Annotated in this window: 57 protein-coding genes (2 of these 57 cut by a window edge); 26 read left to right on the forward strand and 31 right to left on the reverse strand. The window is 74.4% G+C overall.

The window, feature by feature from the left end; genetic code table 11:
• Positions 1-460: the 3' end of a GlxA family transcriptional regulator gene (locus tag FHX73_RS35855; RefSeq protein WP_145910183.1), read on the forward strand. It extends 515 nt beyond the left edge of the window; 460 of the gene's 975 nt are visible here — the last part of the coding sequence; its start codon lies off the left edge, out of view; the stop codon is at positions 458-460.
• Between the two features lie 41 nt (positions 461-501).
• Here the strand turns inward: FHX73_RS35855 and FHX73_RS35860 are convergent, their stop codons facing one another.
• The gene (locus FHX73_RS35860; RefSeq protein WP_145910184.1) at positions 502-1143 is read right to left on the reverse strand and encodes a phosphatase PAP2 family protein; all 642 of its coding nucleotides are present in this window, start codon (positions 1141-1143) and stop codon (positions 502-504) included.
• A 174-nt stretch (positions 1144-1317) separates the two neighbouring features.
• Positions 1318-2997, reverse strand: a complete 1680-nt coding sequence (locus FHX73_RS35865; RefSeq protein ID WP_145910185.1) for an FAD-dependent oxidoreductase — start codon at positions 2995-2997, stop codon at positions 1318-1320.
• Positions 2998-3124: 127 nt separating this feature from the next.
• Between FHX73_RS35865 and FHX73_RS35870 the strand changes: the two genes are divergently transcribed.
• Together FHX73_RS35870 and FHX73_RS35875 are read left to right on the forward strand one after the other, a co-directional pair.
• Positions 3125-3844, forward strand: a complete 720-nt coding sequence (locus FHX73_RS35870) for a TetR/AcrR family transcriptional regulator (protein ID WP_145910186.1) — start codon at positions 3125-3127, stop codon at positions 3842-3844.
• A gap of 52 nt (positions 3845-3896) precedes the next feature.
• A complete protein-coding gene (locus FHX73_RS35875) occupies positions 3897-4490 on the forward strand; it encodes a hypothetical protein (RefSeq protein WP_145910187.1) in 594 nt (197 codons plus the stop codon).
• Positions 4491-4497: 7 nt separating this feature from the next.
• Here the strand turns inward: FHX73_RS35875 and FHX73_RS35880 are convergent, their stop codons facing one another.
• A complete protein-coding gene (locus FHX73_RS35880; RefSeq protein WP_145910188.1) occupies positions 4498-5169 on the reverse strand; it encodes a TetR/AcrR family transcriptional regulator in 672 nt (223 codons plus the stop codon).
• A 150-nt stretch (positions 5170-5319) separates the two neighbouring features.
• Between FHX73_RS35880 and FHX73_RS35885 the strand changes: the two genes are divergently transcribed.
• Positions 5320-6351, forward strand: a complete 1032-nt coding sequence (locus FHX73_RS35885; RefSeq protein WP_145910189.1) for a medium chain dehydrogenase/reductase family protein — start codon at positions 5320-5322, stop codon at positions 6349-6351.
• A gap of 67 nt (positions 6352-6418) precedes the next feature.
• Positions 6419-6883: a nuclear transport factor 2 family protein gene (locus FHX73_RS35890; protein ID WP_145910190.1), complete on the forward strand. Its 465-nt coding sequence runs from the start codon at positions 6419-6421 to the stop codon at positions 6881-6883.
• Positions 6884-6941: 58 nt separating this feature from the next.
• Here the strand turns inward: FHX73_RS35890 and FHX73_RS35895 are convergent, their stop codons facing one another.
• Complete coding sequence (locus FHX73_RS35895) at positions 6942-7847, reverse strand: alpha/beta hydrolase (protein ID WP_145910191.1); 906 nt, start codon at positions 7845-7847, stop codon at positions 6942-6944.
• A gap of 119 nt (positions 7848-7966) precedes the next feature.
• On the opposite strand from FHX73_RS35895, the gene FHX73_RS35900 reads away from it, so the two are divergent.
• Positions 7967-9016 carry a PucR family transcriptional regulator gene (locus tag FHX73_RS35900; RefSeq protein ID WP_145910192.1) on the forward strand — a complete coding sequence of 350 codons (1050 nt, stop codon included), beginning with the start codon at positions 7967-7969 and terminating at the stop codon, positions 9014-9016.
• 114 nt (positions 9017-9130) lie between these two features.
• Here the strand turns inward: FHX73_RS35900 and FHX73_RS35905 are convergent, their stop codons facing one another.
• The 3 genes from FHX73_RS35905 to FHX73_RS35915 are packed head-to-tail and all read right to left on the reverse strand — an operon-like array spanning position 9131 to position 10722.
• The gene (locus FHX73_RS35905) at positions 9131-9802 is read right to left on the reverse strand and encodes a VOC family protein (protein ID WP_425461471.1); all 672 of its coding nucleotides are present in this window, start codon (positions 9800-9802) and stop codon (positions 9131-9133) included.
• A gap of 5 nt (positions 9803-9807) precedes the next feature.
• Complete coding sequence (locus FHX73_RS35910) at positions 9808-10275, reverse strand: helix-turn-helix transcriptional regulator (protein ID WP_145910193.1); 468 nt, start codon at positions 10273-10275, stop codon at positions 9808-9810.
• Between the two features lie 24 nt (positions 10276-10299).
• Positions 10300-10722, reverse strand: a complete 423-nt coding sequence (locus FHX73_RS35915; RefSeq protein ID WP_145910194.1) for a VOC family protein — start codon at positions 10720-10722, stop codon at positions 10300-10302.
• Positions 10723-10988: 266 nt separating this feature from the next.
• Here FHX73_RS35915 and FHX73_RS46780 point away from each other — a divergent pair, with 266 nt between their 5' ends.
• Positions 10989-11717, forward strand: coding sequence for a hypothetical protein (locus tag FHX73_RS46780; protein WP_246214090.1), 729 nt, complete (start codon positions 10989-10991; stop codon positions 11715-11717).
• Positions 11714-12511: a class I SAM-dependent methyltransferase gene (locus FHX73_RS35930; RefSeq protein WP_145910195.1), complete on the forward strand. Its 798-nt coding sequence runs from the start codon at positions 11714-11716 to the stop codon at positions 12509-12511. The genes FHX73_RS46780 and FHX73_RS35930 overlap by 4 nt, the downstream gene beginning before the upstream one ends.
• Positions 12512-12670: 159 nt before the next feature.
• Here FHX73_RS35930 and FHX73_RS45170 read toward each other — a convergent pair whose 3' ends face one another.
• Complete coding sequence (locus FHX73_RS45170; RefSeq protein WP_170305231.1) at positions 12671-13348, reverse strand: hypothetical protein; 678 nt, start codon at positions 13346-13348, stop codon at positions 12671-12673.
• A gap of 8 nt (positions 13349-13356) precedes the next feature.
• Entirely contained in the window at positions 13357-14589 is a 1233-nt protein-coding gene (locus FHX73_RS35935) for a 2-isopropylmalate synthase (RefSeq protein ID WP_145910196.1), read from the reverse strand.
• Between the two features lie 161 nt (positions 14590-14750).
• Here FHX73_RS35935 and FHX73_RS35940 point away from each other — a divergent pair, with 161 nt between their 5' ends.
• The 4 genes from FHX73_RS35940 to FHX73_RS35955 all read left to right on the forward strand — a co-directional run bounded on the left by FHX73_RS35940 (position 14751) and on the right by FHX73_RS35955 (position 19807).
• On the forward strand, positions 14751-16112 hold the full coding sequence (locus tag FHX73_RS35940; RefSeq protein ID WP_170305232.1) for a (5-formylfuran-3-yl)methyl phosphate synthase: 1362 nt from the start codon (positions 14751-14753) through the stop codon (positions 16110-16112).
• An 87-nt stretch (positions 16113-16199) separates the two neighbouring features.
• Positions 16200-17615 (forward strand): MFS transporter, encoded by a 1416-nt coding sequence (locus tag FHX73_RS35945; protein WP_145910198.1) that lies wholly within the window; start codon positions 16200-16202, stop codon positions 17613-17615.
• A 174-nt stretch (positions 17616-17789) separates the two neighbouring features.
• A complete protein-coding gene (locus tag FHX73_RS35950; protein WP_145910199.1) occupies positions 17790-18239 on the forward strand; it encodes a hypothetical protein in 450 nt (149 codons plus the stop codon).
• A complete protein-coding gene (locus tag FHX73_RS35955; RefSeq protein ID WP_211786436.1) occupies positions 18236-19807 on the forward strand; it encodes a multicopper oxidase family protein in 1572 nt (523 codons plus the stop codon). Before FHX73_RS35950 ends, FHX73_RS35955 begins: the two co-directional genes overlap by 4 nt.
• 276 nt (positions 19808-20083) lie before the next feature.
• Here the strand turns inward: FHX73_RS35955 and FHX73_RS35960 are convergent, their stop codons facing one another.
• On the reverse strand, positions 20084-20584 hold the full coding sequence (locus tag FHX73_RS35960) for a methylated-DNA--[protein]-cysteine S-methyltransferase (RefSeq protein ID WP_145910366.1): 501 nt from the start codon (positions 20582-20584) through the stop codon (positions 20084-20086).
• Between the two features lie 144 nt (positions 20585-20728).
• Here FHX73_RS35960 and FHX73_RS35965 point away from each other — a divergent pair, with 144 nt between their 5' ends.
• On the forward strand, positions 20729-21358 hold the full coding sequence (locus tag FHX73_RS35965; RefSeq protein WP_145910200.1) for an MBL fold metallo-hydrolase: 630 nt from the start codon (positions 20729-20731) through the stop codon (positions 21356-21358).
• Between the two features lie 48 nt (positions 21359-21406).
• Here the strand turns inward: FHX73_RS35965 and FHX73_RS35970 are convergent, their stop codons facing one another.
• Positions 21407-22840: an MFS transporter gene (locus FHX73_RS35970; protein ID WP_145910201.1), complete on the reverse strand. Its 1434-nt coding sequence runs from the start codon at positions 22838-22840 to the stop codon at positions 21407-21409.
• A gap of 131 nt (positions 22841-22971) precedes the next feature.
• Between FHX73_RS35970 and FHX73_RS35975 the strand changes: the two genes are divergently transcribed.
• Together FHX73_RS35975 and FHX73_RS35980 are read left to right on the forward strand one after the other, a co-directional pair.
• A complete protein-coding gene (locus tag FHX73_RS35975) occupies positions 22972-23301 on the forward strand; it encodes an ArsR/SmtB family transcription factor (RefSeq protein ID WP_145910202.1) in 330 nt (109 codons plus the stop codon).
• Between the two features lie 100 nt (positions 23302-23401).
• Positions 23402-23821, forward strand: a complete 420-nt coding sequence (locus tag FHX73_RS35980) for a nitroreductase family deazaflavin-dependent oxidoreductase (RefSeq protein ID WP_145910203.1) — start codon at positions 23402-23404, stop codon at positions 23819-23821.
• 52 nt (positions 23822-23873) lie between these two features.
• On the opposite strand, the gene FHX73_RS35985 is transcribed toward FHX73_RS35980, so the two are convergent.
• Entirely contained in the window at positions 23874-24746 is an 873-nt protein-coding gene (locus tag FHX73_RS35985; RefSeq protein ID WP_246214091.1) for an NAD(P)H-binding protein, read from the reverse strand.
• A 161-nt stretch (positions 24747-24907) separates the two neighbouring features.
• Here FHX73_RS35985 and FHX73_RS35990 point away from each other — a divergent pair, with 161 nt between their 5' ends.
• Positions 24908-26194: an MFS transporter gene (locus FHX73_RS35990; RefSeq protein ID WP_145910204.1), complete on the forward strand. Its 1287-nt coding sequence runs from the start codon at positions 24908-24910 to the stop codon at positions 26192-26194.
• A 10-nt stretch (positions 26195-26204) separates the two neighbouring features.
• Here FHX73_RS35990 and FHX73_RS35995 read toward each other — a convergent pair whose 3' ends face one another.
• From FHX73_RS35995 to FHX73_RS36020, 6 genes are all read right to left on the reverse strand, one after another.
• Positions 26205-28025: a hydroxysqualene dehydroxylase gene (locus FHX73_RS35995; RefSeq protein WP_145910205.1), complete on the reverse strand. Its 1821-nt coding sequence runs from the start codon at positions 28023-28025 to the stop codon at positions 26205-26207.
• Positions 28026-28196: 171 nt separating this feature from the next.
• Positions 28197-28667 carry a cyanase gene (gene cynS, locus FHX73_RS36000; protein WP_145910206.1) on the reverse strand — a complete coding sequence of 157 codons (471 nt, stop codon included), beginning with the start codon at positions 28665-28667 and terminating at the stop codon, positions 28197-28199.
• A gap of 120 nt (positions 28668-28787) precedes the next feature.
• Positions 28788-29396 carry a DUF6058 family natural product biosynthesis protein gene (locus tag FHX73_RS36005; protein ID WP_145910207.1) on the reverse strand — a complete coding sequence of 203 codons (609 nt, stop codon included), beginning with the start codon at positions 29394-29396 and terminating at the stop codon, positions 28788-28790.
• Between the two features lie 15 nt (positions 29397-29411).
• A complete protein-coding gene (locus tag FHX73_RS36010) occupies positions 29412-30779 on the reverse strand; it encodes an MFS transporter (RefSeq protein WP_170305233.1) in 1368 nt (455 codons plus the stop codon).
• Between the two features lie 101 nt (positions 30780-30880).
• Complete coding sequence (locus FHX73_RS36015; protein ID WP_170305234.1) at positions 30881-32038, reverse strand: ThiF family adenylyltransferase; 1158 nt, start codon at positions 32036-32038, stop codon at positions 30881-30883.
• A 281-nt stretch (positions 32039-32319) separates the two neighbouring features.
• A complete protein-coding gene (locus tag FHX73_RS36020) occupies positions 32320-34371 on the reverse strand; it encodes a prolyl oligopeptidase family serine peptidase (RefSeq protein ID WP_145910210.1) in 2052 nt (683 codons plus the stop codon).
• Between the two features lie 221 nt (positions 34372-34592).
• Here FHX73_RS36020 and FHX73_RS36025 point away from each other — a divergent pair, with 221 nt between their 5' ends.
• Together FHX73_RS36025 and FHX73_RS36030 are read left to right on the forward strand one after the other, a co-directional pair.
• Complete coding sequence (locus FHX73_RS36025) at positions 34593-35243, forward strand: hypothetical protein (protein WP_145910211.1); 651 nt, start codon at positions 34593-34595, stop codon at positions 35241-35243.
• The gene (locus tag FHX73_RS36030; RefSeq protein WP_145910212.1) at positions 35240-36535 is read left to right on the forward strand and encodes a nucleotidyl transferase AbiEii/AbiGii toxin family protein; all 1296 of its coding nucleotides are present in this window, start codon (positions 35240-35242) and stop codon (positions 36533-36535) included. The genes FHX73_RS36025 and FHX73_RS36030 overlap by 4 nt, the downstream gene beginning before the upstream one ends.
• A gap of 22 nt (positions 36536-36557) precedes the next feature.
• Here FHX73_RS36030 and FHX73_RS36035 read toward each other — a convergent pair whose 3' ends face one another.
• The 5 genes from FHX73_RS36035 to FHX73_RS36055 all read right to left on the reverse strand — a co-directional run bounded on the left by FHX73_RS36035 (position 36558) and on the right by FHX73_RS36055 (position 41362).
• Positions 36558-37241: a TetR/AcrR family transcriptional regulator C-terminal domain-containing protein gene (locus FHX73_RS36035; protein WP_145910213.1), complete on the reverse strand. Its 684-nt coding sequence runs from the start codon at positions 37239-37241 to the stop codon at positions 36558-36560.
• 46 nt (positions 37242-37287) lie between these two features.
• Positions 37288-38445, reverse strand: coding sequence for an FAD-dependent oxidoreductase (locus FHX73_RS36040; RefSeq protein WP_145910214.1), 1158 nt, complete (start codon positions 38443-38445; stop codon positions 37288-37290).
• Between the two features lie 110 nt (positions 38446-38555).
• The gene (locus FHX73_RS36045) at positions 38556-40508 is read right to left on the reverse strand and encodes a WD40 repeat domain-containing protein (protein WP_145910215.1); all 1953 of its coding nucleotides are present in this window, start codon (positions 40506-40508) and stop codon (positions 38556-38558) included.
• Between the two features lie 88 nt (positions 40509-40596).
• Positions 40597-40989 carry a hypothetical protein gene (locus FHX73_RS36050; protein WP_145910216.1) on the reverse strand — a complete coding sequence of 131 codons (393 nt, stop codon included), beginning with the start codon at positions 40987-40989 and terminating at the stop codon, positions 40597-40599.
• Positions 40982-41362 (reverse strand): hypothetical protein, encoded by a 381-nt coding sequence (locus FHX73_RS36055; RefSeq protein ID WP_145910217.1) that lies wholly within the window; start codon positions 41360-41362, stop codon positions 40982-40984. The genes FHX73_RS36050 and FHX73_RS36055 overlap by 8 nt, the downstream gene beginning before the upstream one ends.
• A 518-nt stretch (positions 41363-41880) precedes the next feature.
• Between FHX73_RS36055 and FHX73_RS36060 the strand changes: the two genes are divergently transcribed.
• On the forward strand, positions 41881-42444 hold the full coding sequence (locus tag FHX73_RS36060) for a flagellar hook-length control protein (protein ID WP_145910218.1): 564 nt from the start codon (positions 41881-41883) through the stop codon (positions 42442-42444).
• Positions 42445-42501: 57 nt separating this feature from the next.
• Here FHX73_RS36060 and FHX73_RS36065 read toward each other — a convergent pair whose 3' ends face one another.
• A complete protein-coding gene (locus FHX73_RS36065) occupies positions 42502-43536 on the reverse strand; it encodes a saccharopine dehydrogenase NADP-binding domain-containing protein (protein WP_145910219.1) in 1035 nt (344 codons plus the stop codon).
• Between the two features lie 172 nt (positions 43537-43708).
• On the opposite strand from FHX73_RS36065, the gene FHX73_RS36070 reads away from it, so the two are divergent.
• Positions 43709-44683 carry a helix-turn-helix domain-containing protein gene (locus FHX73_RS36070; protein WP_145910220.1) on the forward strand — a complete coding sequence of 325 codons (975 nt, stop codon included), beginning with the start codon at positions 43709-43711 and terminating at the stop codon, positions 44681-44683.
• 5 nt (positions 44684-44688) lie between these two features.
• Positions 44689-45564 carry an alpha/beta fold hydrolase gene (locus FHX73_RS36075; protein ID WP_145910221.1) on the forward strand — a complete coding sequence of 292 codons (876 nt, stop codon included), beginning with the start codon at positions 44689-44691 and terminating at the stop codon, positions 45562-45564.
• A gap of 4 nt (positions 45565-45568) precedes the next feature.
• Here the strand turns inward: FHX73_RS36075 and FHX73_RS36080 are convergent, their stop codons facing one another.
• Both FHX73_RS36080 and FHX73_RS36085 read right to left on the reverse strand, forming a co-directional pair.
• Positions 45569-46579 carry an endo alpha-1,4 polygalactosaminidase gene (locus tag FHX73_RS36080; RefSeq protein WP_145910222.1) on the reverse strand — a complete coding sequence of 337 codons (1011 nt, stop codon included), beginning with the start codon at positions 46577-46579 and terminating at the stop codon, positions 45569-45571.
• A 4-nt stretch (positions 46580-46583) separates the two neighbouring features.
• Complete coding sequence (locus tag FHX73_RS36085; protein WP_145910223.1) at positions 46584-47123, reverse strand: GNAT family N-acetyltransferase; 540 nt, start codon at positions 47121-47123, stop codon at positions 46584-46586.
• Between the two features lie 79 nt (positions 47124-47202).
• Here FHX73_RS36085 and FHX73_RS36090 point away from each other — a divergent pair, with 79 nt between their 5' ends.
• The 4 genes from FHX73_RS36090 to FHX73_RS36105 all read left to right on the forward strand — a co-directional run bounded on the left by FHX73_RS36090 (position 47203) and on the right by FHX73_RS36105 (position 49430).
• Positions 47203-47463, forward strand: a complete 261-nt coding sequence (locus FHX73_RS36090; RefSeq protein ID WP_246214092.1) for a Smr/MutS family protein — start codon at positions 47203-47205, stop codon at positions 47461-47463.
• Between the two features lie 87 nt (positions 47464-47550).
• Entirely contained in the window at positions 47551-47895 is a 345-nt protein-coding gene (locus tag FHX73_RS36095) for a hypothetical protein (protein ID WP_145910224.1), read from the forward strand.
• 22 nt (positions 47896-47917) lie between these two features.
• A complete protein-coding gene (gene add, locus FHX73_RS36100) occupies positions 47918-48904 on the forward strand; it encodes an adenosine deaminase (RefSeq protein ID WP_246214093.1) in 987 nt (328 codons plus the stop codon).
• A gap of 97 nt (positions 48905-49001) precedes the next feature.
• Positions 49002-49430: a hypothetical protein gene (locus FHX73_RS36105; RefSeq protein ID WP_145910225.1), complete on the forward strand. Its 429-nt coding sequence runs from the start codon at positions 49002-49004 to the stop codon at positions 49428-49430.
• Positions 49431-49501: 71 nt separating this feature from the next.
• Here the strand turns inward: FHX73_RS36105 and FHX73_RS36110 are convergent, their stop codons facing one another.
• The 4 genes from FHX73_RS36110 to FHX73_RS36125 form a co-directional block, all read right to left on the reverse strand.
• Positions 49502-51382, reverse strand: a complete 1881-nt coding sequence (locus tag FHX73_RS36110; RefSeq protein ID WP_145910226.1) for a PQQ-like beta-propeller repeat protein — start codon at positions 51380-51382, stop codon at positions 49502-49504.
• A 90-nt stretch (positions 51383-51472) separates the two neighbouring features.
• Entirely contained in the window at positions 51473-52216 is a 744-nt protein-coding gene (locus FHX73_RS36115; protein ID WP_145910227.1) for an ABC transporter permease, read from the reverse strand.
• Entirely contained in the window at positions 52213-53139 is a 927-nt protein-coding gene (locus tag FHX73_RS36120) for an ABC transporter ATP-binding protein (RefSeq protein WP_145910228.1), read from the reverse strand. Before FHX73_RS36120 ends, FHX73_RS36115 begins: the two co-directional genes overlap by 4 nt.
• Positions 53140-53285: 146 nt before the next feature.
• Positions 53286-53870 carry a GNAT family N-acetyltransferase gene (locus FHX73_RS36125; protein ID WP_145910229.1) on the reverse strand — a complete coding sequence of 195 codons (585 nt, stop codon included), beginning with the start codon at positions 53868-53870 and terminating at the stop codon, positions 53286-53288.
• 174 nt (positions 53871-54044) lie between these two features.
• Between FHX73_RS36125 and FHX73_RS36130 the strand changes: the two genes are divergently transcribed.
• On the forward strand, positions 54045-54335 hold the full coding sequence (locus FHX73_RS36130) for a hypothetical protein (RefSeq protein WP_145910230.1): 291 nt from the start codon (positions 54045-54047) through the stop codon (positions 54333-54335).
• Between the two features lie 17 nt (positions 54336-54352).
• Here FHX73_RS36130 and FHX73_RS36135 read toward each other — a convergent pair whose 3' ends face one another.
• Positions 54353-54497, reverse strand: partial view of a cupin domain-containing protein gene (locus tag FHX73_RS36135; protein WP_145910231.1) — the 3' portion only. It continues 239 nt past the right edge of the window; only the last 145 of its 384 coding nucleotides appear in the window; its start codon lies beyond the right edge, outside the window — the gene reads right to left on this strand; its stop codon occupies positions 54353-54355.

The raw sequence follows: 54497 nt of genomic DNA on the forward strand, positions 1-54497 counted from the left end.
GGTGGAGGAGGACCACGGCGCGCAGGTGGCCCGGTCCGTCGCCCGTGAGCTGGTGGTCTTCATGCAGCGTCCCGGTGGGCAGTCGCAGTTCTCCGCCGCCCTGGCCACCCCGCCGGTGCGCGGCGAGCTGCTGCGCTCACTGGTCGCGGAGGTGCTGGCCGATCCCGCCGCCGACCACAGCCTGACCGCGATGGCCGCGCGGGCGGCCGTGAGTCCCCGTCACCTGACCCGCCTCTTCCACGCCGAGCTCGGCACCACGCCCGGCCGCTGGCTGGAGCGGGTGCGCCTCGACCGGGCCCAGCAACTGCTGCTCGACGGACACGCCGTCACCTCGGCGACGCGCGCCAGTGGCCTGGGCAGCGACGAGAGCCTGCGCCGCGCCTTCGCCCGGCACCTGGGCACCACGCCGTCCCGCTACCGCGCCCGGTTCGGCACGACCGGCCGGGACGGCGGGAGTTGACGGTCGGCAGGAGTTGACGCTCGGCGGGAGCTGACGGTCGGTCAGCGGGCGTGGGCGCCACCGGGGGCGGCGCGCAGCACCGGGGCCAGGGCGCCGGTGCGCAGGCGGGCGACCAGCGGGACGGCGATCCGACCCAGGATCCGGCTGGTCAGGTAGGCGACGGGGATGGCGAGCAGGGCGGCGCCGAGCACGTCGTGGGGGTAGTGGTCGCCCAGGTAGACCCGGGTGAAGCCCTCGAACACCGCGAAGGCGGTGGCGATCACGGCCAGGCGCCGGTCGAGCAGCCAGAGGGCGGCGACGGTGGCGAAGGCGGTGGTGGAGTGCCCGCTGGGGAAGGCGTAGTCGTTCGGGGCGGGGCAGGAGTCGACGAAGTAGGCGTGCGGCAGCGAGTAGCAGGGGCGCGCTTCGGCGACCAGTTTCTTGGCCACCTCGGCGACGGCGAAGGCGACCAGCACGGCCACGGGGGCGGCCAGCGCGAGGGTCATGGCGGAGGTGTCGCGGCGGCGGGCGTTCCACCAGCCGATCGCCATCAGCACCCCGAACACCCCGAGCCCGGCGTTGGTCCACAGGTCGAGCGGGGTGTTGAGCCAGTGCGTGTCGCGGGCGAAGCCGGTGACACCGGTGAACAGCGACCCGTCGATGCCGGAGCCGTCGAAGGCCAGTTGAAGGGCGGGGTGGGTCATCGGCGGGCCCCTTCGGAGTCGAGCCTGCGGCGGGCCGGGCACTCCGATCGGCGTCCACTGCGGCAGCGGTCTTCTACCTGCGCGCAGAAGTTCTACGTCACTGTAGACGATGAACGGAGAGCGACAAAACCATGAACTCCAGGGGCCGCCGGGCGCCCGTGACGTGACGCGAGGTCAGGCTCCGGCCCTGCTCAACGCCCCGTCAGCGCGCCGCTCCCGCATGCCGAGCAGTTGGACGAGCACCCGCTCCAGCTCCCCCGCCGGGTCGGCAGCCAGGTCGGTGGCCCGCCAGGCGACGAAGCCGTCCGGACGGACCAGCAGCGCGCCACCGCGCCCGGCGCCCGCCACGGCCGGCCACTGCGGCGCGTCCACCGACCGCGCGTGCAGGTCCAGTCCGAGCCGCCCGGCCACCTCCTCGGCCGCCCCGGCCCACCCGGCGCCGTCCGGCCCGGCCAGCACGGTGAACCCCGAGCCCACCAGCTCCAGCGTCGAGGTCCGGACGCCGTCGAGCTCGACCCACAGGTGCGGCAGCCGCGAACCGGGCGACCCGTCAAGGTCGAGCAGCAGGTCCTCGATTGACGGGAGCTCGGCGACCGGGCCGATCACCGCCGCCGAGTCGTAGCGGTAACCGAGGTGCACGATCGGGGCGTTGACGATGCCCGCCCGGGCCCGCTCCGCCGCGAGGTGCGGGCGGCGGTCCCAGTGCAGGTGCGGCCGGTCCAGCCGCAGCCGGGCCTGCTCGACGGCGAGCGCGCCGACCGGCCGCCGCTCGGCGTCGTAGCTCTCCAGCAGCTCCGGCACGGCCGACCCGCGCAGCACCAGGGCGAGCTTCCAGGCCAGGTTGTGGGCGTCGGCGATCCCGGTGTTCATGCCGAAGGCGCCCATCGGCGGAATGGCGTGCGCGGCGTCGCCGACCAGGAAGACCCGCCCGTCCGAGAAGCGGTCGGCGAGCTGGGCCCGCACCCGCCAGGGCAGCACGCTGACGACCTCCACCTCCTCCAGCGGGCCGCCGACCGCCGCGTGGACCAGCTCGCGGCAGCGCTCGGGGGTGAAGTCCCCGGCTGACCCGCCCGCCTCCGGGTCGTACCCGGCGTGCAGCACCCACTCCCGCTCCCCGTCGATCTGCATCAGCATGCTGGGACTGGCGGGGTTGGTGATCTGGCAGCCGACGAACGTCCGGCCGCCGGTGTACCGGCTCAGGTCGGCGCGGAAGAGGATGTTGACGTTCGGGTAGCCGATCGCGCCCACTCCGCTCATCGGGATGCCGAGCGCACTCCGGACCGGGCTGCGCACGCCGTCGGCGGCGACCAGGTAGTCCGCGCGCACCTCGCGCCGGCCGTCCGGGCCGAGCAGGACCGCCGTGACGCCGTCGCGGTCCTGGGTGAACGAGAGCAGCTCGGTGCGGTACGCCACCGTGACCCCGCGCCGGCGGGCCGCCCGGAGCAGCACCGCGTCGAGCCGGTTCTGCGGGCAGGTGCCGCGCAGCGCCCACGGGCTGGCCAGCGCCTGGGGGTCGGCGCCCGGCGCGCCGGCGGGCGCTGGAGCGGCCGGGGCCGGCGGCTCGGTGAAGGCTGACGCGGTGGCCAGGGTGTCGGCCTTGAGCATGCCGAGGTTGCCCGCGCCCGCGTCGATGGCGACCGCGTTCACCTCCTCCAACAGGCCTAGCTCTCGCAGGAGTTCGATGGTGCGCGGGCCGACGCCGGTGGCCCTGGGATGCTCCGAGGGGCCGTCCTGCCGCTCCACGACCAGGGTCTCGACGCCCTGCCGGGCCAGGAACAGCGCGGCGGCCAGACCGACCGTTCCGCCACCGACGACCAGGACCGGGACCGGGGCGGGAACACGGGTGTGCTGCATGACGACTCCTCACGTTCGAGACGTTCAGACCATACGGGAACACCGTTCCCGCTTACGGGAACACTGTAGCCATAGGCGTAGGATGTGCGCAGCAGAAATCACCCGAGGAGTTCCCGAGGAGTTGTCGATGGCCGAGGAACCGATCCCGACGCTGCTCTGGGCCCGGGAGCCGCGCGCCCCCCGCCGCCAGGCGCCCGGCATCGACCGGATCGTCTCGGCCTCCGTCGCCATCGCCGACGCGGAGGGCCTGGACGCGCTCTCCATGCGCCGGGTCGCCGCCGACCTCGGCACCGGCACGACCTCGCTCTACCGCTACGTGGCCGGGCGGGACGACCTGCTGGACCTGATGGTCGACGCGGTCGGCGGCGACTGCCCCACGGACCCGCTCACCGGCGACTGGCGGGCCGACCTGGCCGCCTTCGCCCGCGAGTTGCGGGCCGGCCTACTGCGCCACCCCTGGCTCGGCGCGCTCATGATGTCCCGTCCGGCCCTCGGCCCGAACTCGCTGCGCCGGCTCGACCGCGCGCTCGCCGCGGCCGCCCCCCTGACCCCGGACACCACCCTCGCCAACTCCGCCATCGGGGCCCTGCGCCACTACGTGATCGGCGCGGTCGGCGACCAGCTCGCCGAACAGGACACCCAGCGCCGCACCGGCCTGACCCCGGAGCAGTGGCGGGCCTCCGTCGGCCCGTACATCCGCGAGGTCATCGCCGGCGGCGAGTACCCGCACTTCAGCCGCATGGTGCTGGAGGCCGAACACCCCGACGCGGACCAGCGGTTCGAGTTCGGCCTGGACTGCTTCCTGACCGGCCTGGCCGCCCGGCTCGGCGCGGCCACCGGGGGTTGACGACGGGACGAGACAACGGGACCAGACGACGGGCCGAACGGAACGGAACGGCATGGGCGGCGAGAGCGCGGACGCGGCCGAGCGCTTCACGGCCGCGGTGGAGCGGTTGCGGCGCGAGCTGCGGGCCGTCGCGGACACCGTCGCGCCGGGTGGGCGATGGCGGGCCGAGGAGCGCACGCGTGACGAGTTCACCGAGCGCGGCGCGATGACCAGGCGGTTCACCCTCTCGCTGGTCCTCGCCGACGCCTCGTTCGAGCGCACCCCGTTCGAACTCGCCTCGTTCCAGCGCACCTCGGTCCAGCTCGCCTCGGTCCAGCTCGCCTCGGTCCAGCGCACCTCGTTCCAGCTCGCCTCGCCCGAAGCGGTGCGGGACGGGTTCACGGTGAGCGCCCGCGCGGTGGGCGGAACCGTCCGGATCACGGGCAGCACGCCCGCCGTGCTGGTCCGCGACCGCTGGGTGCGCCCGCCGCGCGCGGTGGACCCGGGGAGCCTGCGCCCCGGGTACCGGCTGTGCGACTCGTGCGAGGGCTGGGGGTCGTGCCGCGACTGCGAGGGCCTGGGCTTCGTGGGCGGCCGGCCCTGCCGGGCGTGCGGCCTCGGGATGGACTGCCCGGACTGCGCGGGCGCCGGCCAGAGCCTCGACTGACTCGGGGTCAGGTGTTGATGACCGCGAGCACCTCGGCCGCGTAGAGCTCGGCGGGCGCGAACCCCATGCCCGTGAAGTGGCCGGCGAGTTCGAGCGAGAGCACGCCGTGCAGGCGGGTCCAGAAGGCGAGCGCGCGGCGCAGGGCGGCGGGCGGTGCCGGGTGGTCGCCGGCCCAGTCGCGGTGCTGGGCGAGCTGCTCGGTGAGCTGGGCGTCGAGCGGGGACGGGGACGCCGACGGGGCGTCAGTCGGCCGGTCGGCGACGCAGGCGTCCAGGATCCTGGCCATGATCCCCTGGGTGATCCCGACGGTGTCGGCGGGCGCGTGGTACCCGGGCACCGGCGTGCCGTAGACCAGGAAGTAGCGGTGCGGGTCGGCCAGGGCCCACTCGCGCAGTGCGAGTGCCAGGCCGGTGAGGTCGGCGCCGGCTTCGGCGCGGATCCGGAAGGCCTCGGCCAGGCTGCGGTAGGCGTCGATGACGAGCTCGGTGATCAGCTCGTCGCGGTTGGCGAAGTACCGGTAGAGGGCCGGCCCACTCAGGCCCATCTGTTTGGCGATGGCGTTGAGCGACAGCGCGGAGGCGCCGGCGGTGGCGATCTGCTGCCACGCGTGCTGCTTGACCTCCTCCCGCACCTGGGCGCGGTAGCGCTCCCTCGGGGTCTTCGCTGCTGCCTCGGCCACGGCCCGCCTCCCGGTCACCCACTGCCACCTACTGCCACCCACGCTGACAGTTAGAGGTTATCACTGTCGTTGTTGACACTCACCACCGAAAGGCGTTAGAACTTATAACGAACGCAAGGACATCTACCGCAAAGCAGAGGGAGCAGTTCCATGGACAGCGAGCGCATGGTCGAGGTCGTCCTGCCGGGCATCGTGGCCCCGGAGGGTCTGGAGCTCCGCTACGGCACCGTGCCGACGGCGGGCCCGGACCGGCTGGTGATCGCCGTGGAGGCGACCGGCGTCTCCTTCGCCGAGCAGCAGATGCGCCGCGGCCGGTACTACGACCAGCCGCCCTTCCCGTTCGTCCCCGGCTACGACCTGGTCGGCCGGGTGCTCGCCACCGGCGCGGGCGTCGACCCGGAGCTGGTCGGCCGGCGGGTGGCCGCGCTGGTCAAGGTCGGCGGCTGGGCCAGCCACGTGGTGGTGGACGCGGCCGACGCCGTGCCCGTGCCGGACGGGCTCGCGGCGGCCGAGGCGGAGACGGTGGTGGTCAACGGCATCACGGCCTGGCAGATGCTGCACCGTCAGGCGCGGGTGCGGGCCGGGCAGACCGTGCTGGTGCACGGCGCGGGCGGCGGCGTCGGCTCGGTCCTGGTGCAGCTGGCCCGCGCGGCCGGCGTCAAGGTGATCGGCACCGCCTCCCCCCGGCACCACGAGGCGCTGCGGGAGCTGGACGTCACCCCGATCGACTACCGCACCGGAGACGTGCCCGCCCGGGTCCGCGAGCTGGCGCCCGGCGGGGTGGACGCGGTCTTCGACCACGTCGGCGGCCGCAGCGTGGTCGACTCCTGGCAGCTGCTGGCCCCGGGCGGCACCCTGGTCAGCTACGGCAGCGCCTCCACCCGCGACGACACCGGCTCCAAGCAGTGGCCGATGCTGAAGATCCTCGCCCGCACCTGGCTCTGGAACGCCCTGCCGAACGGCCGGCGCGCCCACTTCTACAACATCTGGGCCGGCCGGGCCCTGAACAAGGACCGCTTCCGCGCCCGGCTGCACGCCGACCTCACCCAGGTCCTCACCGCCCTGCGCGACGGCGAGCTCACCGCCCACGTCGCCGCCCTGCTGCCGCTCACCGAGGCCGCCGAGGCGCTGCGCCTGGCCGAGTCCGGCGCCGCCACCGGCAAGGTCGTGCTCACCCCCTGACCCGCTCCCCCACCCCGCACCCCACACCCCGCGTCCCGCCCGCACCACCAACCCCGAGGAGTCCGACATGACCACCGCCGCCACCACCCCCGACCAGCCGCTGCCCCAGCCGCTGCCCCGGGTGGTCGCCGACTGGGCCGCCGCCTGGACCGGCACCGACCCGTTCGCGCTCGGCGCCCTGTTCACCGCCGACGCGACCTACACCGACCAGGCCATCGGCGCCGCCTTCCACGGGCCAATGGAGATCGCCGGCTGGAAGGCCCGCGCCGACCGCCTGATCGACGGCGTGCACGTCACCGTGCTCGCCGCCCACCGGGACGGCACCCACCCCAACGGAACCCACCTGACCGTCGACGCCGTCTACGCCGGCCACCTGAAGGGCGCGCCGACGCCGTTCGCCGTCCCGATGACCACGCTGCTCGACCTGGACGCCGACGGCCGGATCACCGCCGACCGGGACTACTACGACCTGGGCGCCGTGCTCACCCAGTCCGGCCTGCCCGCCGACTGGACCCCGCCCGCCGAGCAGTGACGGCCCGTCACACCGCGATCGCCCCCAGCTGCCGCACCCGGCACGGCGCGCCCGCCGGCTACCCCGCCAGCCCCCGCCGCAGCGCGGCCGTCAGCTCGGCGAACTGACGCTGCGACACCTCTGCGGAGAGGATCGCCTGCGAGCCGTGGAAGGTGCCCGGCCACTGGTGCAGCTCCACCGGCACGCCCGCCCGGAGCAGGCGCAGCCCGTACTCGATCCCCTCGTCCCGCAGCGGATCGAGCTCGGCGGTGCCGATGTGGGCGGCGGGCAGGCCGGCCAGGTCGGCGGCGCGGGCCGGCGCCGCGTAGGCGGTGGCCTGCTGCCCGCCCAGGTAGTGGGCCCAGGCCGCGCCCACCCGGTCCCGGTCGTGCCACGGGGTGGCGGTGAAGTTCCGCTGCGACCAGGTCTCCTGACGGTCGTCCAGGGCCGGCTGGTTGAGCAGCTGGAAGCGGATCCGCGGACCGTTGCGGTCACGGGCCCGCAGGGCGGTCGCCGCGGCCAGGCCGGCCCCGGCGCTGTGGCCGCCGACCGCGATCCGGTCGGGGTCGATGCCCAGCTCCGCCGCGTTCGCGGCGGCCCAGGCCAGCACGGCGCACGCGTCGTCGAGGGCGGCCGGGAAGCGGTGCTCGGGCGCCCGGCGGTAGCCCACCGAGATCACCACCGCGCCGGAGCCGGCCGCGATCCGGGCGGCCCACGGGTGTTCGGTGTCCAGGTCGCCGAAGACGAACCCGCCGCCGTGCAGCCAGACGACGGCGCCGGCCTCGGCGCCCGCGTCCTGCGGGCGGTAGATCCGCACGGGCACCGGCGGGTCGCCGGGCACGGTGCGGTCCGCGATCTCCAGGCCGGTGGTGTCGGGCGGCAACTGCGCGGCGATCATGTCGGCGACCTTGCGGCGGGTCGCCTCGGGGTCGGTGAAGTCGGTCTGCGGGAGCAGCGGGACGAAGGCTTCGAGTTCGGGATCCATGCCCACCATCCTGACCAACCGTCACCGGCCCGGTCACCCGCCGCCCGTCGCACGTCCGTCCTGCTCCGCGCGCCGATCGGCGGCTGCCCCGGACACCCGGGCGGCCGTATCCTCGCCGCATGGAGGCACTGGCCGATCGGCTCACCCAGCTGGACTCGCACGTCCAGGGCGCGATCCGGGTGGTCGTGTTCTACGACACCCTGATGCGCCGCCGGGTGGACCTGGCGGCGCTGGCCCGCTCCTCGGCCGGGCTGGCCGAGTGCGTGGCGGGCGTGCGGCTGCACGGCACCGGGCGGGTGGTCCGGGTCTCGCCGGACGGGCGGGAGGTGCCCACCCCGCCCGCGCCGGCCTCCAGCACCGCGCCGATCACCCTCGACGAGGAGGAGATCGGCACGGTCTGGCTGGAGCGCCCGGGGCCGCCCGCCGCGCTGGACGAGGTGCTGCTCGACCGGTTCGCGCTCGCCGCCGCCACCACCGTCGAGCGGTACGGGCCGGCCCGGACCACCATGGCCGACCCCGCGCTGGTCGAGCTGGCGATCAGCGCGGAGTGCGACGAGGCGGCCCGGGCCAGGGCGCTGCGCCTGCTGGGGTTCGCGGTCGGGGCGCCGGTGCGGGTGGTCGCGGTGCGCACGGCGCTGCCGCTGGACCGGCTGGGCGCCCTGGTCTGCCCGGGCCGCCAGGTGAAGGCGGCGGCCCTGGACGGGGCGGACGCGCTCGGCGGGACCGGGGTACTGCTGGCCGCCGAGGTGGACGCCGAGCGGTTCCCGGCGGGTGTGTCGGCGGGCATCGCCGCCGAGGGCCACCCCGTGCGCGGGTGGCGGGAGGCCCGCACCGCGCTGCGCTTCGCCACGGCGCACCGGCCGGTGGTGCGGTACGACGCGCTGGGCTCGCTGGCGCTGCTCGCGGAGCTGCCCGAGGCGGCGGCCCGGGCCAACCCCGATGTGCTGGCGGTCGGCCGACTGGCGGACTGCGCCGAGGAGTTGGCGACCCTGGAGGCCTACTGCGAGACCGGTTCGCTGCGCCGGGCGGCCGAGCTGCTGCACCTGCACCACAGCAGTGTGGCGCGGCGGCTGGACCAGATCGGCAGGACGCTCGGCATCGAGCTCACCGAGCCGACCGGCCTGGTCCGGGCCCGGCTCGCGCTCACCGTGCACCGGCTCTTCGGCTGAGCCGGCTCTTCAGCTGAGCTGGCGCTGAACCGAGGCTGGGCCGGCACCGAACCGAGGCCGATCCGGCGCTGAGCCGACGGATCGTCAGAACCCCACCCCTCAGAGCCCGACCGCTCAGGCCGCGTCCTGCCATGCGTAGCCGTCCGGGTCGGCGAACTCCCCGCCGTCGCCGCCGATGCTGATCCGGTGCGAGCCGCTGCCCTCCGGCGCCACCCCGGCGTCCTTGGCCAGCGCGCGGCGCTTGTACAGGCCGAGCTTGACCGGGCTGTCGCCGGTGGCGAACTCGGCGTACATCCCGCCGAAGCTCTTGGCGACGGCCAGGCCCCGCGCCACGTAGAACCGCTTGCTCGCGGCCACGTCCGCGACGCCGAGCAGCAGCACCACGGACTCGATGGTGCGGGTCGCCGGTCCGGTGTCCTTCTTCGCCGAGGTGGCGACCTTCCAGATCGCCCCGTCCGGCGCCTGCACCGTGCCGCCGTAGCCCCAGAAGGACTTGCTGACCGGCTTCAGGACGGTCGCGCCGGCGGCGACGGCGCTGTCGACCAGGCTGCTGACGTCGGCCGGCCGGGCGACGGTGAGCGAGAGGGTGTAGCCGCGGAAGCCGTCGCTCGGCTCCTGCCCGGCGCGCAGCCGGAGCGGGACGTCGGGGCCGAAGGCCTCGGCGTAGAACCGCCGGGCGGCCTCGGGGTCGGCCACGTCGAGCGTGACGGTCTCGATCGTCTGCAAGCTCCTGGCCTGCGACGGTACGGTCTGGGCGGTCTGGGTCTGCGAGGTCTTGGTCTGCATGGTGTTCACGCTACTTTCGGGTCGTTGCCCGGTGCTTCTTGATTCCTGACCGGTCTGGTCACCTGCTTGGCCACGCAGGCCGGCAGTCCTTCGTCCGCGCCCTCGACCGACTGCCGGTAGGCGCTCGGCGACATGCCGACCAGCTCGGTGAACCGGGTGCTGAAGGTGCCGAGCGAGGCGCAGCCGACCTCGAAGCAGACCTCGGTGACGCTGAGGTCGCCCCGGCGCAGTAGCGCCTTCGCCCGCTCGATCCGACGGGTCATCAGGTACGCGTACGGCGACTCGCCGTACGCGGCCTTGAACTGCCTGCTCAGGTGCCCGGCCGACATGTTGACGCCGCGCGCGAGCGCCTCGACGTTCAGCGGCTGCGCGTACTCGCGGTCGATCCGGTCCTTGACCCGGCGCAGCCTGGCCAGGTCGGCCAGGCGCGCCCGGTCGGTGCGGCACTGCGTGGTGCTGCCGGCACAGGTCATCGAGGGGTGGCACATCGCGGGGACCTAGCGCGCTTCCTGGCGCAGTTCCTGGATGCGGACCAGGTTGCCGGCCGGGTCGCGGAACGCGCAGTCGCGCACGCCGTAGGGCTGCAGGGTCGGCTCCTGGACCACCTCGGTGTCGCCGGCCTGCACCTTCTCGAAGGTGGCGTCCAGGTCGCGGGTGGCCAGCAGGATCCAGCCGTAGGTGCCCTTGGCCATCATCTCGTGGATGGTCCGGCGCTCGTCCTCGGTGATCCCGGGGTCGACGGCCGCCGGCGCCAGCAGGAGGGAGGTGCCGGGCTGCCCGGCCGGGCCGACGGTGATCCAGCGCATCTGGCCCTGGCCCACGTCGTTGCGCACCTCGAAGCCGAGCACGTCGCGGTAGAACGCCACGGAGGCGTCCGGGTCGTCGTGGGGGAGAACGCTGGTGTGAATGGTGAGGTCCATGTCCCCAAGGCTAGGGGCGGCACGGCCCCCGGGGCTTCTCGAATCCTGATCGCTTCCCGGTTCCCGGTCGATCGGACCGACCGCGGCGGACCGGCCACCGCGTCGCGTGCTGCCGTTCCGGCCGGCCGCCTTCCTGGACTGGGCGACCACGATCGGCCTGCTCCGGCTCTCCGGGCCCGGCTACCGGTTCCGGCACCGGGAGCTCCAGGAGTGGCTCGCCGCAAATCCCGTTCCGCCGCGGGTCGATGGCGTGCGAACATGCGGGGATGGACGAGGATGAGCAGATCTACCCCGCCGACCTGCTCGGTCGGCGGCTGTTGCGGGTGACCACCTCCTGGCACCGGCACGGCGGGGCCGAGCCTGCCCTGCTCCATCTGTGGCTGCACCTGGCGGACTTGGGCCCGGTGCGCTTCCACACGCCCGGCGAGCAGCTGGAGCTGACGGTGGATCAGCCGCACGGCCCGTACTCGATGGGCGAGCACGGCAGCGTCTCGGTGCTGGAGGACTCGCCCGAGGTCGCGTTCACCCGGTTCCTCGGGCAGCCGGTGTGCTCGGTGCGGGACGTCGAGTACCGCAACGGGCCGGTCGAGAAGCTGGGCGGGCTGACCTTCCAGTTCCCGGGCGGGACCGTGCACCTGCTCGCCTTCCAGGACGAGCTCGTGATCACCGAGGCGGCGGACCTCGGCGCCGTCGATCCGCACCTGCACGAGGACGTGACCCTGGTGCGGGTGGAGCGGATCACCCACGGATTCCCCGCGCAGTGGTACGCCTGGACCACGGCCGGCCGGCGGCTGCTCCTGCACTACCGGCACGGGACGGGCACGGTCGAGCACCAGATCAGCGAGGACGGGACGGACTGCCGGGACTGGACGTCCTGGGAGGACGGCACCGGGCGCGGCGAGATCGAGCTCGCCGCCTTCCTCGACCGGTCCGGCCTGCGTCTCGCCCCGGGCGCCGAGGTGTCCGAGCCCGGCGCGGCCGGAGTGCGCCGATGAGCGGGGACGAGGAGCGCGAGCGGCTGCGGCTGACCTTCACCGAGGACGCGGAACTGTACGACCGGGTGCGGCCGGGCTATCCGGCGCGGCTCTTCGACGACCTGGCGCGGTACGCCGAACTCGGTGCCCGCAGCCGGGTGCTGGAGGTCGGCTGCGGCACCGGCAAGGCGACGGTGCCGCTGGCCGAGCGCGGCTACCGGGTCCAGGCGGTGGAGCTGGGGGCCGAGTTGGCGGCGGTGACCCGGCGTCGGCTCGCCGGCTTCCCGGACGTGGCGGTCACCGTGGGCGCATTCGAGGAGTGGGCGCTGCCGGCCGAGCCGTTCGACCTGGTGATCGCGGCGACCGCGTTCCACTGGCTCGACCCGGCGGTGCGGGTGCCCAAGGCGGCCGACGCGCTGCGCCCGGGCGGCACGCTGGCGGTGGTCTCCACGCACCACGTCGCGGGCGGCACGCTGGACTTCTTCGCCGCCTCGCAGGAGCACTACGAGCGCTTCGTCCCGGGCACCCCGCCCGGGCTGCGCCTGGAGCCGGCCGACGCGATCCCGCGCGACGGCGCCGAGCTGGCGGCCTCGGGCCGGTTCGGGCCCGCCGCGTTCCACCGATACGAGTGGGAGCTCGACTACACCACCCGCGAGTACCTCGACCTGCTGTGCAGCTACTCCAACCACCGCGCGCTGCCCGCCGAGTCGCGCGCGGGGCTGCTGCGGGCGCTCGGCGGGCTGATCGACGGCGCGCACGGCGGCCGGGTGACGAAGCGGTACCTGACGGAGCTGCTGGTCGCGCGGCGTCTCTGACGCACCGTCAGAGCCACTGGTACGTCAGGCTGGTGACCGGCTCCAGCTCGAACTGCTCGACCGGACGGATCCTTGACGTGGCCGAACGGCGTCGGCGCCGGCCCGGTCACGCCTGCGCGGCGGTGCAGTCGGTGCAGGCGGTGCAGTCGGCCCAGGCGGTCATCCGGCCGTGCCGCCGTACTGCGCGGCCAGGTGCCGCAGGTAGGCGTCCGGGTCCGGGTGGGCGGCGTCCTGGATGCCGAGCCGGTGCACGGTCATCCGGCCGCCGGTGTGCAGCCGCACGGTAGTGGTGGAGGCGCGGCCGGGGCGGCGCTGTTCGGCGGCCAGCTCGGGCGGGTCGGCCAGGTGCAGCACGGGGGTGGCGCCGCCGAAGGCGGCCAGCGCCTCCTCGGTGGTGCCGACCGGCGGTTGCCCGGTGAGGTTGGCGCTGGTGGCGTAGAGCACCGGGAACTCGTCGAGCAGCGCGTCCAACGGCTGCCAGCGACCGCCGAAGAGCAGCGCCCAGCCGTCCAGCGTGGCCGGCGCGAGGCACGGCGGCGGCTGGCGGTGCGTGGCGACCGGCACCAGCACCGTCAGCTGCTCCTGCGTCAACAGTTCTTCCAGCAGCTTGAGTTCGGCGGCGCCGAGGGCGAGCGCCGGGCCGGTGTCGGCCCGGGTGTCGGCCCGGTGCGCCCAGAACGCGACGGACTGCTGCGCCGGGCGGTGCTTGGCCTCGTTGACGGCGCGCGGATCCCGGCCGACCAGGCCGAACGGCAGCGGCCACGGGTGCGGCACCACGACGGGTCCGCCGGCGGTCAGCACCGCCCGGGCGCCGTCCAGTCCGATGGTTCCTGGCATCGCACCGTTCACCGCACTCGCTCCTCGATCGGGGCCGTCAAACCCTCCAGATATCCTGCGAACGCGGCCTCGTCAACCACCGCCCGGCCGGTGCGGAAGGCGCGGCTCTTCACCCAGGCGGTGGCCGCCCTGGTCTGAGCGTCCGTCAGCCGGTGCCCCAGGCGCCCGGCCACGGCGGCGACCACCCGGGTGTTGGCCAACTGGGTGAGCACCACGCTCGGTTCGATGCCGAGCACTGCGCCCGGGTCGAAGGGCTGGAACAACTCCGGTGCGACGAACGGCGTTCCGGTGGAGATGCTGCCCACCCCGGTGCCGACGATCGGCGTGGTGACGCCGAACGGCGCACCGGTGTGCTCGGCGACCAGCCGGGCCAGCAGCGGCAGCCGGGTGAGCTGCGGGTCGCTCGACCACGGCGGGGCGCCGAGCAGTTCGGGCCAGTGCCGGGTGAGCAGGAAGAGCAGTTGCTCGGTGGCGGCCATCCCGGCCCGCTCGGCCAGGCCGAGCCAGGAGCCGGCGGCCACCCGGACCCCGGCGTCCAGCGCGGCCAGGGTGTTGGCGAGGCCGAGCCCGAGGTCGTTGTGCAGGTGCGCGCCGAGCACCACGCCCTCGCCCGCGACCCGCTGGCCGACCTCGGCGAAGAGCGCCCCGGCCGGCTCCGGCAGCAGCACGCCCACGGTGTCGGCCAGCAGCACGGTGCTCGCCCCGGCGGCGGTCAACTCGACGGCGGCGTGCGCCAGCAGCCCCCGGTCCGCGCGCGAGGCGTCGGCCAGGCAGACGTCCAGCGCGACCGCCTCGTCCCAGCCGCGCGCCTCCCGGACCAGGTCGGCGGCCGCGCGCAGGGCCGTCCTGGCGTCCTGGTGCACCATCACCCGCGCCATCGGGTCGGAGGCCGGCAGCACCGCGAGCACCCGGCTGTGCGCCCCGTCCCGCACGGCCGCGTAGGCCTGCCGCAGGTCGTCCGGCAGGCCGCGGCAGACGGCGGCCACGCTGACCGACTCGCCGGCCTCCAGGGCGACCCGGCGCACCGCCCGGTACTCCTCGGCGCAGACCGCCGGGAAGCCGGCCGCGAACACCACGTGCCGGGGTCCGCGCGCCCCGAAGACCCGCCCGTGCTCACGGGCGAGCCAGACCCGGAAGTCCGCGGACATCAGGGTCTTCGCCTGCGCACCGTCCCGGGCCGACTCCTCCCAGAGCACCACCTGCCCCGCGAGCGCGCTCTCCCGCACCAGGTCCACGGTCATCCCACTCTCCCCCACCAGAACCGGAAGTTGACGTGGCGACCATGCACCAGCAGGCCCGGCGCTGGTGCGATTGGGACGAAGGTTCACTCGTGTGAGTGATGACCCGTCAGTCGCCGACTGGCTACGGTTCGGCTGACCGTTCGACAGGGAGGGGAACGCCGATGGGCGGGACGGACAGCGCCAACAGGACGGACAGGCGGCTGCTGGTGAGCGTCTTCGGGCCGCAGGAGGCCCGGGAGGCGGTGCTGGGCGGGGCCCGGATCATCGACAGCGAGGACCCGCGCAGCGCGCTGGGCACCATCAAGCCGCGCCGGATCATGGACATCGCGGACGCCGTGCTGGCCGTCCACCGGCCGCTCCCGGTGCAGTTGAGCACCAACATCGGCGAGGACCAGCTGCTCTTCCGCCGGGCGCCGAACGGGCTGGCGATCGCCAAGTCGGGCTACGAGCAGCTGGGCAAGTCGGCGCAGGCCGCGCTCGGGGTGGCCGCGGCGATGGGCACCCGGGTGCACCCGGCGGGCGGCATCGTCAAGGTCGGGGTGGACGGCATGCGGGCCGAGCAGGCGGCCGAGGTGATCGCCGAGGTGGTGGCCACCCTGCGGCGGGCCGGCGACCTCTCGCACACCCGGGTGATGGCGGTGCTGTTCGCCCAGGACCTGGAGCTGTGGGCGGCCCGGCGGGCGCTGCCGCAGGTGCGCCGGGCGCTGGTCGGCCTGGGCGAGTACCACCCGTGCGCGCCGGGCACCCCGGGCGCCTTCGACCTGGCCGACTTCGCGGGCGCGCTGCTCGACGAGGACGGCTCGCCGGCCTTCGGCTCCTACCGCCCGGACGCGGCCGAGCTGGTGGCCGCCGGCGCGCTGCCGCCGGGCAGCACGGACACCCTGGTGGCGGTCACCGAGCCGTTCGCGCACGCCGACCACGGCCTGACCCCGGGTCCGCGCACCGACCGGCGGGCGATCGCCGCGATGGTGGAGGCCGCCGCGGCGGCGGGCGCCGATTCGATCATGCTGGACACCAGCATCCTGCTGAAGGTGGCCCGGATCGGGCTGATCTCGACGGCGGGCAGCACCGAGCTGGTCGACCTGGACCGGCACGACCGGGACGCGCACGGCCTGGTCCGGTCGGGCATCCTCGGGCTGGACGAGATCCGGTTCTTCGTCGAGCTCTGCCACGCGCACGACCTGGAGGCGAACCTGGCCGGCTCGGTGCAGAGCCACCAGGCGCAGCAGGTCTGGCGGCTGGTGCCGGAGGTGGACCAGCTGTCGGCCCGCGGCGGGGTGGTCGCGCCGGCCCGCGACCCGCACACCGGCCGGGCCGGCCGCGGCACCCGGCACGACCGGGTGGTCCGCCGGACGCTGGTCTCGGGCCTGGTGCCGCCGGAGCAGGGCGGGCGGCTGGTGCTGCCGGCCCGGATGGCGGACTCACCGGGCCTGCGCGAGGACCTGGACACCCTGCTGAAGCTCCATCCGGACCTGACGGCCTACCAGGCGGGCGCCTACGGGGAGCTGACGCCCTGGGAGTGACGGCCCGCACGGCGCGGGCCCACCGGCCCGCCCACGGGGGACCTTCGCCCCTGGGCGCCCGACCGGCGCCCGACCACCATGGGTGGAATGTCCGCGATCATCGACAACGCCCCGTACACCTCGTTCCACCGGCGACTCGCCCTGGCCTGCTCGGGCGGGCCGCTGCTGGACGGCTACATCCTCAGCGTGGTCGGGGTGGCGCTGATCGGCATGACCCCCGAACTCGGGCTGAGCACCGCCGAGGTGAGCCTGATCGGGGCGGCGGCGCTGATCGGCATGTTCGTCGGCGGCGCGCTCTTCGGGATGCTGACCGACAAGATCGGCCGCGAGGTGATGTACACGGCCGACCTGCTGGTGATCGCGGCCTGCTCGGTCGGCTCGTTCTGGGTGACCGACGTCTGGGCGATCGTGGCGCTGCGGTTCGTGCTGGGCATGGCGATCGCGGCGGACTACCCGATCGCCACCTCGCTGCTCGCCGAGTGGCTGCCGGTGAAGGACCGGGGCCGGCTGCTGGGCAAGCAGATCATCGCCTGGTACGCGGGCGCGGTGCTGGCCTTCGGGGTCGGCTACCTGTTCCTGCGGATCGGCGGCACCGGCAGCTGGCGGTGGATGCTGGCGAGTTCGGCGGTGCTCTGCCTGTTCTTCCTGGTGGTGCGGCGCGGCTCGCCGGAGTCGCCGCTCTGGCTGGCGCAGCACGGGCGGGACCGCGAGGCGGTGGAGCTGGTCCGCCGCCACCTGGGGCGCGAGGTGACGGCGGAGGAGTTGCGCGGCAGCCCGGCCGAGGGCGGGGAGCGGCTGGACGCGGGGTCGGTGCGGGCGCTGTTCAGCCCGGCCTACCGGCGCCGGACGATGTTCTGCGGACTGTTCTTCCTGTGCCAGGTGGCGCCGCTGTTCGCGATGCTGACCTTCGGTCCGGCGATCCTGGGCTCGTTCGGGATGCCGGGCGGCACGGTGATGGAGACCCTGGGCACCGGGTTGATCAGCCTGGTCTTCCTGCTCGGCTGCTACCCCGCGCTGCGGGCGATCGACCGGCACGGACGCCGGCCGACCATCATCTGGTCGTTCGCGCTGATGATCGTGCCGCTGGCCTTCCTCGGACTCTGGCCGACCGCACCGGCCGTGCTGGCCCTGTTCGCGCTGTGCGCCTACGCGTTCCTGTGCGGCGGCCCGAACGTGCTGGACTGGACGTACCCCAACGAGCTCTTCCCGACCTCGATCCGGGCCACGGCGGTCGGGTTCGCCACCTCGGTCAGCCGGATCGGCGCGGCGGTGGGCACCTACCTGCTGCCGCTGGCGCTCTCCGGGGTGGGCATCGGGCCGACCATGCTGATGGCGGCCGGGCTGACGGCCGTGGGCCTGCTGGTCAGCGTGCGGTGGGCGGAGGAGACCAGAGGGGTCGGCCTGGACCAGTCGGCCGTCGCGGCGACGGCTCCGGCCGTACCGGCGCCGACGGAGCGTCAACCTGCCGTCCCCCGGGCGGCGCGGAGCGTCGGGCGCGCCTGAGCGGGGCCGAGACGCACAGGTGCCCAGGTGCCCGGGCCGCGAGGCGTCCCGGCGCCTGGCCGGATCAGCACTCCGCCTCGTTGCGACATGTGAGGACGGCCTAGGATCCGATCAAGGAAGTCCACGGGACGTCCTTGCTGGGGACCACACCACCTGCTCCTCCCGGGGGTCGTAATGTCGCTCAACCCTGCCCCGCGGCGCTGGCCGTTGACCACCCTCAAGGTGTTCGCGGCCCTCACCGCCCTGCTCGCCCTCGCTGAGCCCTTCCTCGCCGGCGGCTTCCTGCAGGGGTACTACCCGCTGCTGCAAGCCCACATGATCGCCGCGATGATCCTGTCCACCGCGGTGCTGCTGGCCGCGATCGCCGGCCTGCTGGTCTGGAAGGCGGCCGGCGGGCCGAGCACGCCCGCCATCCAGTACGGCATCCTGCTGCTGTGCTGCGTCGCGCAGATCAGCCTCGGATTCAGCCGGGTGCTGCTGATCCACGTCCCGCTGGGCGTCGGCATCTTCGTGATGGCCGAGAAGTTCGCGGTCGAGGCCTTCCGGCTGCGCCCCGGCGGTGCGACCGGCAGCGCCGCCGGGAGCCCGGCCGCGCCCGCCGCGGAGCCGGCGGTGGCGGAGTGAGCGGCCGGGGCCTGACCAGGCGTCAGCTGCTGGGCAGCGGCGCCGCGGTGCTCGGCGTCGGGCTGGCGGTCGGCGGGCCGCCGCTGCTCGCCAAGCTGATCCCCGGCGGGCAGCCCGGCCTGCTGCTGAGCAGCAAGCTGCCGCTGCCCGCGCCGTACCGGACCGAACTGCCCGTCCCGCCGGTGCTGCAGCCGGTGCGCACCGACGCCACCACCGACTACTACGAGGTCACGGCCTCGGTCGGCACCGCGCAGATCATCCCGGGGCACCCCACCCAGGTCTGGGGCTACCAGGGGATCTTCCCCGGCCCGACCATCGAGTCCCGCTCCGGGCGCCGCACCGTGGTCACCCACCGCAACGAGCTGGCCCACCCGACCTCCGTCCACCTGCACGGCGGCCACACCCCGCACGACAGCGACGGTTACCCGCTGGACCTCATCACCCCGAAGAACGGCGCGACCGGCGGCATGGCGGGGATGTCCGGGATGTCCGGCATGAGCGGCGCCGACTACCAGCCGCAGCGCGACTACACCTACCCGATGAACCAGCGCGCCGCGACGCTCTGGTACCACGACCACACCATGGGCTTCACCGGCCCGCAGGTCTACCGCGGTCTGGCCGGCTTCCACCTGGTCCGGGACGACGAGGAGGCCGCGGCCGGCCTGCCCGCCGGCCCGCGCGAGCTCCCGCTGATGATCGCCGACCGCGCCTTCGAGGCCGACGGCTCCTTCGCCTACCCCGCGCTCGACCCCGACGAGGGCAAGGTCGGCGTCACCGCCGACTACATGAACGGGGTGCTCGGCGACGTCATCCTGGTCAACGGCGCGCCCTGGCCGGTCGCCCGGGTGGACCGGGCGCGCTACCGCCTGCGCCTGCTGAACGCCTCCAACGCCCGCCGCTACCGGCTGGCCCTGGACCCGCAGCCGCCCGGCGGCGGGGGCCTGCTCCAGGTCGGCTCGGACGGCGGCCTGTTGGAGAGCCCGGTGGCCCACGACTCGATCGACCTCGCGTCGGCCGAGCGGTTCGACGTGGTGGTGGACTTCTCCCGGTACCCGGCCGGCAGCAGCGTCCGGCTGGTCAACCAGCTGGGCAGCGGCTCCACCGCCGAGGTGCTGCGCTTCGACATCGGCACCGCCGCCGTCACGGACGACTCCCGGGTGCCGGCCAAGCTCTCCACCATCGAGAAGCTCGACCCGGCCAAGGCCGTGCACACCCGCACCTTCACCTTCCAGAAGTCGCAGACCAACTGGACCATCAACGGCGAGGAGTACCGGCCCGGCCACTCGCTCGCCTCGCCCGAGCTCGGCCAGGTGGAGATCTGGCGGTTCGTCACCGACGTCCACCACCCGGTGCACCTGCACCTGGACCCGTTCCAGGTGATCGGCCGCGACGGCAAGACGAAGCCCGGCCCCTTCGACGCGGGCTGGAAGGACACCGTGGACGTGCTGCCCGCCGAGGGCGTCGAGGTCGCGGTGCGGTTCACCGACTACGCGGGCCGGTTCCTGCTGCACTGCCACAACCTGGAGCACGAGGACATGGCGATGATGGCGGAGTTCACTACCAAGTAGCCGCCTGTGCCTGGCAGTCGGCCGGGGTCTCCTCCCCGGCCGACATCCCGCTGCCCGACGTTCCGTCATGTCGACTCGGCCACGATGCGGTTGCGAACCGGGCCGAACGGCCGCAGCCCCCTGTCCCGCGGGCCGCGGCGCTGCCAGCCTGGTGAACGGTACGCGACCGACCCCACGCGGCACGGACCGGCCCGCACGGGCACCGCGCGCGCGACCGCCGAGCGCACGCGGTGCCCGCGACCATGCCCGTTGAGGCACAACCGAGCTGACCAACCGTCAGAACAGCCGGTCGTCCGGCCGGTCGGCGCCCTCCAGGGCCAACAGCATCCGCTTGCGCGGCAACCCGCCGCCGTAGCCGGTCAGCGATCCGTCGGCGCCGACCACCCGGTGGCAGGGCACGATCACGCCGATCGGGTTGCGGCCGTTGGCCAGGCCGACCGCCCGCGAGGCGTTCGGCGCGCCGAGCGCGAGCGCCAACTCGCCGTAGCTGCGCGTCTCGCCGTACGGGATCCGGCGCAGCTGCTCCCAGACCCGCTGCTGGAACGGCGTGCCGTGCGGTGCCAGCGGAAGCTCGAACTCCCGCAGCTCGCCCGCGAAGTAGGCCGCCAACTGGTCGGCCGCCAGGGCGAACACCGGCTCCCCGTCCGCCCGGGGCCCGAAGCCGCTCTGGTCCGGGCGGTGGCGCTGGTCGGTCATGTAGAGGCCGGTCAGCGCGCCGTCCTCGGCGACCAGGGTCAGCGGGCCGCACGGGCTGTCGATCACGGTGTGGACCTTCATGGCCGTCATTCTCCTCCTTCTGCTCCGCCGACCGGGCGCCTCCGGTCGGGGGTGCCTTCCGCCCTTCCAGCATCGCCGCCGCTCGGGGCCGGTGGCCAGCGGAAATCGGACGTCCACATCGCCCCCGGCTGGCATAGTGGAGCCATGCGGATCACGAGTCACGGCCACGCCTGCGTCCGGATCGAGGCCGAGGGGCGGGTGCTCGTCATCGACCCCGGCATCTTCTCCGACGCCTCCGCGCTCGACGGCGCCGACGAGGTGCTGGTCACCCACGAGCACCCGGACCACCTCGACCTCGCCAAGCTGCTCGCCGCCCGGGCCGCCAACCCCCGCCTGCGGGTGCTGCTGCCCGCGCCGGCCGCCGAACAGGCCGCCGAACTCGGTTCGGCCGCCGTGGTGGTGGCGCCGGGCGAGCAGGTGACGGCCGCCGGGTTCACCGTGGACGTGGTCGGCGGCCAGCACGCGGAGATCTACGACGCGCTGCCCGGCTGCGCCAACGTCGGCTTCGTGGTCGACCGGCGGCTCTACCACCCGGGCGACTCGCTCTTCGTCCCCGAGCAGCCGGTGGAGGCCGTCCTCGTGCCGGCCGCCGCGCCCTGGCTCAAGCTCGCCGAGGCCCTGGACTTCGTCCGGGCGGTCAAGCCGGCCCGGGCCTTCCCGATCCACGACGCGACGCTCAACGCGCTCGGCCGGGAGTACTTCGACGGCTGGATGGACTTCAAGGGCGAGACCGCCTACACCCGCCTCGCGGCGGGTGAGGCGGCCGAGCTCTGAGCCCCTGCGACCCCGGGGCCCACCGCTGATCCGTCGTCAGCAGCCTCGTCAGCGGCTGGGCACCGTGACCCGCTCTGCCTGGGGCGCGCCCGCCACCACCCGGCTCTCCCGTCGGCCGGTGCCCCAGGCGCTCAGCACCGCGCAGAGCGCCAGGGCCACGCCGGCCGCAAGCAGCGCGGCCCGCAGCCCGGGCAGGAACTCGGCGGAGCCGCCCCGGCCGACCAGCAGACCCATCACGGCGACCCCGACCAGACCGCCGAGCTGCCGCGAGGCGTTCAGCACACCGGAGGCGATCCCCGCGTTGGCGGGCTCGACCGAGCCGAGCATGGCGTTGGTCATCGCCGGCACGATCAGGCCCATCCCGAAGCCGGTGACGGCGAACTGGGCCACCATCAGCGGGTAGGACGGGGTGCCGACCGCCGGCACCAGGCCCAGGTAGCCGGCGGCGGCCAGCAGGCTGCCGACGACCAGCACGCGGCGGGCGCCGAACCGCCGCACCAGCGGCCCGCTGCTGAGGTTGCCGCTCATCACGGCGGCGGTCATCGGCAGGAAGGCCAGGCCGGCCGCGATCGGCGAGTACCCGCGCAGCTGCTGGAAGAACAGGCTGAGCACGAAGACCAGGCCGTAGAAGGAGAAGTTGAAGAGCACGCCGATCAGCGTGGTGGCCTTGAACGCGCGCCGGGCGAACAGGTGCGGCGGCAGCATCGGGTCGCCGCTGCGGCGCTCCACCGCGACGAAGCCGGCGGCCGCGAGCACGGTGACCAGCAGGCAGGTCAGCACGGTGGCGGAGGTCCAGCCCAGCACGTTGGCCTCGACGACCGCGCCGGTCAGCGCGCCCAGGCCGAGCACGGCGAGCAGCTGCCCGGGCAGGTCGAGCGAGCGCCGGCGCGAGCCGTCCCGGGTGCCGGTGGGCCGGGCGTAGGCGCGGATCAGCAGGATGCCGACCGCGGCCAGCGGGATGTTTACGTAGAAGATCGAGCGCCAGCCCAGCGAGTCCACCAGCAGGCCGCCGATCACCGGCCCGAGCGCCAGGGCCAGCCCGCCGGCCGCGGCCCAGAGGCTGACGGCCCGGGTGCGCCCGGCCGGCTCGGGGTGATTGCCGTTCACCAGCGAGAGCGAGGACGGCACGATCAGCGCGGCGCCGAGGCCCTGGAGCACCCGGGCGGCGATCAGCGCCACCAGCGAGGGGGCGGCGCCGCAGGCCAGCGAGGTGACGGCGAAGAGCGCGAAGCCCCAGGCGAAGATCCGCCTCGGGTCGTAACGGTCGCCCATCGCCCCGGCGGTGAGCAGGAAGGCGGCGAAGGTCAGCGTGTAGCCGTTGATCACCCACTCCAGCCCGGAGAGGCTGCCGCCGAATTCGGCGCCGAGCGCCTTGGTCGCCACGTTCACCACGCTGACGTCGAGTGTCACCACGACCAGGCCGAGGCAGGCCGCGAACAGCGTGAGCCCCGGTCGGTTCCGGCGGGTCCGGTTCTCCGACACCACGGTTCCCCCTTCTCGGAGTAGAGTGTTCGCCAAGCAACGAACACAGCGCTGAGTGTACGCATCACATCGAACACTTCGCAATCGGCCCACCCCGGGCGGGCCGCCCGGGACCGGACGGAGCAACCACCATGACGACCCCCCAGCCGAGCCACCGCACCCCGCCCGCCCACACCGACCCCACCGAGGTCAGCTTGGAGGCCGCCCTGCTCGCCCTCTCCGACCCGGTCCGCCGCACCCTGGTGCGCGAACTCGCGGGAGCCGGCGACTGGGAGCGCGCCTGCGGCTCCTTCGACGTCCCCGTCACCAAGGCCACCCTGAGCCGCCACTTCACCGTGCTGCGCGAATCCGGCCTCCTGGAACAGCGCGACGCGGGCGCCAAGCGCCTCAACCGCCTGCGCCGCACCGAGTTCGACGCCCGCTTCCCCGGCCTGCTCGACCTGGTGCTCCAGGGGGATTAGGGGGTGTGGTCACCGGTCCTTGACGGCGGGGCCCAAGATCGCCAAGGTGTACGGCGGGCTCGCCCGCGGGGGCGGCGACTATCCTGGAAGGCTTGATCAGATGTCAGAGCGACTGCAGCGCAACCAGCTTGTGATCGACGAGTTCCGGTCCGCCGCTGGGGTGGTGGGCGGTGACTTCGAGGGCGTTCCGCTGCTGCTGCTCACCACCACCGGTGCGCGCAGCGGGGAGCCGCGTGTCATGCCGATGACCTACCTGGCGGACGGCGAGCGGCTGGTGGTCTTCGCGGCCAACGGCGGGCGGCCGAACCACCCCGGCTGGTACCACAACCTGCTGGCCGATCCCGCCGCCCGGGTCGAGATCGGCACCGAGGCGTTCCCGGTGACGGCGACGGTACTTGAGGGCTCGGAACGCGAGCGGCTCTGGGCCCAGCAGCTGGTGCGCACCCCGTACTTCGAGGGCTTCCAGGAGCGGGCAGGCGACCGCCGGATCCCGATCGTCGCGCTGACCCGGGAGGCCTGAGGGTCGGGCCGACCTACGCGAGCCCGGCGCCGCCCGACCCTCCGCGTCCGGTTCAGGCCCGGAAGACCTCCGTGTTCTCCGCCACCCAGCTCGCGTAGGTCAGCCCCGGGCGGCCCAGCAGTTGCTCGACCACCGGGGAGATCGGGGCCGGGTGGCCGACCGCGCCGGCCAGGTAGCCGAGCAGGGTGGTCACCACCGGGGCGGGCAGGCCGGTCGCGAGCATGGCCCGCTCGCCCTCCTCGTGGCTCAGCTCCTCGAACCGCAGCGGGCGGCCGATGGCCTCGCCGATGATCCGCACCTTGTCCACCAGGGTGAGCGACTCGGGGCCGGTGAGCAGGTGGCTCTGGCCCGCGTGCCGCTCGTCGAGCAGGGCGAGGGTGGCGACCCCGGCGATGTCCCGCTGGTGGATCGGCGCCATCCCGGCCAGGCCGTAGGGCGCGCGCACCACGTCCGAGGCGCGGATCTGCGGCGCCAGTTGGAACGACGTGTTGGTGGCGAACTCGCCCGGCCGCACGAAGGTCCAGCCCAGGCCGGAGTCGCGGATCTGCTGCTCGACGTCCCGGTGGATCCGGGCGATCAGGTTGTCGCCGTGCTCGCCGGTGTCCTCCACCGAGGACGAGGAGAGCAGCACCACCCGCTCGACCCCGCGCTCCCGGGCCAGCCGGAGCAGCCCGGTGGCGCTGCCGCCGCCCAGCGCCGCCACGTTGAGGAAGAGCGCCCGCACGCCGGCCAGCGCCTCGGCCAGGGTGTCGGGCTCGGCCGGGTTGCCGGCCACCACCTCGGCGCCCGCCAGGCCGGCGGCCCGCGAGGCGTCCCGGGTGACCGCGCGCACCGGCCGGCCCTGGGCGAGCAGTTGCTCGACCACCTCGCGGCCGACGTTTCCGGTGGCCCCGGTGATCAGGAACATCAGGTTCTCCTTGCTCATCGACGTGCTGTGCTCACTGACGCGCCAGGCTCGGTTTCGTGCCATGCCCATTGACGTTCCGTCAGTTTTTCAGGTCCTGCTCTCCGGGCCAACGACCCGCCACCGCAACAGGGTTCCCGGGAGCGCTGGACAGCCCCGGACCTGACTGCCAGCATCAGGTGGTGCGCGAAGAATCCGAAGGTTCCCCCACGATCTGGCGTCACCGCGAGTTCCTGCTGCTCTGGGGCGGGCAGACGGTGAGCGAGTTGGGGTCGCAGGTCACCGTGCTCGCCCTGCCGCTGGTCGCACTGGTGCTGCTGGACGCGAGCACCTTGCAGGTCAGCCTGCTCTCCATGGCGGTGACCAGCGCCTACCTGCTGGTGGCGCTGCCGGCCGGGGCGATCGTGGACCGCAACCGCAAGCGCCGGCTGATGATCTGGTGCGACATCGCCCAGTTCGTGCTGATCGGGTCCGTTCCGGCCGCCCGGGCGGCCGGTGTGCTGACGCTCGGCCAGCTCTACGCGGTCGCGCTGCTGTCCAGCGTGTTCGCCGTCTTCTTCACCGTGTCGTACCAGAGTTACCTGCCCACGCTGCTCCGGCGCGACCAACTGATGGACGGCAACGGCAAGATCGCCGCCTCGCAGTCCTTCGCACAGATCGCCGGGCCCAGCCTGGGCGCGGTGCTGGTCGGCGTGGTCGGGGCGGCCGGGTCGATGGCGGCGGACGCCGTCTCCTACGCGCTCTCGGCCGCCTCGCTGCTGGCGATCCGGCGCGCCGAGCCCGCCCCCGCCTCAACCGCAGCCGGTGAGGCCGACGGCGGGGGGCGGCCGAAGCTGCGCCGCGAGATCCGGGCCGGGCTGGCCTACGTGCTGCGGGACCCGATCCTGCGCAACTCGGTCGCCTTCAACGGGACGGCGAACTTCTTCGTCATCATGGTGGAGACCCTGGGCCCGGTCTTCCTGGTCCGTAGCCTGCACCTGGCGCCCGGCTACGTGGGCCTGCTGCTCGCGCTCGGCGCGGTGGGCGGGATCGTGGGCGGGCTGTGCGCCAAACCGCTGACCCGGCAGGTGGGTTCGGCCCGGATCAGCTGGCTCTCGATGACCCTGCTGAGCCTGCCCGGCCTGCTGATCCCGCTGGCCCGGCCGGGCTGGGGCGTGCTGCTCTTCGGGTTCGGCTGGATCTCCTGGACCTTCGCCTCGACGCTCAGCAGCATCTCGCTGATCAGCTACCGGCAGGCCGTCTGCCCGCCGCACCTGCTCGGCCGGGTGAGCGCAGCCGCCCGCTGGATCAACTGGGGCACCCTGCCGCTCGGTGCCCTCGCCTGCGGGCTGCTGGGCTCCACCCTCGGCGTGCACGCCACGCTCTGGCTCGCCGTCATCGGGGGCTGCTCGGCCGGCCTGTGGCTCTACTTCTCCCCGCTGCGCGCCATGCGCGACCTCCCGCTGGGGCCGCGCGCTGCAGTGGCCTAGGCAGGCGTCGCTAACCCAGGTCGAAGGTGTTCGGCAGGCCCAGCGCGTAGCGGCCCTCGTCGATCAGTTGGAGGGCCGCCAGCTCCGGGGCCCGGTAGAGCAGCTGGACCTCGCAGCGCGGGGCGGTGGAGCCGTCGGCGTCCAGCAGGGCGTTGACGGCGCGGCGGGCCGACTCGTTCGCGCCCTCCATGGTGGCCAGGTCCACGTCGGTGCGCACGTAGTCACCGGCGAGGAAGAGGTTCGGCACCCGGGTGGCGGCCGTCGGCCGGTGCTGGAGGGTGCCGGCCGGGTGGACCAGGAGCTGCTCGCGGTTGGCCGGGTTCGGCCCGCCGAGACCGGTCACCGCCGGGTCCATGAACCACGAGAGCCGGTCCTCGTCGCGCAGCGGCTCACCGCCGGTGCCGTTGAACGCCCGCTTGCACTGCTCCCACACCTCCTCGACCACCTGCTCCCGGGTGCACTCCTTGGCGGTCCGGCCGAACAGCACCCCGGGCCGGTCCCACTCCGAGACGCAGATCGACAGGCAGTCGCGCGCCGTCCCGTCCCCGTAGTCGGCCGCGAAGTCCCGGTCCCAGAACTGGGCCTGGTGCACCGCCGTGAGCGACCAGGGCGAGTCCAGCGCCGCCGCGTGCCCGTGCACCAGGCGGGGCGAGCGGCGCAGGTAGAACTGCACGCCCGTCATCCAGTCGGTCCTGATCAGGTCGCAGCGCGCCAACTGCGGATCGGCCACGCGCAGTTCCGGCCCCCAGGTGGCGCGTGCGTGCTCCACCGGCATCGCCTGGAGGTAGTGGTCGGCGGTGATCGTCTCCGCCGGGCCGCCCGCGCTGGGGGCGATCCGCACGCCGGTGATCCGCCCGTCGGCGTAGCACAGCTCCTGCACCTCGGTGCCGAACCGGACGCGCACGCCGAGCGAGTCCAGGTGCGCCGCCCACGGGTCGATCCAGGCCTCGCTGGTCGGCGCGTTGAGCACCCGGTCGGGCTGGCCGTCCACGCCGCGCCCGAGCAGGCCGTTGAGCAGGAAGGCCTCCACGATGGTGCGGGCCACCGTGCGGGTGCTGGCCTCCTCGGCCTTGGTGGCGACCAGGTCGCGGGTGAGCCCGGCGCCCAGCAGGCGCTGGTAGTCGTGCGACATCCGGTCCGCGCGGATGAACTGCCACCACGGCACGTTCTCCCACTGCTCGTCGCGCCGCCGGTCGCAGCTGGTCAGGTGGACCAGCAACCGGTCGGCGAAGTAGGCCACTTCGGTGGCCGGGAGGTGCAGGGCGGTGTCCAGCACACCGGTGAGCGTGCGGCGCAGGTTGTCGGGTGCCAGGTCGCCGGGGGCGAGCGGCGTGGTGAGGATCTGGAACGGGAGCAGCAGGGCCTGCCGGGGCGCATCGTAGGCGAGCAGGGCCTCGGTGCCGTTGCGCAGGTTGTCGTGGACGCTGCCGGTGCGGCCGGGGAGCGGGATGCGGCGCATGGTGTCGGGCAGGTTCCGGTAGAAGCCCGGGAAGAACCGGAAGCCGTGCTCGCCGGGGAGCGGACGGCGGCCCCCGGTGCCGGTGCCGGGGACGTCCATGCTGCGGGCCTTGCCGCCGAGTTGCCGGTAGTACTCGTACACGGTCACCTGGTAGCCGCGCTCGGCGAGCTCCTGGGCGGCACTGAGGCCGGCCACGCCGCCGCCGAGCACGGCGACCCGCCTGCCGGCGCCGCCGCCGGAGCGGGGCGCCCCGGCGGCAGCCGCACTGGTCGCCGGGGCGCCGAGGGCGAGCGCACCGCCGACGGCGGCTGCTCGGGAGGCCTGGGAGAGGAACTGACGGCGCGTCCGTCCGTTCGGGCCGGCCTTGCTCACGACACCCACCCCATTCGATTACTGTCCGCCATTAATGTCGGCCATTGTGCGACGCCGACACCGCGTCAGAAACCGTCGGAACGGATCGATTCGCGCCCTCCCCCGGTCATCCGACTACCTACTCACCCCATCGGGTGATCCATCGAAACGGCGCCAGATTGACGCCGATCATCAGAAAGGCTTGGTGGGCAGGTACTTGCCGTCGAGCGTGATGACGGCTCGCTCGCCGCCCTCGGGGTCGGCCACCTTCTGCACGTCGAGCCGGAAGTTGATCGCCGAGATGATGCCGTCGCCGAACTCCTCGTGCACCAGGGCCTTGAGGGTGGTGCCGTAGACCTGGAGGATCTCGTAGAAGCGGTAGATCGTCGGATCGGTGGGGATGCCGCCCGGGATCGAGCCGCGCACGGGGATGGTCTGCAGCAGCAGCGCCGCCTCCTCGTCCAGGCCCAGCAGCTCGGCGACGGCCCGGGCCGACTTCTCCGGCAGGGGGTGCTGGCCGAGCACGGCGGCGGTGGTGAAGGTCACCGACAGCTCGGCGGCCTCGGCGATCTGCTGCCAGGTCAGGTCCTTGCGGGTCTTCGCCTCGACGGCGACGATCGCGAGCGCCTGGCGGGCGGTGGGGTCGAACTGGGCGTGCACCACGGGAGGGAGTCCTTCCAGGGACGGCAGAGACGACGGGGACAACGACGGGGACGACAGGGACGACGGAATCCGGTCCGGTACCGGTCCGTCAGGGCTACGGCTCGTCAGGGCTACGGCTCGTCAGGGCTTCGGGTGGTGGGCGCGGACCTCGGTGATGCACTCGTCGCGCGAGACCGGGCCGCCGAACCTGAGCCGGTCGTAGGCCGCGAATGGCGGCTCCAGCGCGTCGAGTTCGTCCACCGCGCGGTGCAGCTCGGCCAACTCGCCGGCGGCCGGCGGGGCACCTGCCCCGACCACGGCGCCGATCGCGGCCCGGATCTCGGCGATCAGCGCGTCCTTGCGCTGCATGGTGCGCGGGTGCACCTGGTACAGGCAGACGTACTGGCCGCTCAGGTAGGACTCGTACTCCTCGGCGGCCAGCGCCGGATCGCTCCACTGGGCCCGGAACCAGTCGGCCAACTCGGCCAGCCCGCCCGCCTCGTCGGCGAGCGCGAACAGGTCGGCCGGCACCATCTCGGTGCCGTCCGAGCGCAGGTAGCCCGGCAGCGGGAGGCGGCCGCCGAGCATCTCCTTGCGCACCGCGTCGGCCGGCTCCCCGCGCTCGGCGGCCACCCGCTCCAGCGGCACGAAGTAGGCGTCCACGTAGGCGTCGTCCGCCGCCGTCATCGGGTGTTCGCCGTTCACCTCGCGGAAGCGCACCGCGAGTTCGTCCTTCAGGTCGGCGGCCATCTGCCCCGTCCCCTCTCAGCCCGTCGGGCTCTCGGCTGTCTCGACAGCCGGTCCGGCGGCCGGTCCGGCCGCTGCTTCGGTGGCCGCGGCGGGCGACGGGACGGCGTCCCCCTGCCCGGTCCGGCCGATCCGCCGCACCGGCGACACCAGCGTACCGAGGAAGACCAGCCCCTGTACGGCGGCCGCCCAACCGAAGACGGTCCGGGCCGGCGCGGCGCCGACCACCAACTGGCCGCCGAGCAGCGCCCCGAGCGGGATGGTCAGGTAGGCGACGGCACGGCCCACCGAGACGGTCCGCCCGATCAGTTCGGACGGCACCGCGGTCTGCCGGGCGGTGAACCAGGCGACCACCACCACCGAGGTGGCGATGCCCTCCAGGCTCCAGCCGACCAGCACCGCCCACCAGCTCGGCGCCACCACCGGCAGCACCATGGTGAGTCCGGAGAAGCCCATCGCGGCGGCGAGCAGCGAGCCGAGCCGGAAGCGCTCGGTCAGCCGCTCGGCGAGCACCGCGCCGACCACCGCGCCCAGCCCCTGCCCGCCGAGGACCAGGCCGAGCGCCACATTGGGCATCCGCTCGACCTTGAGCACCAGGTAGAAGAGGCTGCTCTCGACGGTGAACGCGGCCAGGTTGGACAGGGCCATCAGCAGGGTGCCCCAGAAGACCGGCTTGAGCTCCCATAGCGTGCGCAGGCCGGTGCGGAAGTCCTCCCAGATCGCGGTCGGTTCAGTCGCCTCGGTCGCCTCGGCAGGCTCGGCCGGCTCGGCCGGTGCCCGCCCCGGGCGCAGCGCGCCGATCGAGGCGATCAGGCCGGCCGAGGCGGCGAAGGAGACCGCGTTGAGCAGCGCCGACCAGGACGGGCCGATCGCCGCGACGAAGGCCAGCCCGGCCACCGGGCCGAGGAAGCTCAGGGCGCTGTCGGCCGTCTGGGTCCAGGAGTTGGTCCTGGCCAGCCGGTGCTCGGGCACCACGTCGACCAGGAAGCCCTGGAAGGCCGGGAAGTAGAACGGCCGGACGCAGGCCAGCACGAAGGCGCAGACGTAGAGCGCCGCGACCGGCGGGTGCGGCAGCAGCGCGATCGCCGTGATCACCAGCGCCAGCGCGGCCGAAATGCCGTCGCACAGGATCATCAGGCGGCGCCGGTCGAACCGGTCCGCGATCACCCCGGCGAAGAGCCCCACGACGATGTAGGGAATGAATTCGATGGCGTAGGCGAACGCCGTCGAGGCGGCCGATCCGGTCAGTTTCAGAACGAGCAGCGGGATCGCCAGGCGGTAGATCCAGTCACCGGTCCCGGATACCAGGAATGCCGCTCTGAGCCGAATGTCGGCCGTCCTTTCCCGGGGGGCGGCGACGGGATTCGGTGGTGTCGTGGTGGGCACGTGCTCTTCTCCTGGCGGTTCTTCGGGACGGTTCCGCGCGGTGCTGACGGGAATTCAGCGGTGCGCAGGTCGGGGTAGATCGGAACGGGTTCGGGGCGGAGTCAGAACGGGAGCGGCCGGGGGTCGGTGAGCAGCCACTCCAGGGCGGCGGCGGGCGGGACGTCCGCGCAGGTGGGGCACGCCGGGTCGCGGTCCCAGCGCTCGGCGACGGTGATCCGCGGGTCGTGGAAGGTGGTCTCCAGCAGGCGGCCGACCGAGAGCGGCGGGCTGACCCGGGTGGCCAGCCTGACCAGCTCGGAGACCATGAACCCGGCCTCGGCCGCGACCAGGGCGTTGAACGCGGCGGTGTCCTCGCCGAACGCGCGGCCCTCCCGGTCGGTCTGGTCCAGCTCGTCGAAGACCATCCGGGAGGTCGGGTCGCTCTCCCGGGCCTGCCGGTACCAGCACTCCACGCAGCCGCTGACGCCGGGGACCATCGTGTAGTGGATCGCCCGCTGGGTGTCCACGCCGCCGCCGATCAGCGCGGCGCCGGCCCGCAGGCAGCCCTCGTTGAGCCAGTGCACGACGTGCACCTTGGGGCGGTCCACCACGGCGATGACCAGGTCGCGGTCGTGCACCACCCGGTACACGTCGTCGGCGGACATCAGCTTGGCCTCGACGGCGTCCAGCCGGATGCCGCTGTTCAGCGCGCGGGCCCGCTCGGCGGCGACGTGCACCTTGGTCCGGCCCAGGTCGGGCTCGCCGTAGATGATCTGGCGGTTGAAGTTGGAGAGCTCGATCTTGTCGAAGTCGACGATCCGGATGTCCGTGAAGCCGATCGCCACCAGGTCGATCAGCACGTGCGAACCGATCCCGCCGACCCCGAGCACGGCCACCCGGGCGTCCCGGACGCGCCGCTGGTACTCGTACTTGGAGACCTCCAGCGAGGCGTAGGTCTCGAAGAAGCCCAGGTTGTTGGACCAGCGCCCGCGGGCCGCGGCGTCGAAGTCCGGCCCCTGGTCGGTGGCGTCCTGGAGCAGGCCGGACTCGTCCAGCGCGTCGAGCGCCTCGGCGACGTCGTCCGGGCTGACGTCCGGGTGGGCGGCGGCGAGCTCGCGGTGCACCTCGGCGGGCTCGCGGGTGCCGTCGAGCAGCTTCAGCAGGGCCAGCACCCGGCCGTCCGGGTCCTCCAGCGAGGTCAGTTCACCGCCCAGCCGGAAGTGCACCGAGCCGTCGGAAACGAAATACGGAATGCTGACCTTGAGCGCCGGACGTGCCACGGGAACCCCGCTTCTGTACTGGGAAATGGCAGCGGAAACGTGCGGGACAGGCGGGAACAGCGGAGGCGGCCGAAGCCGCCGGGTGCGGCGGGATTCCGGGAGCGGAATCCCGCCGCGTTGCTCAGATTCAGCCCTTGACGGCGGCGGCGGCGCCGCTGTAACGCTTGGTGGACTTCTTGATCATTGGAATCACCTCCCCCTTTCAAGATGCACATATGCTATTCACGGCCGCGCAGCCGTGGCAATGCTTCCGTTATGATCGACTCCTGACGCCGGCTAAATTAATCCGGCGTCATATCCCGGTGCCCGTGATCCAATTCCGGTTTCCGTTCCAGGGCGGCGGCGAAGAAGGCCAGCACGTCGGCGAAGTAGGACAGCCGGGCCGGGCGGGCGTGCACGCCGTGGCCCAGCCCCGCCCCCTGCCGCAGCAGCACCGGGCGGCCGGAGCCGGTCGCGTGCTGCAGCGCGGCGCACATCTTGCGGGAGTGCAGCGGATCCACCCGGGCGTCGTCGTCGAAGGCGGTCAGCAGCACCGCCGGGTAGGGCGCGCCCTGGCGCACCCGGTGGTACGGCGAGTAGCCGAGCAGCCAGCCGAGCTCCTCCGGCACCTCGCGGTCGCCGAACTCCTCGGTCCAGTAGGGCCCGTAGCCGGTCAGCTGGTAGCGGGCCAGGTCCAGCGGGGCCGCCGTGGCGGCCACCGCGCCGAACAGCTCCGGGTGCTGGGTCAGCGCGGCGGCGACCAGCAGGCCGCCGGCGCTCTGACCGAAGGCGCCCAACTGCCCCTCGGCGCAGTAGCCGGCCGCCAGCAGGTGGCGGGCGGCGTCCGTGAAGTCGTCGATGCCGCGCTGCTTGTGCTCGCGCATCCCGGCCCGGTGCCACTCCTCGCCGTGCTCGCCGCCGCCGCGCACGCAGGCCACCGCGAACTGGCCGCCCCACTCGGCCCAGGCCAGCGCCGCCGCGTAGTAGTCCGCGACCTGCGGCTCGCCGAAGGCGCCGTAGCCCTGCAGGACGGTCGGCAGCGGCCCGGGCGGCGCGCCCGCCGGGCGGGTGAGCAGCAGCCGCACGGGCGTGCCGTCGCTCGCCCGGTACTCCACCTCGCTGACCGTCAGCTCCGGCACCGGCCCCGGCAGGCCCGCCGAGCGCCAGACGGTCAGCTCGCCGGTGCGGGCGTCGTACCGGTGGACGGTCTCCGGGGTGGTGCGGTCGGAGTAGCCGAACCAGGCCTGGTGGCCGCCCGGGTGGAAGGTCAGCTCGGTGACCGCCCCGCCGCCCGGCAGTGCGAGCTCTCCCAAGGGCGCACCGGTGTGCAGGTCGTGACGGGTGATCAGTGGTCGGCCCGCCAGCGACCGCAGCGCCAGCAGTTCGGGTCGGGCGAGTTCGGGCCCGTCCAGGATCGCGAAGGAGTCCAGCACCGCGTGCTCGTCCTCGGGCAGCAGCTCGCGCGGGTGGGCGGCGCCCGGCGGTCGGACCAGCAGGCGCCCGCGCGGCGCGTCCGCGTCGGTGAGCAGGTAGAGCGTACCGTCGGCGGCCGGCCACGGGGTGGTCCAGCCCTCGCTCGCCAGCTCGGTCAACTGCGGCTGCTCCCAGGGCGCCTGGCGCAGGTCGGCGGTCCAGAGGCGGTTGCCCGCGCCCAGTTGGTCGGTGGCGACCACCACCAGCAGGTCGCCGCCCGCTCCGGTGGTGACGTCCGGCTCGGCGCCCTCGGGCAGGGTGAGCACCTCGGTGTCTGCGGCGCCGGGGGTGCCGATCCGGTGCAGCCGGACGGCCTCGCCGCGTCCGTAGTAGAAGGCGCTGCCGTCGGCGGTCCAGGCGACGGCGCCGTACCGGCAGCCCTCGACGGGCTGGTCGACCGTCCGGCCGTCCGCCACGGCGGTGATCCGCAGGGTGTACTCCTCGGAGCCACCCTCGGCGAGTTGGTGGGCGACCAGTCGGCCGGTCGGGTCGGGCACCCAGGCGCCCAGCACGCCCTGTGCGCCCGGGTCGACCAGGGTGCGCCGCACGCCGTCCCGCTCGACGACCAGCACGGGCCGGTCGGCGTCGGCGCCGCGCTGGGTGAAGAAGGCCTGCCCACCGGCGAACTGAGGCGGGGTCAGGTGGTCGAAGGAGGTCAGCCGGGTGAGCGCGGATCGGAACTCCTCGACGCTCGGCCAGCTCTTCCGGGTGCGGGCGTAGAGGTCGCGCTGGGCGGCCGCCCAGGCCAGGGTGCCCGGCGACCGCGGGTCCTCCAACGGCCGGTACGGGTCGGGCACCGTGCGCTCGCCCAACTGGTCGGCGGCGGTCGGGGATCTCGGAGCGGGCGGTGCGGCGGACTCGGCGTCGGTCGAGGAGTGCACGGTCCTCCCGGGAGTGGCGCGGACTGCGGGGTGCCGCTCCCGGGTCCGGGCTCCGGGCGAGCGGACCGTCGGCGATGGCGCGCCATCATAGGCCGGGTAGCCGGATACACGTCAAGAACGCCTCGCCGAACGGCCCCGCCCCGGTGGGCACTTCGGCCCTCCGGGCCTGCCCGGGTCCACCGCCGGTCGGCGTGTCGGACCCGTCTGCGATGATCACGCCCATGTGGCAGCAACACCCTGAGCAGTTCGAATCGCACATCACCGTGGACTGCGCGGCCGACCGGCTCGACCGCCTCGCCCAGTGGTCGGCGGACCGGGGGCTGGAGTTCCTGCACATCGTGCTGGCCCGGGGGCGGATGACCTCCCAGCCGATGGTCACCCTCACCGGCACCGGCACCCTGGCCGAGCACCGCGCCGCCGTGGCGGCGGCCGCCGAGGCGCTCCGGGCGGACGGCTTCCGGCCGGTGCGGGTCAAGGTGGAGGCCGCGCCGTGGGCGAGCGGGGTCCCCGGCAGCGACGCCGAGGCGGCCGCACTGCCCGCGGACACCTACTTCGAGCACCACGTCAAGGTCCGCCTGCGGCCCGGCCAGAGCCGCGACCGGCTCGCCGAGCGGGTGCGCGGCCACGGCGCGCACGTCTCCTGGAACGCCCGCCGCGCCGACGGACCCGACGGCGAGCAGCGCTTCGTCACCCAGCGCTGCCACGGCGTCGGCCTGGCCACCGCCGGCGAGCGCCTGGCGGCGCTGCTCGGTGCGCTCGCCGACGGGTTCGACGTCCGGTCCGTGGAGCGCGAGTTCGTCCTGCACGACAGCAACACCTCGGTCGACGACGGATGGCTGGACGTCCAGCCGGAACTGGAAGGCGCGCGATGAACCCCGACTGGCACTCGTTCGGCTGGACCCGCGGCTCGGTCCCCCGCCAGCCGCTCTCGGACACCGAGCGCGCGGACCTCGGCGTCCCGCTGACGCTCCGTCCGGTCACGGACGAGCGGGCGCAGCAGGCACCCGTCTTCGACCCGGCCCTGCAGCACCTGCGCTACGGCTACCGCGCCGCCGATCCGCGGTTCGAGGAGCCCGAGTTGGCCGCCGCCTGGCCGTCGGCCCGGCGCCGCGCGCTGGACCTGGTGCTGGCCGCCGTCGCCGACTCCCGCTGGGTGGACCACCTGGTGCTGCGCGGCAGCGTGCTGCTGCGCGCCTGGTACGGCGAGGCGGCCCGCGAGCCGGGCGACCTGGACTTCGTGGTGGTCCCCCGGGACTGGATGTTCGACGACCTGCGCAGCACCGAGATGCTGGACGGGATAGCGGCGGCCGTCGAGCGCACCGCGGCCGAGGCCGGCGGGCCGGTGCGGTTCGAGGCCGCGGCCGCCGCGGTCGACGACATCTGGACCTACGACCGGGTGCCCGGCGTGCGCATGGTGCTGCCGTGGACGGCCGGCGAACTGCCGGGCGGCACCGTGCAGATCGACTTCGTCTTCACCGAGCCGCTGCCGCTCCCGCCCGAGCCGATCGCGATCCCGTCCGCCACCGGCGACCGGGCCGCCGTGCTGCACGCCGCCACCCCCGAGCTCTCGCTGGCCTGGAAGCTCATGTGGCTGCTCACCGACGACTACCCGCAGGGCAAGGACCTCTACGACGCCGTGCTGCTCGCCGAGCACGGCCCGCTGCGCTACCGGGTGCTGCGGGACGCCTTCGCCGCCGGCGGCCCCGAGCAGGCGCTCCGCCCGGTGCTCGACGACGCCGTCCCGGGGATCGGGCGCGAGGTCGAGTGGGAGGACTTCCAGCAGGAGTACCCGGTGATCACCGCCGGCGCGGACGAGTACGTCGCGCGGCTGGGCGCCGCGCTGGCGCCGACCTTCGCGCAGGAGCCCGCCGGGCTGACCGAACCGGGGCTGCGCAACTGGTGGCTCGCCGGCTGGCTGGAGCGCTACCGCGCGGGCTTCGACGCCGCGGGGCTCGCCGCCACCCTGGAGACCATGGCGCAGGACCGACTGGAGCTGGCGGCGGCCGTGCTGATCGTGCGTGAGCTGCTCGGCCGGGACCGGACCAGCATGGAGCAGGCGCGCGAGAGCGTGCTCGCCGACCCCGCCTGGCTCGGCTGGACCGGGCCGAAGCACCGGGATCCGAACGCGCACCACAACAAGGTGCTGCGCGGCTGGGAGTACTGACGGGCCGTCCGGCCGGGCCCGCTCAGGCGTCGGCCGCCACCCCGGCGATCACCGCCCGGAAGGCCCAGCCCAGCCGCTGCTCGGGGCTGCCGGCGAACAGCCGGTCGGCGAGCGCGGTGATCCTGGGGTGGGTCGCGGGGTCGGCCCCGCGCAGCGCGGCGACGTGGGCCCGCAGGTCCTGCGCGGAACCGGGGTCGGCGTCCCGGGCGGACTGCTCGGCGGCGGTCGCGGTGGCGACCTGAAGCAGCAGGTCCACGCCCCAGGCCGCGCGCTCGTCCGGCACCCCGCCCTCGGCGAGCAGCGCGAGCACCGCCTCGACCAGGGCCAGGTAGTGCGGCCCGGCGGGGCGGGCGACCAGCGCCGACTGCGCCAGGCCCGGGTGCCCGAAGAGCAGCACGGTGTACCGGGTGAGCAGTCCGGTGAGCCGGTCCTGCCAGGGGCCGGGGGCGGCGTCCGCGGCGAGGTCCAGCTCGCCGAGCAACTCGTCCAGGATCGCGGCGTGCAGCTCGGCGGTGTTGGCCACGTAGACGTAGAGCGAGGCCGGCCCGGTGTCCAGCTCCTGGGCCAGCCGACGCATCGTCACCCGTGGCAGGCCCTCCTCGCGCATCACTTGCAGGGCGCTCGCGACGATCCCGGCCAGACTGAGGGCGGGCTTCGCGGGCCGCTCGCGGCGGCTGCGCGGGGGTGTGGGTGCTCCGGTCGTCATGGCAGTCACCGTAGGGAACGCGTTCGTTGCGAACAAGTTCGGCGACTCACTCCGCCGAGGTGGCGAACTGCGCTGGGTCGCCGAACTGCGCGGCCAGCCGCTCCAGGCCGTCCGGGCCGAACATCAGCGCCGTGTTCGCCGCCGACTCGGCCGCGCCCGCCTCGGCGCGCGGGAAGAGCAGCGCCTCGTAGGCGGCCAGCGCGGCCTCGGGGTCGCCGGGGTGGTCGGCGATCGCCCGGCCGAGGTCGGCCCCGTCGATCATGGCCAGGTTGGCGCCCTCCCCGGCGAACGGGGACATCAGGTGGGCGGCATCGCCGAGCAGGGTCACCCCGGGCACCCGGGGCCAGCGGTGGCCGACGGGCAGGGCGAAGATGTGACGCGGCGTCAGCGCGCCCTCGGCCTCGCCGACCAGGGCCCGCAGGGCCGGGTGCCAGTCCTCGAAGTGGGCCAGCACGGCGGCCTTGGCCCCGGCGGTGTCGGCGAAGTCGATCGAGCCGAGCCAGTCCTGATCGGCCGTCAGCGCGGTGTACGCGTGCACACTGCCGTCGCTCTCGCGGTGGGCCAGGATGCCCCGGCCGGCCGCCAGGGCGATGAAGAAGCCGTCGCCGACCAGCGCGGTGGCGGCGCCGGGGCGGCGCAGGTCGGTCTCGACGAAGGAGATGCCGGTGTAGGCCGGGAGCTCGGCGGAGAGCAGCGGACGGATCCGGGACCAGGCGCCGTCCGCGCCGACCAGCAGGTCGGTGGTGCGGGTGGTCCCGTCGGCGAAGGCGATCTCGTGGCGGCCGTCACCCAGCGGGCGGGAACCCAGTGGGCGGGCGCCCAGCACCTTGCTCCCCCAGTGCACGGTGCCGGCCGGGAGCGCGTCGAGCAGCAGGTCGCGCAGCTGCCCGCGGTCCACCTCGGGGCGGCCGCCGGTGCCGTCGTCGGGCTCGTCCAGGCGCACGGTGCCGTCGGCGGCCACCAGGCGCATGGCCTGCCCGCCGGGGTGGACCAGGGCGGCGAACTCGTGGTGCAGTCCGGCCGCGCGCAGCGCCTGCTGCCCGGTGTCGTGGTGGATGTCGAGCATGCCGCCCTGGGTGCGGGCGTCCCGGGAGGCGTCGAGGTCGAAGACGGCGGCCGGGATGCCCCGGGTGTGCAGCACCCGGGCCAGGGTGAGCCCGCCGAGGCCGGCGCCGATGATCGCGATGGGGTGGTGTGTGGTCATGCCCAAACGGTAACGAACGTGTTCGTTGCGAACAAGTTCGGAACGAACATGTTCGTTACCGCCCTGGATGACCGGCCCCTGGATGACCGCCCCCTGGGTTCGGCGTTCCGCTACCGCCGGTGCGTCAGCAGCGCCAGCTCCTCGCCGAACGCCACCAGCACCCCGCGCCCCGGCACCGGGGCCAGCGCCCCGACCCGGTACGGCAGCCGCAGCGGCTCGCCGTCCTCCTCCTGGGTCGCCAGGTCCCAGAGCCGCAGCGTCCGGTCGTCGCCCCCGGAGACCACCACCCACCGGCCGCCCAGCTCCGTGGTGGCCAGGTCGCCGAGCCGGCGCAGGTGCCCGCGCAGGCCGAGGCCCAGGTCGCGGCCGGCGCCCAGGTCCCAGACCCGCATCCAGCTGTCGTACCCCGCGCCCGTCACCACCACCGGGCGCCCGTCGACCACCGCCGTCGCCGCGCGGTCCACCCAGCGCCGGTGGCCCTCCAGCGGCCCGCCCAGCGGCTTGCGCGCGGCCAGGTCCCAGCGCCGCGCCCGGTGGTCGGAGTGCCCGGTGAGCAGCACGGTGCGCCCGTCCGCCACGGCCGCCGCCAGCGCCAGCACCCGGCGCTCGCCGGTCGCCAGCGGTGCCCGCGGTTCGCCGGTGGCCAGGTCCCAGATCCGCACCAGGCCGTCCGCGGCCCCGGCCAGCACCAGGGTGCGCCCGTCCTGCTCGGCCGTGGTCAGCGCGCTGACCCCGTCGGTCCCGGTCGCCAGGGCGCGGCTCTCGCCGGTCCGCGGGTCGGTCACCCGGACCACGCCGTCCGAGCCGCCGGTGAGCAGCACCGGCCGCCCGTCCAGCTCCGCGCCCGCCAGGGCGGACACGGACCCCTCGTGCCCGGGCAGCCGGCGCGCCCCGCTCGGCGGGTGCTCGACGTCCCAGGCGTGCACCGACCCGTGGTGGGTGCCGGCCACGGCCAGCCGGTCCGGACCGTCCGCCAGGACCAGCAGGGCCGAGACGGACCCGTCCAGGCCCGGATCGGCCGATCCCTCGTGGCGCGGTCCGTCGAACCCCCAGACCCGCACCGACCCGTCGAAGCCACGGGCCGCGACCGCGCCGTCCAGCAGCGCCAGTTGCTCGACGGGCTGCTCGTGCCCGGCGAACGGCTCGGCCAGGGGCTCGCGGGTGGCCAGGTCCCAGACCCACACCCGCCGCCCCGCGCCGCCGGCCGCCACCAGCTCGCGGCCACCGCTGCGAGCCAGCACCAGGGCGCCGACCCGGTGGAACGAACCGGTGGCCGGGCCGCCGGCGCCGGTGAGCGGCTCGCCGAGCTGCCGACCGGTCGCCGGGTCCCAGATCCGCACCGTGCCGTCCTGCCCCGCCGTCGCCACCACCCCGCCGCCGGCGGCCAGCGTCTGCACCGGGGCGGTGTGCCCGACCAGCGCGGGCCCGGCCGGCTGACCGGTGATCAGGTCGCGGACCAGCACCTCCCGGTCGTCCTCCCCCGCGCTGAGCACCACCTGACGACCCGCCACCATGGCCACCGCGAGCGCGACCACCCAGCCCGCGTGGCCGCCGACCGGCGGCGCGACCAGCTGCCCGTCCGCCAGGTCCCAGACCCGGACCAGGCCGTCCCACCCGCCCGTCACCAGCAGGGTGCGGCCGTCCCGTTCGGCGGCCGCGGCCGTGGTGATCCGGCCCTTCGGCACCTCCAGCGGCTCGCCGACCGGCTCACCGGAGCGCAGGTCCCAGGCCCGCAGCTGGTCACTGGTGTCCCCGGGACCGTCGGGGCTGTGCCGGTCCTGGTGGCCGGTGAGCAGCAGCGCCCGGCCCGCCGCGGTCAGCACGGTGACCACCCGGGCGTCGGGCCCGGCCTCGATGCCGAGCGCCGGACGGCTGCCGCCCGGCTCGCCGACGCTGATCCGCCCGTGGAACTCCTGCTCGACCAGCAGCAGGCGGCCGTCCAGCACCGCGAGTTCGGGTCCGAGGCCGCCGCGGCCCGGCCGAACCTCCCGGGTCCGCCGGTCCACCACCCGGCCGGTGACCCACGCGGCCTGCCACCGCTCGCTCGTCAGCTCGTGCTCCATCTGCGCCCCTCCTGCCGCCGGCCCCCGTCCGCCGCCAGTCTGCCCGCCGGGTCCGACGCACCGTCAACCCCGGGGCGGGGCCGCCATGTCAGTCGCCGACGACGCGGCCGAGCCCGAAGCCGACGAAGAAGGGCAGCTCGACCAGGAAGGCGATCAGCACCGCGCCGATGACGACCAGCACGGCGAACTCCCCGGCGGCCCAGGCCGGGTCCGCAACGAAACACACGAGCAGCCAGGCCGCGCCCGACACACCCGCACCGGCCAGCGCGGCGCACGGGCCGGCCGAGCGGTCGCGCCCCATCCCGAGCGCCAGGCCGACCGGCGCGGCACTGCACGGCGGCAGGATCATGGAGAGCGGCCAGATCCCCGGGTCGCCGCAGAGCAGCGGCAGCAGCGGGGCGACGGCCAGCACGGTCAGCCAGCCGGTGATCACCAGGGTCCGGCGCCGACGGGACGTCTGACCTGACTGACCGTCAGACATTGGCGCCGGCCCCGCCGATGCTCACGCCGAGGACGAACGGCAGCTCGACCAGCAGCGCGATCGCCGGCAGCCCGTAGAAGGCGACGGCGTAGAGGGCCTCGGCCGGGGTGAAGGCGCCAGCCCCGCAGAGCAGGGCGAGTTCGCCCGCCGCGACGGCCGCGCCGCCGATCGCCGCCAGCAGTGCGCCCGGCCAGGTCCAGCGGCGGCCGAGCACCGTGCCGGTCGCCACGGCGGCGGTGGGCGGCAGCGCCAGCGAGAGCGGGACGAGCGCCTCGGCGGTGAGCAGCAGGGGCAGCAGCGGGGCGACGGCCAGCACCGCCGTCCAGCCGGTGATCACGATGGCGTGGCGCTGTCGGAGTGTCAGATGGGACACGACTCCCCCAGGGTTGAACGCGTTCAACTTGAACACGTTCAACATAGCGCACGGCCATCCCGCCACCCCGACGTGCCCCGCCGGTCGCATGAATCGCATGCCGAGCGGTTATGAGTCGTCCATGCCAGAAACGCGCGATGGCCCGCGCGACGAGTGCGACGGCAGTGACGGTCCATCACCACCTCGGCCGGCGCCCACTTCTGGCACCCGCCGTGGTCATCACGGGTTCACCCCCAATCGTTCGCACCCGGCACACAGACGTGGCCGAAGTCCGCCGGTCCGGTTCCGCCGCCCGGGCGCCGCAGCCGCGCCGCCCCGACCGCCCCCACCTGCGGAGCAGCTCCGCCAACCGGGCCAACTGCCAGTCCGGGCAGCCGTCGTGGGCCATCGCGGGCGTCTTTACGTCCACCAGAACCGTCGGGGAGGATCGAGCCGCCGACCGCGGCCGACCGTGCCGCGGCCGCAGCACGTCCGGTCCCCCGCCGGACGCCCATCGGTACTCCCGAGAGGTTGAGTCGATGTCCCGATCCACCGCGAAACTGCTCGCCGGCGCGGCATCCCTCGCACTTGCCGGCGCCTTGGCCGCCGTCACCACCCCGGCCCTCGCCGCACCCGCCACCCCGACCGCCCTGCGGCCGGCGGCCGCCACCCACGCGGGCATGACCTGGACGGTCGCCGCCCAGCAGGCCAACGGCCCGGTGCACGTGAGCCACGACGCCACCACCAACGCCTACCAGGGCGACACTCCCGCGACCGCCGTGCTCCCGCTGCTCTGCCTGACCGTCACCGGCGCCGGCACCCCGGCCGGCGTCACCCCGGACTTCTACGACGGCTGGGCGGAGGGCGTGGTGGCGCTGAGCACCCCCGTCTCCGGCACCAGCCTGACCAGCCAGGCCACCGCCGACGCGCTCTGCGCCCAGCAGTTCGGCCCCGGCAGCCGCGAGGCCGAGTTCCACGACGGCCACTACGGCACCAACCTGGCCGCCACCGGCGGCTGGTCGTTCTGGGCCTACGGCAACGTCCCGACCGGCACCCGGTTCTGGGTGGCCATCAACGACCAGGCCGCCAACCCCTGGAACTGACGTACCATCAGCGGCCGCACCGGGCACACCGCCCGGTGCGGCCGCCGTGCCGCCCGCTCAGACCGGCAGCTCGACCTTGAGCTGCGCCGCGAGCGCGTGCAGGAAGTCGGCCGGGTCGAAGAGCACGCCGGCCGAGGTGACGCCGGTCGCCCCGGTGGTGCGGCCGGTGAGGACCCGGTCCAGCGCCTCCACCACCAGCGGGGCGGTGATCGCGTAGATGTCCCGGCCGCTCGCCACGGCGCGCCGCTCGGTGCCGCCGGAGCGGACCAGCACGTCCACCACGAAGGTCTGCGCGGACCGGCCCTGCTCGTCCACCGCGGCGGGGGCCGGGGTGTCGGGGGAGGCGATGTCCCGGGCCGCCTCGACCGTCATGTAGGTGACCACCTCGGAGACCGCCAGGTGGCTGGGGATGGTGACCACGTCGGCCATGGTGAACTCGCCCAGCACCGCGCGGCGGCCCAGCGGCTCGGGGAAGGACCAGTCCAGCCCCGGCAGCGCGCCGTCCTCCCGGCGCCGCAACTCGCCGCCGGTGAAGACCAGTCGGCCGCCGCCGCGCCGCTCGCGGGAGACCGCGCCGGCCTCCCGGGTGCCGGCGGTGGGGTGCCAGCCGTTCAGGCCGTAGGCGACGTGCACCTCGTCGGCCGAGCTCCAGTCCCCCATCGCGGCCGTCGCGAGCAGGTCGCCGAGGCCGCCGTAGAAGGCCATCGCGGGCACCACCGGCACCCCGGCCGCCCGGGCCCGGTCGCCGAAGGCCGCGAAGGTGTCGAGGTTGGCCTCCAGCTCGGCCGCCACGTCCAGGTACGGGATCCCGGCCCGCAGCGCGGCCTCGACCAGCGGCGCACCGGTGTGGGCGAACGGCCCGGCGCAGTTGACCACGGCGGCCGTGCCGGCCAGCGCGCGGTCCAGCGCCGCCGGGTCCTGCGCCGAGGCGGGGCGGGCCTCGAAGCCCGTCTCCGCGGCCAGGTCAGCCAGCTTCGCGGCGTCGCGCCCGACCAGCACCGGCCGGTAGCCGCGCTCGCGCAGCTCCGCCACCACGAACCGGCCGGTGTGGCCGTAGGCGCCGAACACGGCCACCAGCTGCTGCGATCCCATGAGGTACTCCCCGTCGTCGTTCCGTGCTGCCGGCGCCGCTGCGTGCTGCTCCGTGCTGCTCCGTGCTGCTCGGAGCCGCTGCGTGCTGCTCCGTGCTTTCGACAGACATCCTGGCGGGAACCCGCACACCTCCACCACCGTCCGGAACGCCAGCGAACGTACACTTCCGGACATGCCACTTCCGCAGCGGCCGACCGTCGCACTCGCCGTCACCGACGGCATGCTGCACTTCGAACTCGCCCTGGCCTGCGAGGTCTTCGGCAACGAGCTGACCGGCGTGCCGGGCGGCTGGTACGAACTGACGCTCTGTGGGCCCGGACCGGTCCGGGTGGGCGCCTTCCAGCTCGCCCCCACGGCCGGGCTCGACCGACTCGCCCGGGCCGACACGGTGATCGTGCCCGGCTGGGCCGATGTCGACCGCCCCGCGCCCGCCGAGCTGGTCGAGGCGGTGCGCGCCGCCCACCGGGCCGGCGCCCGGATCGTCTCGCTCTGCACCGGCGCCTTCGTGCTGGCCGCCGCCGGCCTGCTGGACGGGCGGCGGGCCACCACCCACTGGGCGCACACCCAGGTGCTGGCCGAGCGCCACCCGCGGGTCACGGTCGACCCGGACGTGCTCTACGTCGACAACGGCAGCGTGCTCACCTCGGCCGGCAAGGCCGCCGCGATGGACCTGTGCCTGCACCTGGTCCGGCTGGACCACGGCTCCGCGGTGGCCAACCGGCTGGCCCGCCGGCTGGTCGTGCCGCCGCACCGGGACGGCGGCCAGGCCCAGTTCGTCACCACCCCGGTGCCGGCGCCCGGCAACCACCCGCTCGCCGACCTGCTGCCCTGGGTGATGGAGCGGCTGGACCAGCCGCTGACCGTGGAGGACCTGGCCCGCCGGGCCAACCTGAGCTCGCGTCACCTGGGCCGCCACTTCCGCTCGGTGACCGGCACCAGCCCGCTCCAGTGGCTGCTCACCCAGCGGATCCGGCACGCCCAGGAGCTGCTGGAGACCACCGACGACAGCGTGGACGCCATCGCCGGCGCCACCGGCATGGGCACCTCGACCACCCTGCGCCGCCACTTCAACCGCACCGTCGGCGTGCCGCCGGACGCGTACCGCCGCACCTTCCGTTCACGCAAGCACGCTGGGATGCGGGAGTGACCACGATGAGGATGCGAATCGACGGAACGGACATCGAGTACGACGAGACCGGGTCCGGCCCGGCCGTCGTCCTGGTGCACGCCGGCTGCGCGGACCGCCGGATGTGGCAGGCCCAGTTCACCGCGCTCGGCCGCACGCACCGGGTGATCCGCTACGACTGGCGCGGGCGCGGCCGCTCCGGGGACCCGGTCGGCCCGTTCGCCCACCACCGGGACCTGATCGCGCTGCTGGACGCCCTGGAGGTGGAGCGGGCGGCCGTGGTGGGCGCCTCGGACGGCGGCCGGATCGCGCTGGACGCGGTGCTCAGCGCGCCGCGGCGGTTCGGCGCGCTCGCCCTGCTGGCGTCCGGGCTCTCCGGGCACCTGTGGCCGGCCTCGCTGGTGGAGCGGGCCCGGGAGCGGGTGCACAGCCTGGTGCCCGAGGAGCGGTTGCGGCGCTACCGGCAGGGCGGGGCGCAGGTGGATCCGGCCGACGTGGACGCGTGGGCCGAGGCGGAGGCCGAGCTGCTGGTCGCCGGGCCGCAGCGGACCCGGCGCGCACTGGACCGCGCGGTCTGGCAACTGGCCGTCGAGATGGACCGGTTGACCAGTCGGCGGCTCTGGGAGGGCCCGTCCGTGCCCGAGCAGCCGCTCTCTCCGCCGGCCAGCGGGCGGCTCGCCGAGGTGGCCGTCCCCACCCTGGTGGTCTCCGGCCTGGCCGACTCCCCGGAGATCCTCGCCGTCTCCCGCCTGCTGGCCGACGGCATCCCGCACGCCCGCCACCTGGAGCTCCCCGACACCGGCCACCTGCCGGCCATGGAGCGCCCGGCGGAGGTCACGGCCGCGCTGGGTGAACTGCTCGGCAGCCTGTCGGCGGCGGCAGGCCGACGGACCGTCGGCTGACGGCTCATCGGCAGGGGTGGTAGGGCAGGTCGGCGAGGGTCGGGCTGCTCTGCTTCACGATCGTGCTGAAGCCGAGCGCGGACGCCGCCCGGCACGGGACGGACGGGTCGCCGGTCTGCCACTCCGTCAGGTACTCGACGTGGAAGACCGGCTTCCCGCGGTTCAGGAAGCCGTCGGCCAGCGGTTGACACTCGTCGAACCTGACGCAGCTCTCGTCCACCGAGAAGTCGAAGACCTCGCCCAGCTCCGGCGCCTGCTGGGCGTCGTTCTTCAGGCCCGCCGCCAGGCCGTACCGGTGCGCCGCATCGGCCAACGACCGGTTGTAGACGAGCTGGTCGTCCGCGCCGATCGCCGACCCGGTCTCGGCGCGCGGGTGCTGGTAGGCCTCCACCAGGTCGCCCTCCACCCCGTCGAAGCCCGCCGCCGCGCACTCGGCCATCCGCGCCGCCATCACGCCGACCAGGAACTCCCGCGCGCCCGAGTCGCCGATGTTCAGCCAGTTCTCGCTCTCCTCGTAGCCCGCCACCGGCCCGCCGATCAGGTGCGCCCCGGGGTGTTCGGCGGCCCAGGCGCGGATCGTCCCCTCGTCGGGGCGGCCCTTCTCCAGCGCACCGACGTCGAGGTAGCACACCGCCCGGCCGCCGCGCCGGTGGATCGCCGTCACCGCAGCCGAGTTGGGGTGGCCCGAGACGTCGAACAGATCGACGTCCCACACCTGGGGGCAGACCGGCGCGCCGCCGGACACCGGCACCACGCACACGCCGTCCACGTCGACGCCCCCGGTGGCCGCGAACCGCGGGTCCGGGTTCGTCTGCAACTGGTACTGCCAGCGGTCACCGACCGTCGGCGTCCACCGCAGCGCCACCGGCGAGGCGGGCGGGGTGGGTGAGGCGGCCTGGCTCGGGGCGCCGCCGTCATCGCCGTCACCGTCGCCCGCGCACCCGGCGAGCGCGACCAGCAGGCCGGCCAGCAGCAGCGCCCGCCACCACCCGGTCGCGGCCCGACCCGCCGTCACGCCGTCACGCCGTCCGCAGGTGACGGTGGCCCTCGGTCGGGAAGTCCGGCGGCCGCGGCGCCAGCACCTCGCCCAACGCGAACCCCGCCTTCTCGGCCACCCGGCAGGAGGCGGTGTTGTCCACCGCGTGCATCAGGACCAGGCTGGTCAGCGGCGTCCGCCGGGGCAGCCCGAAGGCCCACTCGGCGACGGCGGCCAACGCCCGCGGGGCCACCCCCCGGCCACGGGCGGCGGCGCTGGTCCAGTACCCGACCTCGGCGGTGTCCCGGTCGTCCGCGACGTCCTTCAGCACCATGTTCGCGATCGGCCCGCCGGACTCCCCCAGCACGGCGAAGGCGTACCTGGTCCCGTCCGCCCACGCGGCCTCCTGCTCGGCCAGCCACCGCCGCCCGTCCGCCTCGTCCGCGACCCGGTGGAACAACCACTGGCGCATCCCCGGATCCTGGTACGCGGCGACCAGGTCGGGCAGGTCGCCGGCCTGCCAAGGGCGCAGCAGCAGCCCCGGCGCGTCCCCGGCCGGCGCCACCTCCAGCGTGACGGACATGCTGATCCCCCGATCGTTCGGTCCCGTCCCCGCACTCGTCCGCGGGGCGCGCGGACACCCTACCGGCTATCGTTCGCCCGTGAACAAACAGCCGCTGCGCAGCCTCGACCTGCACCCGATCTTCCGCAACAACCGGGACATCGAACTCGCGATGCGTCAGTTCCTGTTCGCCGCGGCCCGGTCCGGCGACCCGGTGGCCGAGATCATCCCCGGCAAGGGCTCCGGCCAGCTGCTGCGCCGGGTGCTGGCCTTCCTGGACCAGAAGCACATCCGCAAGCTCTACGTCCGCCACGAGCAGGACCCGCACAACCCGGGCCGGGTCCTGGTGCACTTCCGCTGACGGATCGCCTGACGGATCGCCTGACGGATCGCGCCCGCTCTGCCAGGATGTCCGTAGCAGCACCGTGCGGACCGGGGGGAGACGCACATGGCGCGGACGGCGCCCGAGCGGACGACGAAGGCCTCGTGGCGCGAGCCCGGCGCCGTGTTGATCTGGTTCGCCCTGCTGGAACTGCTGCTGACGGTGCTGCTGCTGACGGCCGTCGAAGTCCTCGGCCTCCTGGTGGTGGTCTGGCCCGCCCATTCGCCCGCCCAGGCGCACCGGCATCACGTGCTGGCGGCCTGGCTGGTCGCCGGCCCGCTGCTCGGGCTCGGCGCGCCCTGCCTGGCGTTCCTGCTGCCCCGGTTCCGCGCCGCCAACCTGGGGATCCAGCTCACCGTCGTCACCACCGGCCTGCTGGTCGGCACCCTCCTCACCGCACTGCTCAACTGAGCCCCCATCGGGAGAACGCCCCGTGCCGTCCGCCCCGCGCGATCTGCGCACCCTGCCCAAGGCCGAGCTGCACCTGCACCTGCTCGCCGCGATGCGGCCGGCGACGCTGGCCGAACTGGCCGCCGAGGACGGGCGGGAGGCGCCGGATCCGCAGGGGTTCACCGACTTCGCCGGCTTCCAGCAGGTCTTCCACGCCGCCTACGAGGCGAGCTCCGCGCGGCCGGAGAACCTGCGCCGGGTGGTCACCGAGCTGGTGGCGGACGTGGCCGCGGACGGTGGGGTGTGGGTGCAGCCGCACTTCGACCCGCACAGCTACCCGCAGTTCGGCACGGCGGACGAGGTGCTGGAGCTGGTCCTGGAAGCCGGCCGCGCCGCCGGTGCCGAGCTCGGTGTCGGGTTCGGCCTGACCATCGCGCTCTCCCGGCACCGCAGCGCCGAGGAGGCCGTCCGGCTGGCCGGGTTCGCCGCGCGGTACGCCGGCCGGGGGGTCTGCGCGCTCGGGTTGACCGGGGACGAACTGGCCGCGCCCGCTGAGCGGTTCGCGCAGGCGTTCGCGATCGGGGCGCGGGCGGGGCTGACCGCCGCCCCGCACGCCGGTGAGCTGGGTGGTGCCGAGAGCGTGCGGGCGGCCGTCGAGCGGCTGGGCGCGACCCGGGTGGCGCACGGGATCCGGGCCGTCGAGGACCCGGCGGTGGTCGACCTGCTGCTGCGGCGGCGGGTCTCGCTGGACGTCTGCCTGAGCTCCAACCGGGTGCTCGGCGTGGTCCCGGACCTGGCCGAGCACCCGCTGCCCCGGCTGCTGGCCGCCGGCCTGCGCTGCTCGCTCGGCACCGACGACCCGCTGATGTTCGGCTGCTCGCTGACCGACGAGTACCGGACGGCCCGCACCGTGCTGGGCCTGACGGACCGGCAGCTCGCCGACGTCGCCCGCACCTCGCTGGAGACCAGCGACGCCCCGGCCGAGCTGGTCGCCGCCGCCGTCGCGCGGGTCGACGACTGGCTCGGCTGAGGAACTCCCGACGAAAGTCCCGGCCCGGTGTCATACGGCGGCCCCGGCCCGGGTGTGTACCGGTCGTCCGCGCACCGTGCACCAGAGGGAGCACCCCATGCACCGCCGCACCACCCACGCCTTCGGCACCGCCACCGCCGCGTTCGCCCTGCTGACGCTGGCCCTGGGCTCGACGGGCTTCGCCCCGCCGGCCCACGCCGCCACCCGGGCGCCCGCGCTCACCTGCGGGCGGGCCTACGACTACCTGGGCGACAACATCAAGGTCGAGGTCTCGATCGACGACAACTGCCGGGCCTACGACGTCTGGGGCATCTGGCTGGGCAATGCGGCCAACGGCCACCTGGAGTTCTGGGGCCCGCACGGGGAGATCGGGAACACCCCGGACAGCAACTCGGACCAGGGCGACGTGCGGATCAACCCGACGCAGAGCACCACGGACGGCGACCTGTGGTGCACCCGGTTCTGGCAGCACAACGGCGACGGCGGCTACACCCAGCTGGGCGGGGACACCTGTGTGACGCTCTGACGCGCCGTGGCACGTGACGTGGCGTCAGGACCGGTTCGGGGGGACGGTCCTGACGCCACGCCCGGCCGACCTCAGCCGACCCGCATGCCGCGCCGCCGGGAGGACGGCCGGCGGCCCGTCAGCGCGTCCACCGCCAGCACCTGGCCGCGGTTGGTGGCCACGTACACCACGCCGCCCGCGTACACCGGGCTGCTGCCGGGGCCGTTCAGCGCCACCCGCCAGCCCACCCGCCCGGTGACCGGGTCGATCCGGAACAGGCCCCGGTTGCTGGCCGAGCCGACCAGCCAGCCGTCGGGGCCGCTGCTGCTGAAGCCGGAGGCGCCGTGCGGGCCGGCGTGGTGCCAGCGCGGTTCCCCGGTGGCGGCGTCGAAGGCGTGCGCACCGGTGCCGTTGTCGCCGATCACCACCGTGCCCTCGGCGATCCCCGGGCTGTGGTCGATCGCGGTGCCGCCGGCCCGCGCGCTCCAGCGGTGCTCGCCGGTGGCCGCGTCGAAGGCGTGCACCCGGCCGCCGCCGGTGCCGGTGTAGACGGTGCCGTCGGCCACGCTCGGCGCACCGAAGGCCAGGTAGCGCTCGCCGGTCTGCGAGTTGTGCCACAGCAGCTCGCCGGTCGCGGCGTCGAAGGCGCTCAACTCGCCCTTGGCGGACTGCACGTAGACCCGTCCGTCGGCCACGGTGGCGGCCGAGCAGGCGCCGGCGGGCAGGTGGCGCTGCCACTGCTCGGTGCCGGTGCGGGCGTCCAGCGCGGTCAGCCGGCTCGGCTCGCGCAGCGGGAAGGCGGGCAGCTGCACGGTGTGTATCAACCCGTCCGCGAGGGTGGGGGCGGCCGAGACGCCGACCCGCCGGGTCCAGCGGCGCTGTCCGTCGGCCGTGCCGACGGCGTGCAGCAGTCCGTCGTCGCTGACCAGGTAGAGGGTCGCGCCGGCCACCGCCGGGGGCCGGACGATCCCGTCCTCGGCGCGGTACTTCCAGCGGAGTTCGCCGGTGAGCGCGTCCAGCGCGTAGCAGTGGTGGCCGGCGCTCTGGTAGACGGTGCCGTCGCAGACGGCCGGTTCGGTGGCGGGCGGCTCCGGCAGCCGCACGCTCCAGGCCCGGAAGTCCTCGGGTGCGCGGGCCTGCGGGAAGACACCGGTGTGCGCGGGCCCGCCCCGGTACATGGTGACCGGCCCGGTGAGGTCCGCCGCATCCACCGTCGCGGGCGGCTCGGGCCGCGCCGCCGGTGCCGCGTCGCCCCACAGCGCGGGGTCGGCCTGGGCGATCAGCTCGGCCAGCGAGCGCAGCACCGCCAACGGCGGCGTGCCGCGCCCGGCCGGCCCCTGGAGGCCGACCTGGCAGAGCCAGCGGTCGTCGACCCGCCACTCCAGCCAGCGCCGGTCGTCGCCGAACTCCCGCACGGCGGGCGTCAGCAGACGGGCCGCCAGGTCGGGATCGGTGGTCTCCACCAGGTGGACGGCGTCGTAGTCGGCGTCCCCGGTGTCGTGGACGAACCGGCCCGGGGTGGCCCGGATCCGCTGCCGCTCCAGCGGCAGCATGGTGTCCAGGGCCAGCGTGTGGTGCGAGACCACCACCAGCGGCAGCGGGCGCGGCAGTTCGACCAGGTGCACGGTGCGGACCGCGATCGCGGGCATCCGCAGCTCCCAGAACCGGGTGTTCCAGTACGCGACCCGGTCGAAGACGGTGACCCGGCGGCCGTCCAGGGTGCCGGTCACCACGAAGCGCGCGGCGGACCGGTGCTCGGCCCCCAGCGGGGGGATCGCGGTCGCCCAGCGGCGGGCCAGCTCCTGGTCCTCCTCCCGGTACTCCCAGCCGAGTTCGGCCGCCCAGCGGCGCCGCTCGGCGCGCCGGCTGCGCAGTTCGGACCGCGCGCGGCCGGCCGGGCCGAACCGCAGCTGGAGCGCTCCCAGCACCAGCAGCCCGCCGAGCAGGGCCGTCCAGAGGACCCCGTCAGCCATCTGTCCTACCTCCGTTGCGTGGAGTGTTCGTGTGGAACAAGGACACTACCGTGTACGGAGGTTGACCGGCGTGGAACTCGAACCCGGGCCTCAGGACCAGCGGGTGAGGATCTCCTCGCGGCGGAAGACGGCCCGGCTGAGCAGGCCGAGCGCCAGGTCGAGGCCGGCCAGCACCGCCGCGACCACCAGCAGCCCGGCGGTGTCCAGCGTGACCGCGCCCGTCTCGGAGGCGACGTACAGCCCGGTGAACGGCAGCACCACCAGCGCGCCGAGCTGCTGGCCGGCCCGCACGTCGGTGACCCGGGAGGAGACCACCACGCTGAACCCGACCGAGCCGAGCGCGGCGAGCGGCACCACCAGGAGCAGCACCAGCAGGATGCTCGCGTTCGGGAAGTAGTCGCGGCCCAGCTTGTCGTGGGTGAAGGCGTCGGTGAGGGTCATGAAGACCACCGAGGCGAGCCAGATCGCCCCGATCGGCGGCAGCGCGGCGGCCAGCGCCTTGCCGAGCAGGATCTCGCCGTCGGTGGCGGGCGTGGCGAGCAGCGGTTCCAGGCTCCGTTCGACCTTCTCACCGACCAGGCTGTAGGTGGCGATCGCGGTCGGCAGCAGCGCGGCCCCGATCACGAAGAAGAAGCCGAACGAGTCCAGGATCCGCGGCAGCGCCGAGGCGGGGATGCCCTGGCCGCCGTTGCGGTGGCCGGCGAACCGGGTGATCAGCGGCAGGCCGACCGAGACGATCAGCGGGAAGGCGATCAGCGAGGAGCGGATGCTCCGCCGGGTGAGCACCAGCCGCAGGTCCTTGGCGGCGATGGTGGTGACGATCCGTCGGTTCACGGGGCCTTCTCCTCACCCAGCAGTTCCAGGTAGACCTCCTCCAGGCTGGCGGTGACCGGCACCACGCTCTGCACCCGCCCGCCGGCCGCGACCACGGCGGCCACCAGCTCCGGGTTCTCCCGCACCGGGTCCGCGACGGCCACCGTGATCGTGTCGCCGTCGGCGCGCACGCCCTCGGGGTGCAGCGCGCGGACGGCGGCGAGCACCGGGTCGGTCACGGCGTCCAGCCGGATCCGGGTGGTGCTGCCGTGCAGCTGGGCCCGCAGCTCGGCGGGGCTGCCGACCGCGACCAGCCGGGTGCGCAGCACGCCGACCCGGTCGCAGACCCGCTCGGCCTCGGCCAGGTCGTGGGTGTTGAGCACGATGGTGCGCCGCTCGGCGCGCAGCTGGAGCAGGAACTCCCGCACGGCGCGGGCGCCTTCGGGGTCCAGGTTGGCGGTCGGCTCGTCGAGGAAGAGCACCGGCGGGTCGTGGATCAGCGCGCGGGCGATGGCCAGGCGCTGGCGCATGCCCTTGGAGTAGGTGGCGGCCTTGCTGTCCCGGCGCTCCCAGAGGCCGAGCCGGGTGAGCAGTTCCTCGGTGCGCTCGGCCCGGACCCGCTTGGGGAGCTGGTGCAGCTTGCCGAAGTAGTCGAGGGTCTGAACGGCCGTCAGGTCCGGGTAGAGGCCGGGCTCCTCGGGCAGCAGGCCGATCAGGCCGCGGATCCTGCGGTCGGCGCCGGGGTCGCCGATCCGCTGACCGGCCACCACGGCCCGGCCGCTGGTCCGGCCGATCAGGCAGCCGAGCATCCGCACGGTGGTGGTCTTGCCGGCGCCGTTCGGGCCGAGCAGCGCGAAGACCTCGCCCTCGCCGATGGTCAGGGTGAGCCGGTCCACGGCGGTGCGGGTGCCGAAGGTCCGGGTCAGCTCCTCGATCTCGATCACGCCAGACCTCCTCGGTACGGCCGGGCCGCGGGTGCGACCATTATGGCCACCCGGTGGGCGCGCCGGACAGCGGCGCGCACACCCCGCCCGCCGCCGCTCCGCTGACCGCCGCTCCGCTGACCGAGCGTTCGCTAACCGAGCGTTCGCTAACCGAGCGCGGCGATCCGGGCGAAGCGCTCGGGGTCGCGCAGGCCGACGCAGTCGTGCGCCCAGAACGCCTCGCTGTAGACGTAACCGCCCGTCATCCACTCCTCGTGCGCGGACAGTCGCGCCACCTGGAAGGCCGGGTCCGGGATCCGCAGCGAGGGCGCCCGGAACCCGTGTGCCGAGGCGCGCTCGAAGCCGCGGGCTCCGTAGTAGGGCGGCGAACCCTCCAGGAAGACCAGCGGCAGGCCCTGCCGCTCCGCCGCCGCCAGCGCCGCCGCGACCAACTCCGTTCCCACGCCCCGGCGCTGGTGCTCCGGGTGGACGCCGAGCGGCGAGAGCGTGGCCACGTCCACCAGTCGCCGCTGCGCGTCCAACCGCCCGGCGCTGAGCATCACGTGGCCCACCACCGACCGGTCCGCGTCCGTCGCCACCAGCGACAGCGGGGCGAACGCCGCCGGCGCCGTGCGCAGCGCCGCCACCAGGCCGGGCACCCGGTCCGGGTCACCGAAGGCGAGCACGTGCAGGTCGTGGACGGCGGCGTGGTCCCCGGGCTGTTCCGGCCGGATCCGGTAGCTGGATGTCATGCCGGGCACGGTACGGAGCCGGGCCAGCGGTCCGCGAGCAGATTTAGGCGGCCGGCAGCCGGAGGGCACGGACCAGCAACTCCGGTTCACCCGAACGAGTGGATAGCCGAACGGTTCGCATGGGAAGGAAATGCTCGGTGACTACACCGCTCATTCCAGCAACCGGGAGAACCCTTGAAGCGAGTACTGCACGCGGCCGGCATCGTGCTGGCCGCCGCCACCCTCGGTCTGACCACCGCCACCAGCGCCGGCGCCGCCACCGGCCAGCTCAGCCTCAACGACCAGTTCTTCCAGGACCCGAGCGGCTGCTACAACGCGGAGAGCGGCCCGCTGAACGTCTACAACGGCACTGACCAGGAGGTCACCGTCTTCGGCAACGCCGACTGCACCGGACCGGTGAACGGCACGGTGGATCCCGGCCAGTCAGGCAACTTCGACTTCGGTGCCAGCGTCTCCGTCCCCTGACAGCCCCTGAGGACCCCTCAGAAGTCATCTCGTTCGGCGGGTCGGCGGTAGCGAGCGGGCAGGGTGATGGCGTAGGCCTTGCGCAGGGTCTCGTGCACCGTCCACACGGTGCGGTCCCCCGCATTGAGCACGCAGACGTCGCCCGGGCCGACCTCCAGTACC

The sequence above is a fragment of the Kitasatospora viridis genome (assembly GCF_007829815.1).
GTDB classification, from domain to species: Bacteria; Actinomycetota; Actinomycetes; order Streptomycetales; family Streptomycetaceae; genus Kitasatospora; species Kitasatospora viridis.

Coding starts and splice junctions, on each gene's coding strand:
- FHX73_RS35860 (WP_145910184.1), bottom strand. CDS start 1,143: ATGACCCACCCCGCCCTTCAACTGGCCTTCGACGGCTCCGGCATCGAC.
- FHX73_RS35865 (WP_145910185.1), bottom strand. CDS start 2,997: ATGCAGCACACCCGTGTTCCCGCCCCGGTCCCGGTCCTGGTCGTCGGT.
- FHX73_RS35870 (WP_145910186.1), top strand. CDS start 3,125: ATGGCCGAGGAACCGATCCCGACGCTGCTCTGGGCCCGGGAGCCGCGC.
- FHX73_RS35875 (WP_145910187.1), top strand. CDS start 3,897: ATGGGCGGCGAGAGCGCGGACGCGGCCGAGCGCTTCACGGCCGCGGTG.
- FHX73_RS35885 (WP_145910189.1), top strand. CDS start 5,320: ATGGACAGCGAGCGCATGGTCGAGGTCGTCCTGCCGGGCATCGTGGCC.
- FHX73_RS35890 (WP_145910190.1), top strand. CDS start 6,419: ATGACCACCGCCGCCACCACCCCCGACCAGCCGCTGCCCCAGCCGCTG.
- FHX73_RS35895 (WP_145910191.1), bottom strand. CDS start 7,847: ATGGATCCCGAACTCGAAGCCTTCGTCCCGCTGCTCCCGCAGACCGAC.
- FHX73_RS35900 (WP_145910192.1), top strand. CDS start 7,967: ATGGAGGCACTGGCCGATCGGCTCACCCAGCTGGACTCGCACGTCCAG.
- FHX73_RS35905 (WP_425461471.1), bottom strand. CDS start 9,802: ATGCAGACCAAGACCTCGCAGACCCAGACCGCCCAGACCGTACCGTCG.
- FHX73_RS35910 (WP_145910193.1), bottom strand. CDS start 10,275: ATGACCTGTGCCGGCAGCACCACGCAGTGCCGCACCGACCGGGCGCGC.
- FHX73_RS35915 (WP_145910194.1), bottom strand. CDS start 10,722: ATGGACCTCACCATTCACACCAGCGTTCTCCCCCACGACGACCCGGAC.
- FHX73_RS46780 (WP_246214090.1), top strand. CDS start 10,989: ATGGACGAGGATGAGCAGATCTACCCCGCCGACCTGCTCGGTCGGCGG.
- FHX73_RS35930 (WP_145910195.1), top strand. CDS start 11,714: ATGAGCGGGGACGAGGAGCGCGAGCGGCTGCGGCTGACCTTCACCGAG.
- FHX73_RS45170 (WP_170305231.1), bottom strand. CDS start 13,348: ATGCCAGGAACCATCGGACTGGACGGCGCCCGGGCGGTGCTGACCGCC.
- FHX73_RS35935 (WP_145910196.1), bottom strand. CDS start 14,589: ATGACCGTGGACCTGGTGCGGGAGAGCGCGCTCGCGGGGCAGGTGGTG.
- FHX73_RS35940 (WP_170305232.1), top strand. CDS start 14,751: ATGGGCGGGACGGACAGCGCCAACAGGACGGACAGGCGGCTGCTGGTG.
- FHX73_RS35945 (WP_145910198.1), top strand. CDS start 16,200: ATGTCCGCGATCATCGACAACGCCCCGTACACCTCGTTCCACCGGCGA.
- FHX73_RS35950 (WP_145910199.1), top strand. CDS start 17,790: ATGTCGCTCAACCCTGCCCCGCGGCGCTGGCCGTTGACCACCCTCAAG.
- FHX73_RS35960 (WP_145910366.1), bottom strand. CDS start 20,584: ATGAAGGTCCACACCGTGATCGACAGCCCGTGCGGCCCGCTGACCCTG.
- FHX73_RS35965 (WP_145910200.1), top strand. CDS start 20,729: ATGCGGATCACGAGTCACGGCCACGCCTGCGTCCGGATCGAGGCCGAG.
- FHX73_RS35975 (WP_145910202.1), top strand. CDS start 22,972: ATGACGACCCCCCAGCCGAGCCACCGCACCCCGCCCGCCCACACCGAC.
- FHX73_RS35980 (WP_145910203.1), top strand. CDS start 23,402: ATGTCAGAGCGACTGCAGCGCAACCAGCTTGTGATCGACGAGTTCCGG.
- FHX73_RS35985 (WP_246214091.1), bottom strand. CDS start 24,746: ATGAGCAAGGAGAACCTGATGTTCCTGATCACCGGGGCCACCGGAAAC.
- FHX73_RS36005 (WP_145910207.1), bottom strand. CDS start 29,396: ATGGCCGCCGACCTGAAGGACGAACTCGCGGTGCGCTTCCGCGAGGTG.
- FHX73_RS36025 (WP_145910211.1), top strand. CDS start 34,593: ATGTGGCAGCAACACCCTGAGCAGTTCGAATCGCACATCACCGTGGAC.
- FHX73_RS36030 (WP_145910212.1), top strand. CDS start 35,240: ATGAACCCCGACTGGCACTCGTTCGGCTGGACCCGCGGCTCGGTCCCC.
- FHX73_RS36035 (WP_145910213.1), bottom strand. CDS start 37,241: ATGACGACCGGAGCACCCACACCCCCGCGCAGCCGCCGCGAGCGGCCC.
- FHX73_RS36040 (WP_145910214.1), bottom strand. CDS start 38,445: ATGACCACACACCACCCCATCGCGATCATCGGCGCCGGCCTCGGCGGG.
- FHX73_RS36045 (WP_145910215.1), bottom strand. CDS start 40,508: ATGGAGCACGAGCTGACGAGCGAGCGGTGGCAGGCCGCGTGGGTCACC.
- FHX73_RS36050 (WP_145910216.1), bottom strand. CDS start 40,989: ATGTCTGACGGTCAGTCAGGTCAGACGTCCCGTCGGCGCCGGACCCTG.
- FHX73_RS36060 (WP_145910218.1), top strand. CDS start 41,881: ATGTCCCGATCCACCGCGAAACTGCTCGCCGGCGCGGCATCCCTCGCA.
- FHX73_RS36065 (WP_145910219.1), bottom strand. CDS start 43,536: ATGGGATCGCAGCAGCTGGTGGCCGTGTTCGGCGCCTACGGCCACACC.
- FHX73_RS36070 (WP_145910220.1), top strand. CDS start 43,709: ATGCCACTTCCGCAGCGGCCGACCGTCGCACTCGCCGTCACCGACGGC.
- FHX73_RS36075 (WP_145910221.1), top strand. CDS start 44,689: ATGAGGATGCGAATCGACGGAACGGACATCGAGTACGACGAGACCGGG.
- FHX73_RS36085 (WP_145910223.1), bottom strand. CDS start 47,123: ATGTCCGTCACGCTGGAGGTGGCGCCGGCCGGGGACGCGCCGGGGCTG.
- FHX73_RS36095 (WP_145910224.1), top strand. CDS start 47,551: ATGGCGCGGACGGCGCCCGAGCGGACGACGAAGGCCTCGTGGCGCGAG.
- FHX73_RS36105 (WP_145910225.1), top strand. CDS start 49,002: ATGCACCGCCGCACCACCCACGCCTTCGGCACCGCCACCGCCGCGTTC.
- FHX73_RS36110 (WP_145910226.1), bottom strand. CDS start 51,382: ATGGCTGACGGGGTCCTCTGGACGGCCCTGCTCGGCGGGCTGCTGGTG.
- FHX73_RS36125 (WP_145910229.1), bottom strand. CDS start 53,870: ATGACATCCAGCTACCGGATCCGGCCGGAACAGCCCGGGGACCACGCC.